This window comes from Pseudomonas sp. LH21, assembly GCF_036549575.1.
GTDB lineage: Bacteria > Pseudomonadota > Gammaproteobacteria > Pseudomonadales > Pseudomonadaceae > Aquipseudomonas > Aquipseudomonas peradeniyensis.
On sequence record NZ_CP144367.1, the window covers coordinates 1,105,192 to 1,162,150 of the forward strand.

A 56,959-nucleotide genomic window follows, 5' to 3' on the forward strand; every position below is an offset into this window, starting at 1 on the left:
CATGCGCGGCGGGACCCTTAGGCATTAATTCGGGAAAGCCGGGAAGTATAACCAAGCTGCGCGCTTCAAGACAGGTGTAGCGCCCATCGCGGGGCAAGCCCGCTCCCACGTGTTGCCGTGGGAGCGGGCTTGCCCCGCGATCCGGACGAATGGTTACTCGGAACGCTTGAGCAACCGCTCCAGCCGCGCATCGAGGCGGCGCTTGATCTCGGTCTCGATATGCGGGGTGAAGTCGTTGATCACGTCCTGCATGATCAGTTGCGCGGCGGCGCGCAGTTCGGCGTCCAGGTGCAGCAGGGTGTCCTGCCGGCGGGTCTGGGCATCCTCTTCAGGTGCCGGGGCCGCTACCGGCGCTGCCTCGGCGACGGGCGGCGCGGGGGCCGGCTCGTCGAGCAGCAGGGGAATCTGCTCCACCGTCTCGGTCAGCAGCGGCGGTTGCAGGTCGGCGTCGCCCAGCAGCTCGCGGATCGACTCGAGGTCGTCGAGCAGGTGGGCGGAATGGGTCAGGGAGTTCAGCTGCTTGTCCATCGTCGTCAGAGTCGCTGTAAGCGGTGATCTTGCAGAGCATAGCCCTGTTCGCGGTAGAAACGGAATCGCTCGCGGGCGGCCAGGCGGATGGCCGGTTCCTCGACGACGATCTCGGCGACCCGTTCGAACTGGCCGACGAAGGCGGGGACATCGCCGCCCAGGTTGATCAGCAGGTCACGGTGTTCGCCGGCATCAGTGCCGATACCCAGCGCGACAATGGCGTCCGGGTGCTGTTCGGCGTGGTCGTGGGGCACGAAGGCCTCGCCCTTGAACTGCCACAGGCGCAGGTCGAGCTCGCCGCGTTGCGCCTCGTCCTGGCAATGCAGGTAGACCCGGTGGCCGAGGCGCCAGGCCTTTTCGCACAGCTTGCAGGCAAAATCCAGCCGCACCGACAGCGAGTCGCTGGGCAGGATGTAGAAATCGACTTTGCTCATGATCGTCCAGTGCCGGCCGGTGGCGCGCAGGGCGCCACCGGCCGTGCGCCATCAGGCGCCAGCGCGGTCCAGCAGGTACTGGGTGAGCAGCGGCACCGGGCGGCCCGAGGCGCCCTTGTCCTTGCCGCCGCTGATCCAGGCGGTGCCGGCGATGTCCAGGTGCGCCCAGTGGTAGGCCTTGGCGAAGCGCGACAGGAAGCAGCCGGCGGTGATGGTGCCGGCCTTCGGGCCACCGATGTTGGCGATGTCGGCGAACGGGCTGTCCAGTTGCTCCTGGTACTCGTCGAACAGCGGTAGCTGCCAGGCGCGGTCGTCGGCACGCTTGCCGGCGTCCAGCAGTTGGCCGACCAGCGCGTCGTCGTTGCCCATCAGGCCCGAGGTGTGGCTGCCCAGGGCGACGATGCAGGCGCCGGTCAGGGTGGCGATGTCGATCACCGCCTGCGGCTTGAAGCGCTCGGCGTAGGTGAGGGTGTCGCACAGCACCAGGCGGCCTTCGGCGTCGGTGTTGAGGATCTCGACGGTCTGCCCGCTCATGGTGGTGACGATGTCGCCCGGGCGGGTGGCGCCGCCGCTCGGCATGTTCTCGGCGCAGGCCAGCAGGCACACCAGGTTGATCGGCAGCTGCAGCTCGAGCACGGCGCGCAGGGTGCCGAACACGCTGGCGGCGCCGCACATGTCGTATTTCATCTCATCCATGCCGGCGCCAGGCTTGAGGCTGATGCCGCCGGTGTCGAAGGTGATGCCCTTGCCGACCAGCACGAACGGTTTCTCGCTCTTCTTGCCGCCCTGGTAGTTGAGCACGATCAGCCGCGGTGGCTGGTCGCTGCCCTGGCCCACGGCGTAGAACGCGCCCATGCCCAGGTCCTTGATCTTCTTCTCGTCCAGCACCTCGACCTTGAGGCCCTTGTGCGCCTTGCCCAGGTCCTTGGCCTGTTCGGCGAGGAAGCTCGGGTGGCAGACGTTCGGCGGCAGGTTGCCCAGGTCGCGGGTGAAGGCCATGCCGGTGGCGATGGCGCTGGCGTGCTTCACGGCGCGCTCGGCCTCGGCCTGGCCGGCCTTGGCGGTGAGCAGGGTGACTTTCTTGATGGCGCGGGGCTCGGCCTTCTGGCTCTTGTAGCGGTCGAATACGTAGTTGCCGTCGAGCAGGGTCTCGGCCAGCAGGCGGTACTTGCCGTAGTGGCCGTCGCGGCCGGTGACGGCGATGTCGTCCAGGGCCAGCACGGCATCACTGCCGCCCAGGCCCTTGAGTACGCCTGCGACGCTGGCGACCAGCTTGCGCCAGGCGCGATCGCCGAGGGCTTCGTCCTTGCCGCTGCCGACCAGCAGCACGCGCTCGGCCTTCAGGCCCGGCAGGTTGTGCAGCAGCAGGGTCTGGCCCGGCTTGCCGGCCAGGTCGCCACGCTTGAGCAGCGCGCTGATCGCGCCTTCGCTGGCCTGGTCGACGGCCTTGGCGGTGGCGCCGAGCTTGCGCCCTTCACCGACGGGTACGACCAAGGTCGCGGTCTTGACGGATACAGCGGCTACGCTCTTTACAACCAATTCCATGTCTGGGGTCCCCGAATGATCTGTCTGTCAGTGGGCGCTGTCTTTCGCAAGCGCTCGGAACACGCGGCTGGCGGGCGATGCCTGCCAGCGGAAAAGCTGCCAGTTTGAGCCTGCCGCGACCACGATGACAACCCCGATATGCGCCATGCTGCGTGGCCAAGTGACAGGCGCCGTCAATCACAGGATAATGCGCGCACTTTTACATGGAGGTTCGCCTTGGCGAACCGGCATTGGTCTTGGCTGTCCGAATCGTTCGTTTGGCTGTCCGCCCCTGACAACCCAGGAGTGTCTGGTTTGATCGTCTTTCGTTATCTGTCCCGCGAGGTCCTGGTGACCTTGAGCGCCGTCAGCGCCGTGCTGCTGGTGATCATCATGAGCGGGCGCTTCATCAAGTACCTGGCCCAGGCGGCCCAGGGCGCGCTCGATCCTAGCGTGCTGTTCATGATCATGGGGTTCCGCCTGCCGGGCTTCCTGCAACTGATCCTGCCGCTGGGGCTGTTCCTCGGCATCCTGCTCGCCTATGGCCGGTTGTATCTCGAAAGCGAGATGACCGTGCTGTCGGCCACCGGCATGAGCCAGCAGCGCCTGCTGACCGTGACCATGGTGCCGGCGGCGCTGGTGGCCCTGCTGGTCGCCTGGCTGAGCCTGAGCCTGGCGCCCCTGGGCGTTGCCCAGGTGCAGAAGATCATCGCCCAGCAGGATGCCCTGACCGAGTTCGACACCCTGGTGCCGGGCCGTTTCCAGACCCTGCGCGACGGTTCCCGGGTGACCTACACCGAGCAACTGTCCGATGACCGCATCAAGCTCGGCGGGGTGTTCATCTCCGAGAAGCGCTTCAACCAGGACAAGACCAAGGACCGCGCGCCTTCGGTGCTGGTTGCCGAGAAGGGCCACCAGGAAGTGCAGGCCGACGGCAACCGTTATCTGGTGCTGGAGAACGGCTACCGCTACGACGGCAACCCGGGCCAGGCCGACTACCGGGCGATCAAGTACGACACCTATGGCGTGCTGCTGCCCAAGCCGGAAGTCGCCGAGGAAGTCACCGAGCGCGAAGCGATCCCGACGTCCGAACTGTTCGGACATGAAGGCATTCGCGAGCGTGCCGAGCTGCAATGGCGCCTGTCGCTGCCACTGCTGGTGTTCGTCGTGACCTTGCTGGCTGTGCCGCTGTCGCGCGTCAATCCACGCCAGGGCCGCTTCCTCAAGTTGCTGCCGGCGATCCTTTTGTACATGGCCTATCTGACGATGCTGATTTCCGTGCGTAGCGCCCTGGAGAAGGGCAAGCTGCCCATCTCGCTGGGCATGTGGTGGGTCCATGGCCTGTTCCTGCTGATCGGCCTGGCGCTGATGTACTGGGAGCCGCTGCGTCTCAAGCGCGCCGCCCGTCGTGCGGAGGTGGCCCGTGGTTAAACTGGACCGCTACATCGGCAAGAGCGTGCTGCTGGCGATCGCCGCCGTGCTGGGCATCATCCTTGGCCTGGCCTCGCTGTTCGCCCTGATCGACGAACTGAACGACCTGAGCGCGACCTACACCTTCATGGACGCTGGCAGCTTCGTCCTGCTGACCGCGCCGCGCCGGCTTTACGACATGCTGCCGATGGCGGCCCTGATCGGCTGCCTGATCGGCCTGGGCAGCCTGGCCAGCAGCAGCGAATTGACCATCATGCGTGCCGCCGGCGTGTCCATCGGCCGCATCGTCTGGGCGGTGATGAAGCCGATGCTGGTGCTGATGCTGGTCGGCCTGCTGATCGGCGAGTACGTGGCCCCGGTGACCGAGAACAAGGCCCAGGCCGACCGTTCGCTGGCCCAGGGCGGTGGCGAGGCGCAAAGCTCCAAGCGCGGCATGTGGCACCGCCAGGGCGAGGAGTTCGTGCACATCAACTCGGTGCAGCCCAATGGCCTGCTGCTGGGCGTGACCCGCTACCGTTTCGACGCCGAGCGCAAGATCCAGACCTCCAGCTTCGCCCGCCGGGCGCAGTATGTGGAAGGCAAGTGGATGCTCAACGATGTCTCCACCACCTACTTCCGCGGCGACCACACCGAAGTGGTCAAGAGCCCCGAGGAAGTGTGGGACGTCTCGGTGACACCGGAGCTGCTCAATACCGTGGTGCTGGCGCCGGAGTCGCTGTCGATCACCGGGCTGTGGGACTACATCCACTACCTGGCCGACCAGGGGCTGAACAACTCGCGTTACTGGCTGGCGTTCTGGACCAAGGTCCTGCAGCCGTTGGTTACTGCGGCGCTGGTGTTGATGGCGATCTCGTTCATCTTCGGCCCGCTGCGTTCCGTGACCCTGGGTCAGCGCGTGTTCACCGGCGTGCTGGTGGGCTTCGTGTTCCGTATCGCCGGGGACCTGCTGGGGCCATCGAGCCAGGTGTTCGGCTTCCCGCCGTTGCTGGCGGTGGTGATCCCGGCGGGGATCTGTGCGCTGGCTGGTTTGTGGTTGATGCGTCGGGCCGGATAATGGCCTGAGCTGCAAAAAAAAGCCGACCCTTGGGTCGGCTTTTTTGTGAGCAGGACTGTTGTAGGAGCGGCCTTGTGCCGCGAAAGGGGCCGCAGAGCGGCACAAGGATCTACGCCACGATACGAATCGCCGGGGCCGCTTTGCGGCCCTTTCGCGGCACAAGGCCGCTCCTACAGGGTGGTCGTCGTCCGGGCTACTTCTTGCGCTTGGGCAGACGCACCAGCTGTGTCTCGGAGTAAATGTCGTGCCAACTGCGCTGGCGCTTGTCGATCAGCGACCAGAAGAACCCCAGCCCCAGGCACAGCCAGGAGGCGATGGACACCAGGAAGCGCAGCAGCGCCTGCCACAGGCTGATGGCGCTGCCGTCGGCGTTCTGCACGCGCACGCCCCACACCTGCATGCCCAGGGTCTGGCCGCCGTGGGTCCAGAACTTGGCGAAGAAGCCGAACAGGGCGAACAGCAGGATCGTCGACAGCAGCGGGTCGCCATCCAGTGCACCGGCCTCGGTCAGTTCGCGCATGCGTGCCTCGCCGATGATCGCCATCTGGATCATCTTGTAGGCGCCGGCGGTGACGATCAGCAGGGCGGTACACAGCAGGAAGTCATAGAACATCGCCGCCAGCCGGCGACCCAGGCCGACGGGGGGGAAATCACCCTGGGGTGAGAGCAGGGGCTTGGACATGCAGGACGGCTCCGAATGACGAAGCCGCCATTCTACGGGCAAAAAAAAACCCCTGCACTTGGCAGGGGCTTTTTGAATTCGGGTAATCGCTTAAGCGACAACCTGAACTTTGTCAGCCTGCAGGCCTTTCTGGCCTTGCACGGCTTCGAAGGTGACTTTCTGGCCTTCTTTCAGGCTCTTGAAGCCGTTGCCTTCGATGGCACGGAAGTGAACAAACAGATCAGCACCGCTCTCAGGGGTGATGAAGCCGTAACCTTTCTCGTCATTGAACCACTTGACGGTACCGTTCTGACGCTCAGCCATTGTCTTATTTCCTATGAAACTTGAATTTTGATGACAGTTTCTTTCACGCATTTGTAAGTGAAAGACTACTGGGCTGGGTTGCAGGAAAGTAAGAGACGTCGAACGGGTTGTAGCAGATTGCGGCTACTGGCCCAGGTCACGAACTGTTGCGACCCATGCAAACACAGTGCGATGACTCTACGCCAACTGCCGAGCGAAAAACAAGCCCTTGCGGGGGGTGAAAATCAGGGTTTTCCCGATAACCGAACGATTTGTCGGAAACGGCGTGGCGCCTGGGCTGGCGCTATGTTCAGAAGTTATTGGACAGGTTCGAAAACGAATATGTCGAACCCGTCCAATCCACTCATTCAGCCACGGTAGTAACGTTGTGCCACGAAAGGCATTTTGCTGACCTTCAGGGCAACTTGCTTGCCACGGACGACGGCAAACAACGCCGTGTCGAGGGCCGCATGTTCGCTATCGACATAGCCCATGGCCACGGGCGCGCCGAGCGTCGGACCGAAGCCGCCGCTGCACACTTCGCCGACCACCTTGCCAGCCTGGTCGACGATCTGCGCGCCCTCACGCACCGGCGTGCGTTCCTGGGGCAGCAGGCCGACCCGCTTGCGCGCCACGCCAGCCTGTTGCTGGGCGAACACGGTGTCTGCCCCAGGGAAGCCACCAGCGCGCGTGCCATCGGCGCGGCGCACCTTGGAGATGGCCCACAGCAGGCTGGCCTCGATCGGGGTAGTGGTGGTGTCCATGTCGTGGCCGTACAGGCACAGGCCGGCTTCCAGGCGCAGCGAGTCGCGCGCGCCCAGGCCGATCGGCTGGACCTCGGGCTCGGCCAGCAGGCGGCGGGCCAGGGCTTCGGCGGCGGCGGCCGGCACCGAGATCTCGTAGCCGTCCTCGCCGGTATAGCCCGAGCGGCTGACGAAGCAGTCGTTGCCGAGCAGGCTGACCGGGCGGAACTGCATGAAGGTCATGCCGGCCACTTCCGGGGCCAGGCGCTCCAGCACCTTGACCGCCGCCGGACCTTGCAGGGCGAGCAGGGCGCGTTCCTCGAATAGTGGCTGGATCTCGCAGCGATCAGCGATATGTTTGCGCAGGTGCGCCAGGTCCTGGTCCTTGCAGGCGGCGTTGACCACCAGGAACAGGGTGTCGTCACCGAGGTTGGCGACCATCAGGTCGTCGAGGATGCCGCCCTCGGCGTTGGTGAACATGGCGTAGCGCTGCATGCCCACCGGCAGGTCGACGATGTCCACCGGCACCAGGGTTTCCAGGGCACGGGCGGCGTCGCTGCCGCGCAGGATGATCTGACCCATGTGCGAGACGTCGAACAGGCCGGCCTGCTCGCGGGTGTGCAGGTGCTCCTTGAGCACGCCCAGCGGGTACTGCACCGGCATGTCGTAGCCGGCGAAGGGCACCATGCGCGCGCCCAGTTCCAGGTGCAGGGCGTGCAGCGGGGTCTTGTGCAGTGTTTCGGACATCGGTGACTCCTCGTTTTTTGTTCGGGTCAACATTCGATGATGTTGACGGCCAGACCGCCGCGGGCGGTCTCCTTGTATTTGCTTTTCATGTCGGCGCCGGTCTGGCGCATGGTGCGGATGACCTTGTCGAGGGAGACGTAGTGCTGCCCGTCGCCGCGCAGGGCCATGCGCACCGCGTTGATCGCTTTCACCGAGCCCATGGCGTTGCGCTCGATGCAGGGCACCTGGACCAGCCCGCCGATGGGGTCGCAGGTCAGGCCCAGGTTGTGTTCCATGCCGATCTCGGCGGCGTTCTCCACCTGCTGCGGGCTGCCGCCCATCACTTCGCACAGGGCGCCGGCGGCCATCGAGCAGGCCACGCCGACCTCGCCCTGGCAGCCGACCTCGGCGCCGGAGATCGACGCATTTTCCTTGTAGAGGATGCCGATCGCCGCCGCGGTGAGCAGGAAGCGCACCACCCCGTCCTCATTGGCGCCAGGGACGAAGCGCATGTAGTAGTGCAACACCGCCGGGACGATGCCGGCGGCGCCGTTGGTCGGTGCGGTGACCACCCGCCCGCCATAAGCGTTCTCCTCGTTCACCGCCAGGGCATAGAGGTTGACCCAGTCGAGCACCGACAGCGCGTCACGCAGGCTGGCCTCCGGATGACGGCTGAGCTGGCGGTACAGCGCCGGCGCCCGGCGCTTGACCTTGAGCCCGCCGGGCAGGATGCCCTCATGCCTGCAACCCGCCTCGACGCAGTCCTGCATCACCTGCCAGATGCGCAGCAGGCCGGCGCGGGTCTCGGCCTCCGGGCGCCAGGCGGCTTCGTTGGCCAGCATCACCTGGCTGAACGACAGCTGCTGGGTGGTGCAATGGGCCAGCAGTTCCTTGCCGGTCTTGAACGGGTAGGCCAGCACGGTGCTGTCCTCGACGATGCGGTCGTGGCCTGCGGCCTCCTCGTCGACCACGAAGCCGCCGCCCACCGAGTAGTACTCGCGGCTGCGGATCTGCAGGCCGGCGGCGTCGAAGGCGCGGAAGATCATGCCGTTGGGGTGGTAGTCCAGCGGCTTGCGGATCATCGCCAGGTGCTGCTTCTCGACGAAGACGATTTCATGTTCGCCGAGCAGGCGCAGGCGGCCGCTGTCGCGGATCGCCTGCAGGCGGGCGGGTATGGTTTCGGTGTCGACGGTATCGGGATGTTCGCCTTCCAGGCCCAGCAGCACGGCCTTGTCGCTGCCGTGACCCTTGCCGGTGGCGCCGAGCGAGCCGTACAGCTCGGCCTTGACGCTGACCGTGCCGTCCAGCAGGCCGTCACGGCGCAGGCCTTCGGCGAAGCGCGCGGCGGCGCGCATCGGGCCGACTGTGTGCGAGCTGGAGGGGCCGATGCCGATCTTGAACAGGTCGAAGACGCTCAGGGACATGGTGATCTCCTAACCGGCTCTTGGGGTTGATGGTGACCCTGTGGGAGCGGGTTTACCCGCGAATGCGTCGGTGAATTCACTATTGCATTCGCGGGTAAACCCGCTCCCACAGGGGCCGAGGCCCGCCTCACAGGTGTGGGCAGGCCTGGGCTATCAGACGTCCTGATAGCTCTCGATCGACGGGCAGGCGCAGACCAGGTTGCGGTCGCCGAACACGTTGTCGACTCGGCCCACCGGTGGCCAGTACTTGCCTTCCACCAGGCTCGGCAGCGGGTACACCGCCTGCTCGCGGCTGTAGCCGTGGGTCCATTCGCCGGCCAGCTCCGCCGCGGTGTGCGGGGCGTTCTTCAGCGGGTTGTCGTCCTTGTCCAGGCTGCCATTCTCGACGGCGCGAATTTCCTCGCGGATCTGGATCATCGCGTTGCAGAAGCGGTCCAGTTCCTCTTTGGACTCGCTTTCGGTCGGTTCGATCATCAGCGTGCCGGCCACCGGGAAGGACATGGTCGGGGCGTGGAAGCCGAAGTCGATCAGGCGCTTGGCCACGTCGTCGACGCTGATGCCGCTGGTGTCCTTGAGCGGACGCAGGTCGAGGATGCACTCATGCGCCACCAGGCCGTTGCCGCCGGTGTACAGCACAGGATAGTGCTCTTCCAGGCGACGGGCGATGTAGTTGGCGTTGAGGATCGCCATCTGCGAGGCGCGCTTGAGGCCCGCGCCACCCATCATGCGAATGTACATCCAGGTGATCGGCAGAATGCTGGCGCTGCCGAACGGTGCGGCGCACACGGCACCGGCAGTGTTCTCCAGCGTCGCGTGGCCGGGAAGGAACGGCACCAGGTGCGACTTGACGCCGATCGGGCCGACGCCCGGGCCGCCACCGCCGTGGGGGATGCAGAAGGTCTTGTGCAGGTTCAGGTGCGAGACGTCGCCGCCGAACTTGCCCGGGGCACACAGGCCGACCATGGCGTTCATGTTGGCGCCGTCGATGTACACCTGGCCGCCGTTGTCATGGATGATCGCGCAGATCTCGCCGATGGCTTCCTCGAACACGCCGTGGGTCGACGGGTAGGTGATCATGATCGCCGCCAGGCGCTCGCGGTGCTCGATGGCCTTGGCGCGCAGGTCGTCGATGTCGACGTTGCCGCGGGCGTCGCAGGCGGTGACCACCACGCGCATGCCGGCCATGTGCGCAGTGGCGGGGTTGGTGCCGTGGGCCGAGGACGGGATCAGGCAGATGTCGCGGTGGCTGTCACCGCGGCTGCGGTGGTAGGCACGGATCGCCAGCAGGCCTGCGTACTCGCCCTGGGAACCGGCGTTGGGCTGCAGCGACACGGCGTCATAGCCGGTGGCGGCGCAGAGCATGGCTTCCAGCTCGGTGGTCATCTGCAGGTAGCCCTGGCTCTGCTCGGCCGGGGCGAACGGGTGCAGGTTGCCGAACTCGGCCCAGGTCACCGGGATCATCTCACTGGCGGCGTTGAGCTTCATGGTGCACGAGCCCAGCGGGATCATGCTGCGGTCCAGCGCCAGGTCCTTGTCGGCCAGGCGGCGCAGGTAGCGCATCAGCTCGGTTTCGCTGTGATAGCGGTTGAACACCGGGTGCTCGAGGATGGCCGACTGGCGCAGCAGGCCAGCCGGCAGGCGCACGGCGACAGTGTTGGCCAGGGCGGTGAAGTCAGGGGTGGCCTGGCCGTCGGCGAACAGCTGCCACAGGGCCTCGACATCGGCCTGGCTGCTGGTTTCGTCCAGCGACAGGCCCAGCTGGGTGATGTCGACCTGGCGCAGGTTGATGCCCTGGGCGCGGGCCTTGTCGTGCAGGGCGGCGGTGGCGCTGCCGGTGGCCAGGGTCAGGGTGTCGAAGAACTCGTCGGTGACAACTTTCACGCCCAGCTTGGTCAGGCCGGTGGCGAGGATCGCGGTCAGCGCGTGGGTGCGTTCGGCGATGCGCTTGAGGCCGGCCGGGCCGTGGTACACGGCGTACATGCTGGCGATGTTGGCCAGCAGCACCTGGGCGGTGCAGATGTTGCTGGTGGCCTTCTCGCGGCGGATGTGCTGTTCGCGGGTCTGCATGGCCAGGCGCAGGGCGCTCTTGCCGAAGCGGTCGATCGACACGCCGACCAGGCGGCCCGGCATGTCACGCTTGAACGCATCGCGGGTGGCGAAGTAGGCCGCGTGCGGGCCACCGAAGCCCAGCGGCACACCAAAGCGCTGGGCGCTGCCAATGGCCACGTCGGCGTCGAACTCGCCTGGCGGGGTGAGCAGGGTCAGGGCCAGCAGGTCGGCGGCCACGGCCACCAGGGCGCCGGTGGCGTGGAAGCGCTGCACCACTTCGCGGTAGTCGAACACGTCACCGTTGCTGGCCGGGTATTGCAGCAAGGCGCCGAAGTAGGCGCTGACGTCGCCCAGTTCACGTTCGTCGCCCACCACCACCTCGATGCCCAGCGGCTCGGCACGGGTGCGCAGCACGTCGAGGGTCTGCGGGTGGCTGTGCACGGAGGCGAAGAAGGCGTGGCTGGCCTTGTTCTTCGACAGGCGCTTGCAGAAGGTCATGGCTTCGGCGGCGGCGGTGGCCTCGTCGAGCAGGGAGGCGTTGGCGATCGGCAGGCCGGTGAGGTCGCTGATCAGGGTCTGGAAGTTCAGCAGCGCTTCCAGGCGGCCTTGGGAGATCTCTGGCTGGTACGGGGTGTAGGCGGTGTACCAGGCCGGGTTTTCCAGGAGGTTGCGCAGGATCGGCGCCGGGGTGTGGGTGTTGTAATAGCCCTGGCCGATGTAGCTCTTGAACAGCTGGTTCTTGCCGGCAATGGCTTTCAGCGCGGCGAGGGCATCGGCCTCGCTCTGGCCGTCTTCGCTGCCGAGCACGCTGGTGCCCTTGATGCTGTCGGGGATGACTGCGGCGGTCATGGCCTCCAGCGAGTCGAAGCCCAGGGTGGTGAGCATGGCTTGCTCGTCAGCGGCGCGCGGGCCGATGTGACGGGCGATGAATTCGTTGGCGGTGCCGAGGTTGAGGGTCATGGTGCGGTACCTCAGGCGTCGTCGTTGGCTTTGAGCAGGCGGTCGTAGGCAGCCTGGTCGAGCAGGGCGGCCACTTGGCTCATGTCGGCGGGGATGAAGCGGAAGAACCAGCCTTCGCCCAGCGGGTCTTCGTTGACCAGCTCGGGGCTGTCGTTCAGGCCTTCATTGACAGCGACCACTTCACCGGTCAGCGGCATGTACACGCCGCTGGCGGCTTTGACCGATTCCACGGTGGAGGCTTCGGCGCCCTTGTCGTACTGCTGCAGTTCCGGCAGTTGCACATAGACCACGTCGCCGAGGGCGTTCTGGGCGTAGGCGGTAATGCCCACGGTGACGCTGCCATCGGCTTCGACGCGCAGCCATTCGTGATCTTCGGTGAAACGCAACTCGCTCATGGGAATTCCTCGGGAAGCAGGGGGCGTTGGGCGCGGTAGGCTCCGCGCTCTTAAGGTTGGAATTCCCTTAGCAATAATGCGGCCAGATAACAAAAATCCTTATTAATCAATAAGTTAATTATATTTCGTAGGTTTTATGTCATTCGCTTGGAACGAAATCGATACAGATGAGCAGGAAATCAAAAGCGTTGCAGGATCAAACCCTTGCAAAGGCGCATGCAAATGGATGTGTATCGATATCGTTACGTCGTAATGAAATCGATACGACAGGTGTGGCCTGAGTCAACCTCGGGTTGGAATTCCGTACTTGCGCAAGCGCTGGGCAATGGCCGTATGCGAAGTCTGCAAGCGTCCGGCCAACTGCCGGGTCGAGGGGTAGCTGGCATACAGGCGCTGCAACAGTTCGCGCTCGAAATCCCCCACCGCCTGTTCCAGGCTGGCCACCTCGCCATCCTGGCCGCGTGCCACCGAGGTGCCAGCGATATCCAGGTCATCGATATCCACCAAGTTGCTTTCACAGATGGCCGCGGCGCGGAAGATCACGTTCTGTAGCTGGCGCACATTGCCCGGCCAGGGGTTGGCCAGCAGCGCCGGATGCGTGGCAGGCGCCAGTCGGCAGGCTGGGCGCTGGATCTGGGTGCAGGCCTGCTGCATGAAGAACTGCGCCAGCGACAGGATGTCCTGGCCGCGCTCGCGCAGGGGCGGGACTTGCAGGTTGAGCACGTTGAGGCGGTAGAACAGGTCTTCGCGGAAGGTGCCCTCGGCGACCATGCGTTCCAGGTCGCGGTGAGTGGCGCTGATGATGCGCACATCCACTTTCACCTCGCGGTCGCCGCCGACCCGGCGGAAGCTGCCGTCGCTGAGAAAACGCAGGAGCTTGGCCTGCAGGTACGGCGACATTTCGCCGATCTCGTCGAGGAACACCGTGCCCTGGTTGGCCAGCTCCATCAGCCCGGGCTTGCCGCCACGTTGCGCGCCGGTGAAGGCGCCGGGGGCATAGCCGAACAGTTCGCTCTCGGCCAGGCTCTCGGGCAGCGCCGCGCAGTTGAGGGCCAGGAACGGCGCGGCATGGCGACTGCTGATGGCGTGGCAGGCACGGGCCACCAGTTCCTTGCCGGTGCCTGTCTCGCCGTGCACCAGCAGTGGCGCATCGAGGGTGGCCACGCGCAAGGCGCGGGCCTTGAGGGTGCGGATTGCCGGGGAGTCGCCGAGCATGGCGTCGAAACCCTCGGCGTGATCGTGGTGCAGTGCCGACAGGCGTTCGCCCATGCGGTTGGGCGGGTAAAGGGTCAGCAGGCCGCCGGCGTGGGTGATCGGCGTGGCATCGAGCAGTAGGCTCTGGCCGTTCAACTGCATTTCGCGCATGGGCAGGTGGAAATTGTTGTCCAGCAGGGCCTGGAGCAGGTCCGGATCACCGAACAGTTCGCCCACCGAACGCCCGGCGGACTCACGTCCGCACAGGGCGATCAGCGCCGGGTTGGCCAGCAGCACCTTGCCCGCGCTGTCCACCGCCAGCACCGGGTCGCTCATGGCGGCGAGCAGGGCGTCGAGCTGCAGGTGCCGGCGTTGGCCGGGGAGGATGTCGACCACTTCCACCGATTGCACGCCGTGCACCTCGAGCAGGGCGTCGTGCAGCTCTTCAAGCACGGCGGGGCTGAGGGTCGGGGCGTCGATGTAGACGTTTGGCGGGACCATCTCCACGGCATCGAGGTTGAGGTTGCGGGCGCCGAGCAGGGCCAGGACTTCCTGGGTGATGCCGACGCGGTCGATGAAGCTGACGTGGATGCGCATGATGAGCGAGGCTTTGGCCGGGATGGGCGTCAGTATGCCTTGCGATGTCGTTCTAGCCCACTGTTGCCGGGGCTGCTGCGCAGCCCTTTCGCGGCACAAGGCCGCTCCTACAGGGGCGTGCGATCCCTGTAGGAGCGGCCTTGTGCCGCGAAAGGGCCGCGCAGCGGCCCCAAGGATCACTCCAGATGTTCAGGCTTGATCGGGTCACCCGATTTCACATCCAGCTTGGTGCGAATGTCTTCGAACATGTAGTCATACAGCTTGTGCGGCGAGCCGAGGTTCTCGAACTTCTTCGGCGCTGGCAGGTAGGACTGGGCCTTGCGGCTCAGTTGCATCAAAAAACTCGGCAGTACCTGGTCCTTGGCCAGGAAGAACTTTTCGTCCACCGCCTTGCCTTCGATCTTGCCATGCATGCGGAACTGGATGCCGCGGCCTTCACTCGGGTCCGACACGGCCTCGTAGTCGATGCACAGGTCGTAGCTGTGGTCGTTGGTGTTCAGCGCGGTGCGCTCGATATGCACGTGACCAGGTTGATACTGGGCCATGGCGAGTCCTCCGGAAGGTTGAAAACGGCGGGCGCCAGGCACCCGCCAACTGCATTCAACGGTAGCTGATACCGGGCTTGGCGGTGGAAACCCGCGTGCCGGCGGTGCCCTTGACGATGTCCTCGATGTTCTCCAGCGAGCTGATCACCGCCACCTTGCCGGTGTGGCGGGCGAAATCGCAGGCGGCCTGCACCTTCGGCCCCATGGAGCCTGCAGCGAAACCGAGCTTCTCGAGCTCCTCAGGGTGGGCCTGGGCGATGGCCTTCTGGGTCGGTTTGCCGAAATCGATGTACGCCGCGTCGACGTCGGTGGCGATGATCAGCAGGTCGGCTTCCAGCTGTTCGGCCAGCAGCGCCGAGCACAGGTCCTTGTCGATCACCGCCTCGATGCCCTTGAGCTTGCGGTTCTCGTCGTACATGGTGGGGATGCCGCCGCCGCCGGCGCAGATCACGATGCTGCTCTTCTCCAGCAGCCACTTGATCGGGCGGATCTCGAAGATGCGCTTGGGTTTCGGGCTGGCCACCACGCGGCGGTACTTGTCGCCGTCGGGCTTGACCACCCAGCCTTTTTCCTTGGCCAGGCGCTCGGCCTCGTCCTTGGCGTAGACCGGGCCAATGAACTTGGTCGGATCCTTGAACGCCGGGTCGTTGGCGTCCACTTCCACCTGGGTGAGCAGGGTGGCGAACGGCACCTCGAAGGCCAGCAGGTTGCCCAGCTCCTGTTCGATCATGTAGCCGATCATGCCTTCGGTCTCGGCGCCGAGCACGTCCAGCGGATAGGCTTCATCCGGCTTGTACGACAGCCCCTGCAGCGACAGCAGGCCGACCTGCGGGCCGTTGCCGTGGGCGATGACCAGTTCATTGCCGGGGTGGATCTTGGCGATCTGCTCGGTGGCGGTGCGGATATTGGCGCGCTGGTTGTCGGCGGTCATCGGCTCGCCGCGGCGCAGCAGGGCGTTGCCGCCCAATGCAACAACGATACGCATGGGGAATGTCCTTTCGTGGAAAACCTGTAATCGTGGGAGCGGGCTTGACCCGCGATGGCGTCGGACCAGGCAACGATGCCATCGCGGCTGGCGCTATCGCGGGGCAAGCCCGCTCCCACCGAGGAACCCTACATGGCCATCAAAGGTCAGCCAGGGTCGACACCAGGATCGCCTTGATCGTGTGCATGCGGTTTTCCGCCTGCTCGAAGGCGATGCACGCCGGCGACTCGAACACGTCATCGGTGACTTCGATGCCGTTGGCCAGGTCCGGATACTGCTCGGCGATCTGCTTGCCGACCTTGGTCTCGGAGTTGTGGAACGCTGGCAGGCAGTGCATGAACTTGGTGCGTGGATTGCCGGTGGCTTTCATCAGATCCTTGTTCACCTGGTAGGGCTTGAGCAGTTTGATGCGCTCGCCCCAGGCTTCGATCGGCTCACCCATCGACACCCAGACGTCGGTGTGGACGAAGTCCACGCCCTTGACCGCGGCTTTCGGGTCTTCGGTCAGGGTGATGCGCGCGCCGCTTTCCTCGGCGTATTTATGGCAGCGCTCGACCAGGTCGTCATGGGGCCACAGGGCCTTGGGCGCGGCGATGCGCACGTCCATGCCGAGCTTGGCGCCGATCAGCAGCAGCGAGTTGCCCATGTTGTTGCGGGCGTCACCCAGGTAGGCGTAGCTGATGTCGTGCAGCGGCTTGTCGCTGTGCTCACGCATGGTCAGCACGTCGGCGATCATCTGGGTCGGGTGGTACTCGTCGGTCAGGCCGTTGAACACCGGCACGCCGGCGAACTTGGCCAGTTCCTCGACGATCTCCTGCTTGAAGCCACGGTACTCGATGGCGTCGTACATGCGCCCGAGCACGCGGGCGGTGTCCTTCATGCTCTCCTTGTGGCCGATCTGCGAGGAGTTGGGGTCGATGTAGGTGACGTTGGCGCCCTGGTCGTAGGCGGCGACTTCGAAGGCGCAGCGGGTGCGGGTCGAGGTCTTCTCGAAGATCAAGGCGATGTTGTTGCCCTTCAGGTGCTGCTGCTCGGTACCGGTGTACTTGGCGCGCTTGAGGTCGCGGGACAGGTCCAGCAGGTAGCGCAGCTCGCGGGTGCTGTGATGTTCGAGGCTGAGCAGGTTGCGGTTGTGGATGTTGAACGCCATGACGGTTCTCCTAGGATTCGGTGAGGTGTCCGGCCGCCGCCTCGTGGGCGCGGCCGGGTTCGATGGGCGTTAGTAGTCGATAGGGTCGCGCACGATCGGGCAGGTCATGCAGTGGCCGCCGCCGCGGCCCCGGCCCAGCTCGCCGGCGCTGATGGTGATGACCTCGATCCCGGCCTTGCGCAGCAAGGTGTTGGTGTAGGTGTTGCGGTCGTAGCCGATGACCACGCCGGGCTCCACGGCCACCACGTTGTTGCCGTCATCCCATTGTTCGCGCTCGGCGGCGAAGCTGTTGCCGCCGGTCTCGACCACGCGCAGCTTGACCCCCAGGTGCTCGCCGACCACTTCGATGAACGACTTGTTCTCGCGGCGCACGTCCATGCCATACGGCTTGCTTTCGTCCGGACGGATGATGAACGGCACGATCTCCTTGACCACTTCCGGGAAGACCGTGACCAGGTCGCGGTCGCAGAAGCTGAACACGGTGTCCAGGTGCATCGCGGCGCGGGATTTCGGCAGGCCGGCGACGATGACTTTCTCCACCGCGCCCTTGGCGAACAGGTTCTGTGCCAGTTGGCCGATGGCCTGGCGCGAGGTGCGCTCGCCCATGCCGATGAGCACGACGCCCTTGCCGATCGGCATCACGTCGCCGCCTTCGAGGGTGGCGTTGCCGTGGTCCTTGTCCGGGTCGCCGTACCAGACCTGGAAGTCGGCGTTGGTGAACTCCTTGTGGAACTTGTAGATGGCGGTGGTCAGCAAGGTTTCCTGGCGTCGCGCCGGCCAGTACATCGGGTTGAGCGTCACGCCGCCGTAGATCCAGCAGGTGGTGTCGCGGGTGAACTGGGTGTTGGGCAGTGGCGGCAGGATGAAGCTGGAGTGGCCCAGGTAGTCGTTGTACATCTTGACCACGCTGGCGCCTTCGCTTTCCGGCAGGTCCTGGCCGGCCACGCCGCCGATCAGGAATTCGGCCAGGTGGCGTGGATCGAGGCCTTCGAGCCAGCTGCGCACTTCATTGGTGAGGCCGACGCCGACGGTGTCGGAGGTGATCTTGCGGTCGAGAATCCACTTCAACGCTTCGGGTTGCTGGACGATGTCGGTCAGCAGGTTGTGCATCTCCAGCACATCGACGCCGCGCTCGCGCATCTTGGTGACGAAGTCGAAGTGGTCGCGCTTGGCCTGGTCGACCCAGATCACGTCGTCGAACAGCAGTTCGTCGCAGTTGCTCGGGGTCAGGCGCTTGTGCGCCAGGCCCGGGCTGCAGACCATCACTTTGCGCAGCTTGCCGGCTTCGGAATGGACGCCGTATTTCTGTTTCTCAGTGGACATGGTGAATCCTCCTGTAAAGCGAAGACGTGGGGTTCAGAGAGTCAGGAAGCCGTCGTACAGGCCATAGGCTGCCACCAGGGCGCCCGCGACCACGGCGGCGAAGATCAGTTTTTCCACGCTGGTGAAGATCGGTTGGCCAACTTCGCGCTTGGCCTTGGCGAACAGGATCGCGCCAGGGGCGTAGAGCAGGGCCGAGAGCAGCAGGTATTTCACGCCGCCGGCGTAGAGCAGCCAGATCGCGTAGAGCAGGGCGATGCCGCCGATGATCAGGTCTTTCTTGCGTTCGGCCAGGGCCTGTTCGTAGGTTTCGCTGCGCCAGGCCAGCAGGAAGGCATAGGCCGCCGACCACAGGTAGGGCACCAGGATCATCGAGGTGGCGAGGTAGATCAGCGACAGGTAGGTGCTGTTGGAGAACAGGGTGATGACCAGGAAGATCTGCACCATGGCGTTGGTCAGCCACAGGGCGTTGGCCGGCACATGGTTGGCGTTCTCGCGGCGCAGGAACTCCGGCATGGTGTGGTCCTTGGCGGCGGCGAACATGATCTCGGCGCAAAGCAGCACCCACGACAGCAGGGCGCCCAGCAGCGAGATGATCAGGCCGACGCTGATCAGCACCGCGCCCCAGTGGCCGACCACGTGTTCCAGCACCGCGGCCATCGACGGGTTCTGCAGCTTGGCCAGCTCCGGCTGGGTCATCACGCCCAGCGACAGCACGTTGACCAGCACCAGGAACAGCAGCACGGTGACGAAGCCGATGACCGTGGCCTTGCCGACGTCGGAGCGTTTTTCTGCACGGGAAGAGAAGATGCTCGCGCCTTCGATGCCGATGAACACCCACACGGTTACCAGCATCATGTTGCGCACCTGGTTCATCACGCTGCCCAGCTCCGGCGTGCCGACGGCCCAGATGTCGGCGGTGAATACGTCGAGCTTGAAGGCGAACAGGCAGATCAGCGCGAACAACGCCAGCGGCACGACCTTGGCCACGGTGGTGACCAGGTTGATGAAGGCGGCTTCCTTGATGCCGCGCAGCACCAGGAAGTGCACGGCCCACAGCAGGATCGAAGCACCGATCACCGCCGCCGGGGTGTTGCCTTCACCGAATACCGGGAAGAAATACCCCAGGGTGCTGAACAGCAGCACGAAGTAGCCGACGTTGCCCAGCCAGGCACTGATCCAGTAGCCCCAGGCCGAAGAGAAGCCCATGTAGTCGCCGAAACCGGCCTTGGCGTAGGCGTACACCCCGCCGTCAAGATCGGGCTTGCGGTTGGCCAGGGTCTGGAAGACGAAGGCGAGGGTGAGCATGCCCACCGCAGTGATGGCCCAGCCGATCAGCACGGCGCCGACGCCAGCGCTGGCGGCCATGTTCTGGGGCAACGAGAAGATCCCGCCACCGATCATCGAGCCGACGACAAGTGCAACGAGTGCACCTAGTTTTAGTTTTCCGGGAGAATCAGACATTTAACGACTCCGTACCAGGAGAAAGTTGACCTCAGAATAAATCTGACGCCTGGATCATTCGCTGACTTAGATCAGTTCATGCCCGCATGAAGATCAGAAAAATCCTTCACGCGCCTCCTGGAGGATGCCGACAGCTCTGACGCAGGCCTTGTGCGCTGGCACCTCCATGCCTTTCTAGAGCAAACGCTCCGTTTCGCCTGCGAACTGAGAAGTTAGTCCGTTTTGCGGTTTTCGCAAATTTTTCACAGCAAATAGCGACGGGTTTAGACGATCCGCAAAGTAGTCGACTAATGTGGTTTTTATTAAGGTGTCGGTATAGACAGCATGGTTATGAGTGCTATAGGTTTAATGGCTTTATTTGATAAAAAACTTGTAACAATAGTGTCGGCCAATACGTTCACGCGCGCCCGCGCACGAGGAGTCCTATGAGCGAACCGGGACAGAAACTGCGCCTAGGTGCGCTGATCGCGCTGGTGGTCGGCTCGATGATCGGTGGCGGGATCTTCTCGTTGCCGCAGAACATGGCGGCCCGCGCCGATGTCGGGGCGGTGCTGATCGGCTGGGGCATCACCGCGGTGGGGATGCTGGCGCTGGCCTTCGTGTTCCAGACCCTGGCCAACCGCAAGCCGGAGCTGGACTCCGGGGTGTACGCCTACGCCAAGGCCGGCTTCGGCGACTACATGGGCTTTTCTTCCGCGTGGGGCTACTGGATCAGTGCCTGGCTGGGTAACGTCGGCTACTTCGTGTTGCTGTTCAGTACCCTGGGCTTCTATTTCCCGGTGTTCGGCGAAGGCAACACGCCGGTGGCCATCGGCTGCGCCTCGCTGCTGCTGTGGGCGGTGCATTTCCTGGTGCTGCGCGGCATCAAGGAGGCCGCCTTCATCAACCAGGTGACCACCGTGGCCAAGGTCGTGCCGCTGCTGATGTTCATCGTCATCGCCGCCTTCGCCTTTCGCGCCGACATCTTTACCCGCGACATCTGGGGCCTGAGCAATCCGCAGTTCGGCAGCGTGCTGGAGCAGGTGCGCAACATGATGCTGGTGACGGTGTTCGTGTTCATCGGCATCGAGGGCGCGAGTGTCTATTCGGGGCGGGCGCTGCATCGCTCGGACGTGGGCAAGGCCACCGTGGTCGGTTTTCTCGGCGTGCTGGCGTTGCTGGTGCTGGTCAACGTGCTGTCGCTGGGGGTGATGACCCAGCCGGAGCTGGCTGGCTTGCAGAACCCCTCCTTGGCTTCGGTGCTGGAGCATATCGTCGGGCCGTGGGGGGCGCTGTTGATCAGCATCGGCCTGGCGGTGTCGCTGCTGGGTGCATTGCTGTCGTGGGCGCTGCTGTGCGCCGAGATTCTCTATGCCACCGCCCGGGACAAGACCATGCCGCGCTTCCTGGCGCGGGAGAATGCCAACCAGGTGCCGGCCAACGCCCTGTGGCTGACCAATGTGATGATCCAGGGCTTCCTGCTGATCACGCTGTTCTCGGCGGGGACCTACACCAGCCTGATCTACCTGGCGTCATCGATGATCCTGGTGCCGTACTTCTGGTCGGCGGCCTATGCGGTGCTGCTGGCCTGCCGCGGTGAAGGCTACCAGGGGCAGGCGGGGCTGCGGCGCAAGGACCTGCTGGTGGCGGCGATCGCGCTGCTGTACGCGGTCTGGCTGCTGTATGCCGGAGGGCTCAAGTACGTGCTGCTGTCGGCGCTGCTGTATGCGCCTGGGGTGATCCTGTTCGCCCGGGCCAAGCAAGAGCAGGGGCAGGTGCTGTTCACTGCGTGGGAGAAATTGATCTTCGCGGCGGTGCTGGCGGGGGCGGGGCTGGCGGCGTACGCCCTGTATTCGGGGTTGTTGAGCCTGTGATCAGGCCGGGCATTGACCCTGTAGGAGCGGCCTTGTGCCGCGAAAGGGACGCGCAGCGGCCCCTGGGTTTCAGGAATGCCTCAGGATTGCCGGGGCTGCTACGCAGCCCTTTCGCGGCACAAGGCCGCTCCTACAGGGGATCTGGCAGTCACCACTGGGCAGGTGCGGAACCAAGCTCGCAGGCTCCCCGCGCCCAGCTCATGGTGGCCTCGCCCACTTTCAACGGCGCTCTGATCCGCTGTGCTTCGCCCCAAGGTGTGCGTTCGATGCGCGGATCGATGTCCAGCGCCGATTCTGCGGCCAGCGCCAGGTCCTCTTCCACGGTGCCTCGTTCGATCAGCAATGCCGCCGTGCGTGCCAGTGACAGCCTCGACCGGCATCCCTCGCCTCGCCCCAGCGCCCGTATCACTTCGGCCGCCATCAGGTATCCGGTGGCGTGATCCAGCGCCTGCACCGGTAGTGGTACAGGCCGATCCGCCTGGCGCCAGCGCATGCCTTCGCGGGCGATGCCGGTGCTCATCTGCACCAGGCTGTCGAATCCGCGCCGGTCTTGCCAGGGGCCGCTCCAGCCATAGGCGTTCAGGCTCACATCGATCAGCCCGGGGTTGAGCTGGCGTCGTCGTTCGACACCCAGGTCGAGCCGTTCGAAGGCATCGGCGCGGTAACCGTGTACCAGTACATCGGCCTCGGCCAGCAAGCGCTCGAAGCATTGACGGCCGGCAAGAGTGCGTAGGTCTAGGCGGGCGCAGCGCTTGCCCAGGGTAACCTCGGCGGCCACCGCGGGCTCTTCCCAGTCGGGTGGGTCTATCCGTAGCACGTCGGCACCAAAAGCGGCCAGCAGGCGGGTGGCGATGGGGCCGGCGAGGATGCGGGTGAGGTCGAGGACCTTGATGCCGGCCAACGGTCGATCTGCGCTGCCGCGCCAGGCCAGGGTGGTTGCGGTGAAGACCTGGCGCAGGATCAGCGGTTCCTGGTTCACTGCCAATCCCTGGGGATGCGCGCACCATTCGGGCCAACTGCGCATCCGCGCCGCGCAGCCACCGGCTCTCACTACTGCAGCTTCCAGTGCATCGGCGTCCCAGCGGGCGACCTTGTTGGCGACACTGGCACGGTCGGCTTGGGCACCCAGTACCCGCAGGGCGGCGGTGCGGTGGTGCGCCGCGTTGGTGTGCAGGCGGATCCAGCCGTCGCGGGCCTGATAGTCGCCGGCGATGGCATCCCACAGCGGCGGTGGCTCCCAGCCGCCAGGCCGCAGGCTGGTGGCGAACCAGAAGGACGCCAGGCGGCGGTCGATGTGCACCAGAGGGCAGTGGCCCGACTGGCCCCGGAGCAGATCGGCCAGGGCCAGGCCGCAGGCGGCGAGGCTGGCGGCGGCCAGTTCGGTTACTGCAAATGTGGAGGGCAGGGCGCCGATGCCGTGCCAACTTACGGCGGTGGGGGAGAGTTGTAGTGAATGGGCGATGGTGTCGAGCAATGGCTGCATGCCGGATCCTCCTTCGTGGATCCCATTGCAGTACATCCGGCGCCGCAGCGCAAATGAATCAACCTTGCAGTTCGACAGCGGCTGGTGGCGTCGGACGTTCCGGACGCGACCAGATCCACAGGTTGCCCAGGGTCATGCCGGCGATGGCGAGGAACACCGGCCAGTGGTGCTCGAGGAAGGTCAGCATCAGGCCGGCGCACAGCAGCATGCTGATGGTCGCGCTGACCTTGGCGCGGCGCTGGATCACCTTGCCGTTGCGCCAGTTGTAGAGAATCGGACCGAATAGCCGGTGGTTCTCCAGCCAGGCGGACAGGCGCGGCGAGCTGCGGGTCGCGGCCCAGGCGGCGAGGAGGATGAACTCGGTGGTGGGCAGCCCGGGAATGACGATGGCCACGAGGCCAATGCCCAGGCTGACATAGGCCAGGATCGCGTAGAGCAGGCGGGACAGTTTCGAGCGGGCAATTCGGGTCATGGTCTCACTGCAACGGTGTGGCCGCCCGCAGGCGGCCGGGTAAAGCGTGTCAGGCCAGCGCGGCATCGGCGGCGTAGGCATGCTTGAGCAGCTCGGTGAAGCGCTCGAAGGCGGCAACCGCGCCACGTTCGGCGGCGGCGTCTTCCTCGGGCGACAGCTCCAGGCTGTCGAGGATGCGTGTGAACTGCTTCCAACCCTCGGCACGGCCACCGGCCGGCTCGCCCAGGTGACGGGCACCGAAGGTCTCGGACAGCTCCAGGGCCACGGCGCGCTTGATCAGGAACGCGGCGCCCAGTTTGGAGCCTTCGGAGACGAAGATCCAGCCCAGGGCCTCACCCAGGCTTGGCTTGCCCAGGGCGCCGGCGAAGGGCGCGGGCACTTCGGTGTCGAGGTCGGCCAGGTCCAGGCGGGCCTGTTCGGCGCGGCAACGCGCGGCGAGGTCGGGCACGATGGCGATCAGTTGCGGGTCGGTGTACAGCGCCTGCAGCTCGGACTGGAACAGGTACTGGGCAACCACGAAGCGGGCGAAGCTTTCACGGCTGTCGAACGGCTTGTGCGATTTGACCAGGGCGTCCAGCTCGGTGTGCGGGGCGTGGGTGACCTGGTTCAGGCGCTGGGAGCGCAGGGCGGCGCGTTCGGTGGAAGGGGCGGTCATGGGGGCATCCTTGGAAAATGGGGCTGTCTAGTGACAAGACGAAACAGAAGACGCGGGACAGTAAAAAAACCTCACCTGCGAAGTGAAATCATTCTCATGATCTAGAGCCGGGGCCATCGCGGGGCTGTGGGAGCGGGCCTGCCCCGCGATGGCGGTGACGTCGATCTCGATCGGTCAGATATCCCACACCAGGTTGATGGCGAAGTTGCGTCCCGGCGCTGTCAGGCGATCCAGGTTGGCCGGCTGGGTGACGGCGGCTTCGCCCACGCCATTCTGGTCGCCGACCATGGCGTACTTGCGCACGTCATCCCACTGCCAGTACTTCTTGTCGGCCAGGTTGTAGATGCCGCCGTTGACGGTCAGGTCGTCGGTGATCCGGTAGAAGCCGGTCAGGTCCAGCACACCGTAGCCGGGTGTGCGGAAGTTCGAGCTGGAACCGTCGGGGGCGAAGAACTTGGTGTCGTCCACGCGGTTCTTGCGCTTGACCACGGTCCAGCTGAGCTGGGTGCCATAGTCGACCTGCTCGTAGCCCAGGCCGAATACGCCGGTCAGCGGGTTGACGCTGTTCAGCGGTTGCCCGGTGTCGTCGTTGCGCCCGTAGGCATAGGCGATGGAACCGACGGTGTACAGGCCTTCAGGCGCGCCGAAGCGATCCAGGTTGAGGCGGCCCTTGACTTCGGCGCCCTTGATGGTGGCGTGCTTGATGTTGTTGGCCTGGAAGGAGGTCCCCAGGTTGGTCGACTGCACGGCCTCTTCGTTGATGAAGTCGCGGTACTTGTTGTAGAACACCGCGACATCGAAGTTGCCGGCGTCGAAGTTGCCACGCAGGCCGGTTTCGTAGCTCTTGCTCTTCTCAGGCTCCAGCCCCGGGTTGGGCTCGACCACATAGCCGCCGGCGAGGTTTTCGAAGCGGCCCCAGATCGCCTTGGCGCTCGGCGTGCGGAAACCTTCGGCGTACTGCCCGTACCAGGTGTAGTTGTCGTTGAAGGCATAGGTCACGCCCAGCTTGGGCGATACGCGGTGCCATTTCTTGTCGTCGTCGTTCAGACGGCTTTGCCCGGTGGGGCTGGTGCTCTGCACGCCGCGCAGGTATTCGGCGGTCATCTTCGGATCGATGCGGGTGTAGTCGTAGCGAGCGCCTGGCAGGAAGGTCCAGTTGTTCCAGCGGATCTCGTCCTGGGCGAACAGGCTGTAGGTGTTGACGGTCGGATCCGGGAAATCGCTGACCGGCGCCGGGGTGTCGGCCGGGCTGGTCTGGCCAATGAATCGGCAGGCGCCGCCCACCACCAGGCAGGTGCCCTTGCCGGTGCGCAGGCCGGTGATCTTTTCGTGCTTGAGCGTGGTGCCGTAGGTGAGCAGGTGGTCGGTTTCACCAATGCGGAACGCCTTGTCCAGCTGGGCATCAAGCACCCATTGGCGGTCCTTGTAGGTGGTGTCGCGTTCGCGCAGCACGGTACGGCTGAACGGGAAGTAGATTTCCGAGGTTGCCTGGTCGGTCTTGGCGATCTGGTAGTTCAGGCTCCACTTGACGTGGTCGGCGACCAGCGAATCCAGGCCGAATTCATGATTGATGCCGAAACGCTCGCGGGTGACGGTATCGTTGCCGGTGCGGCTGCGGTACATGCCCATGGGCGAGCCACCGTTGAACGGTCCGCCCACTGCGCTGAGGATGTTCTGGTCGCGATCATCCTTGTAGTGCTCGTAGGTCAACCCGAGGCGCGCGTCGTCGGCGTAGTTCCAGCCCAGCTTGGCCAGCACGTTGGTGGTGCGAACGTCCTCGGGGTTGGCTTTGGTCCGGTTGATGCCGACGCCGCCATGCCCGCCATAGGACTCGGTCTCATGGCCATTGCGCTGGCTGAGGTGCAGCAGGCCGTCGAAGTCACCCTGGCGGCCCGCGACGGTGGCCGAGGTCAGCCAGTTTTCGTCGGCGGAGCTGTAGCCGGTCTTCAGGCGTGCGCCGACATCCTTGCCAGGCTTGATGATGTCTTCGGGGTCAAGGGTGTAGTAGCTCACCGCGCCGCCGATGGCGTTGCTGCCGTACAGCACGGAGGCCGGGCCACGCAGGATCTCCACGCGCTTGACGATCTCGGGGTCGACATAGTTGCGCTGGGTCTGGGCGTAGGGGCCGTTGAAGAAGCTGTCGGGAATCGACACGCCGTCCACCTGGGTCAGCACCCGGTCGCCATCGATACCGCGGATGTTGTAGCCGTTCAGGCCGCTGCGCTGGCCGCTGCCGGACACCGACACGCCGGGCTCGTAGCGCACCAGTTGCTTGATATCGTTGACGTTCTGCCGATCCAGCTGTTCGCGGGTCTGCACGCTGACGGTGCTCGGCACCTGGCTGACATCCTGGGCGCTGCGGGTGGCGCTGACGGTCACCTGTTGCAGGGCGATGGCGTTGTCGGCGGACTGGCGCTCGAGCACCACGTTGCCGTTGCCGATCTTGCGGTAGCCCAGGCCGGTGCCGCGCAGCAGGCGTTGCAGCGCCATCTCCGGGGCCAGCGAGCCCTGCACGCCGGGCGAGGCCACGCCATCGGCGAGCTCGGCGCTGAAGCCGACCTGCCAGCCGGTCACCTTGCTGAAGGCGTTGATGGCCTCGACCAGCGGCTGCTGGGCGATGGCGAAACGGTAGTCGCCCATGCGCGGGCTGCTGGCCTGGGCCGGTTCCACGGCCAGCGCCGGCAGGCTGCAGGCGCCGCTGGCGAGCAGGGCCAGGGTCAGCAGGGACAATTGCCCGCGACGGCGGGAAGAAGTGGACGGGCGGGTCTGACCTGTGGGCATCGAAAGCGCTCCCTGTCGCGCGTGAGTTATAGGCGGTGCTTGTTCTCGTTTTCGAACGAGAATCAATCGTATTGGCTATAACGAGACGGGCGAGGCAGGGTGATCGCGTAAAAAAACTTACCGGGTCAGTTGAGAATCACCACGGCTGGGTACTCGTGCAGTTGCGCCGAGGTGATATGGGCGAGGGCGCGCAGGGTTTCCAGCGGCTGGTCGAGGCGGTAGTTGCCGGTGACCGCGACCTGCTCCAGGTGGGCGTTGCTATTGATGATCCAACCCGGGTAATAGCGGCGGACTTCCGCGAGCACCTGGCTCAGCGGGCAGTTCTCGAACACCAGGCGGCCTTCGACCCAGGCCAGGTCCTTGCTCATGTCGGGGCGCTGACGCTGGCCGAACCCCTTGGGGCCGACGCTGATGCTGTCGCCGGCGCTCAGGCGGATGCGCTGGTCGCTCGCGGCCTGCAGGTCGACATCGCCGCGCTGCACCCGCACCTGGGCCTCGCCATCGAGGTAGCGCACGGCGAAGTCGGTGTCGCGCACGCTGGCGCGCAACGGGCCGGCCTGGACTTCCAGGGGCGGCTGGCTGGTATTGGATACCTGGAAGTACGCCTCGCCCTGCAGCAGGCGGGCGACCTTGCGGCCCTCTCGCTCGTCGCTGGCGAAGGCCGAGTTGGTGTTGAGCAGCACCTTGGCGCCCGGGTCCAGCTCCAGGCGCTGGCGTTCGCCGACCACGGTCAGGTGGTCGGCCTGCAGGCGCACCGGCAGGTTGCCGAAGGTGAACAGCCCGACCAGCAGCACGGCGGCGGTGGCCAGCGGTTTCCAGTGGCTGCGCAGGCGCCCGGCGAGCGAGCGCTTGCGCCTGTGTTGCAACTGGCCGGCGGCCTGGCGCAGCGAGGCGCCGTTCCAAAGTGCTTCGGCCTCGACATAGGCCTCGGCGTTTTCCGGCTCGGCCCCCAGCCAGTGCTCGAAGGCGCGGGTGTCGTCCTCGCTGGCGCACTGCAGGCGGATCAACCAGTCCAGCGCCTCCTCGCGGGCACGGGCGCGGGCATCAGGCTCGGCGGGTGACGGGCGAGGGGTGGGGTGGTCGGTCACGGGGGATCCTTGAGAGGGGCTTTTTTTGCGCATGATCAGTGCAGGCCCGGTCCATGGCAAGGGCTTTGCGCGGGGCAGCGGCGAGCGGTCGCATCACTGGTGACGATCGGCCACGCCCATGCAGATGGCCATGATCAGTTTCAGCTCTTTCTGCACAGTGCTGGCCGAGACCTTCAGTTGGTCGGCGATTTCCAGGTAGCTGGCGCCGTGCAGGCGGCTGAGGATGAAGATGCGCTGCTGGCGTTCGCTGAGCTGGCCGAGGCTGACGCTCAGGTGCTTGAGCAGTTGCTCGGCGTGGGTGGCGTCCTCGCTGCTGGCCGAGGGGGCGGCGACATTGTGCAGGACCTGCTCGGGCACATCGTCCACCAGCGTGCGCGCCTGCACCCGACGTGCCCGCAGGTGGTCCAGGGCCAGGTTGCGCGCGGTCTGGAAGACGAAGGGCTCGAGGTGTTCGATCGGCCGCTCGCCCAGGGCGCGGGTGACCCGCAGGTAGGTTTCCTGCAGCAGGTCCTCGGCGGTGCTGGAGTTGCCCACCATGCGCTGCAAGGTGCGCAGCAGGGAGAGGCGCTGGGTGAGGAACACTGAGTTGAACCGGGACTGACTCACGGGGAAACCTGGTCGTTTTTCGGGTGAATGATAATGCTTATCATCCATGCTCGAGGTCAAGCGCAGAAATGTCACGATCAGGTAAATAATGCGGCTAACGCGACCCGTGTAGGAGCGGCCTTGTGCCGCGAAAGGGCCGCGAAGCGGCCCCAGGATTTCGATGTGAATGCAGAAGTTGCTGGGGCCGCTTCGCGCCCCTTTCGCGGCACAAGGCCGCTCCTACATGGGATCGCGTAAGACTTCACCTGGCGTTGAACAACGCCAGGCAGTTGTCCAGCATGCGGTTGGAGAAGCCCCATTCGTTGTCGTACCACGCCAGCACCTTGAGCATGCGCCCGTTGGCGCGGGTGTGGTTGGCGTCGAAGATCGACGACAGCGGGTTGTGGTTGAAGTCGCACGACACCAGCGGCAGGGCGTTATAGCCCAGCACCCGCGAGTGGCGGCTGGCCTCGAGGAACAGCTGGTTGACTTCGTCGGCGCTGGCCTCGCGCTTGAGGTTGACCGTGAGGTCGACCAACGACACGTTGATCACCGGTACCCGCACGGCCATGCCGGTGAGCTTGCCGGCCAGTTCCGGCAGCACCAGGCCCACGGCTTCGGCGGCGCCGGTCTTGCTCGGGATCATCGACTGGGTGGCCGAGCGGGCGCGGTAAGGGTCGCCGTGGTAGACGTCGGTGAGCACCTGGTCGTTGGTGTAGGCATGGATGGTGGTCATCAGGCCTTGCTCGATGCCGAACTCGCGGTGCAGCACCTGGGCGATCGGCGCCAGGCAGTTGGTGGTGCACGAGGCGTTGGAGATGATCTGGTGCGAGGCGCGCAGCACATCGTGGTTGACCCCGTACACCACGGTGGCATCGGCGCCCTTGGCCGGCGCGCTGACGATCACCTTGGCGGCGCCGGCCGTCAGGTGGGCGGCGGCCTTGGCGCGTTCGGTGAACAGCCCGGTGCACTCGAACACCACGTCGATGGCCAGGGTCTTCCAAGGGAGTTCGGCGGGGTTGCGGATGGCGCTGACGGCGATGCGGTCGCCATTGACGGTGAGGCTTTCGTGGTCGGCCTCGACACTGGCGTCGAAAATGCCGTGGACGCTGTCGTACTTGAGCAGATGGGCGTTCATCGCGCTGTCGCCCAGGTCGTTGATGGCGACGACCTGCAGGTCCTGGCGGTAGCCCTGCGTGTACAGTGCGCGCAGGACGTTGCGTCCGATGCGGCCGAATCCGTTGATGGCGATGCGTAGGGTCATGGCGTTACCTCTGGCAGTCGGGTGAAGCCTGTGGCACAAAGAGCAGCTTCACTGAAACGGTTTTGTTGTTGGAATTACAAGATTATTCACCGAGAGATAGAAAACAAGCCTTTTTGCTGGCAGTATTTTGTTTAAACATACAACGAGTGGTCGGGTCAGCCCCATTTCGAACGGTCCAGGCACCTTTTTCTAGAGCCTAGGTCGCAATCGTTTGGAGGGGAAATGGCCTGGTGAAGCCGCCCCACAGTTAGCCTGGAGTCCAGTACATGCATCCGCGCATCCTTGAGGTCACCGAACGGCTGATCGCCCGCAGCCGCCGTACCCGTGAACGCTACCTTGAGCTGATCCGTGGGGCGGCCAGTGACGGACCCATGCGCGCCAGCCTGCAGTGCGCCAACTTCGCCCATGGCGTGGCCGGCTGTGGCGGCGAGGACAAGCAGACCCTACGCCTGATGAACGCCGCCAACGTGGCCATCGTCTCGGCCTACAACGACATGCTCTCGGCGCACCAGCCGTACCAACACTTCCCCGAACAGATCAAGCAGGCCCTGCGCGAAGTCGGCTCGGTCGGCCAGTTCGCCGGCGGCGTGCCGGCCATGTGCGATGGCGTGACCCAGGGCGAGCCGGGCATGGAGCTGGCCATCGCCAGCCGCGAAGTGATCGCGATGTCCACCGCCATCGCCCTGTCGCATAACATGTTCGACGCCGCCCTGATGCTGGGCATCTGCGACAAGATCGTTCCCGGCCTGATGATGGGCGCATTGCGTTTCGGCCACCTGCCGACCATCTTCGTGCCGGGCGGGCCGATGGTCTCGGGCATCTCCAACAAAGAGAAGGCCGATGTGCGCCAGCGCTACGCCGAGGGCAAGGCCACCCGCGAGCAACTGCTCGAATCGGAAATGAAGAGCTACCACGGCCCGGGCACCTGCACCTTCTACGGCACCGCCAACACCAACCAGCTGGTGATGGAGGTGATGGGGCTGCACCTGCCGGGCGCTTCGTTCGTCAACCCGTACACGCCACTGCGCGATGCCCTCACCGCCGAAGCCGCGCGCCAGGTCACGCGCATGACCAAGGCCAGCGGCAACTTCATGCCCATCGGTGAGATCGTCGACGAAAAGGCGCTGGTCAACTCGATCGTCGCCCTGCACGCCACCGGCGGCTCGACCAACCACACCCTGCACATCCCGGCCATCGCCCAGGCCGCCGGTATCCAGCTGACCTGGCAGGACATGGCCGACCTGTCCGAGGTGGTGCCGACGCTGTCCCACGTCTATCCGAACGGCAAGGCCGACATCAACCACTTCCAGGCCTCCGGCGGCATGGCGTTCCTCATTCGCGAGCTGCTCGATGCGGGCCTGCTGCACGAGGACGTCAACACCGTGGCCGGGCATGGCCTGCGCCGTTATACCCAGGAGCCGTTCCTCGAAGATGGCCAACTGGTGTGGCGCGAAGGGCCGAAGGACAGCCTCGACGAAAGCATCCTGCGCCCGGTGGCGCGGCCGTTCTCCGCCGAGGGCGGCTTGCGGGTCATGGAGGGTAACCTCGGGCGCGGCGTGATGAAGGTGTCGGCGGTGGCGCCTGAGCACCGCGTGGTCGAGGCGCCTGCCCGGGTGTTCCACGACCAGCAGGCGCTGGCCGATGCGTTCAAGGCCGGCGAACTGGAGCGCGACTTCGTCGCCGTGGTGCGCTTCCAGGGCCCGCGTTGCAACGGCATGCCCGAGCTGCACAAGCTGACGCCGTTCCTCGGCGTGCTGCAGGACCGCGGCTTCAAGGTGGCGCTGGTGACCGACGGGCGCATGTCCGGCGCCTCGGGCAAGATCCCGGCGGCCATCCACGTGTGCCCGGAAGCCTTCGACGGCGGCCCGCTGGCGCGGGTGCGCGATGGTGATATCGTGCGCGTCGATGGTGCCGAAGGCACGCTGCGGATCATGGTCCCGGCCGAGGAACTGGCCAGCCGTGAGCTGCCCGAGCCGCCCACGGGCAACGACCTGGGCTGCGGGCGCGAGCTGTTCGGCTTCATGCGCGTGGCGTTCAGTTCCGCCGAACAGGGCGCGAGCGCCTTCACCTCGGCCCTGGAGAACCTCAAATGAAGGCCTTGCTGGTCGGCGACATCGGTGGCACCAACGCACGTTTTGCCTTGTGGCGCGACAACGAGCTGCAGGCGGTCCAGGTGCTGGCCACCGCCGACTACACCAGCCCCGAGCAGGCCATCGAGGCCTACCTCGCCGACCAGAGCATCGCCCGTGGCGGCCTGGCGGCGGTGTGCCTGGCGGTGGCCGGTCCCGTGGACGGCGACGAATTCCGCTTCACCAACAACCACTGGCGCCTGAGCCGCAGCGCGTTCTGCCAGACGCTGCAGGTCGAGCGCCTGTTGCTGATCAACGATTTTTCCGCCATGGCCCTGGGCATGACCCGCCTGCGCGACGGTGAATTCCGCGAGGTCTGCGCAGGCCTCGCCGACCCGGCGCGTCCGGCACTGGTGATCGGCCCCGGCACCGGCCTGGGCGTGGGCAGCCTGCTGCGCCTGGGCGAGCACTGGCTGGCGCTGCCGGGGGAGGGCGGGCATGTCGACCTGCCGGTGGGCAATGCCCGCGAGGCGGCGATCCACCAGGAGATTCACCGGCAGATCGGCCATGTCAGCGCCGAGACGGTGCTCAGTGGCGGTGGGCTGGTGCGCTTGTACCAGGCGATCTGCGCGCTCGACGGCGCCACGCCGACGCACAAGACCCCGGCGCAGATCACCGACGCGGCCCTGGCCGGCGAGCCCCGGGCGCTGGCGGTGATCGAGCAGTTCTGCCGCTTCCTCGGGCGGGTGGCGGGCAACAACGTGCTCACCCTGGGCGCCCGGGGTGGGGTCTACATTGTCGGTGGGGTGATTCCGCGTTTCGCCGAGTTGTTCCTGGGCAGCGGATTCGCCGCGAGTTTCGCCGACAAGGGCTGCATGAGTGGTTATTTCGCCGGGGTGCCGGTATGGCTGGTGACCGCGGAGTTTTCCGGGTTGCTGGGGGCCGGGGTGGCCTTGCAGCAAGCGTTGGATCATTGATCGCTGGGGCCGCTTTGCGACCCTTTCGCGGCACAAGGCCGCTCCTACAGGGGAAACGCGATCAACGGTAGGAGCGGCCTTGTGCCGCGAAAGGGCTGCAAGGCAGCCCCGTACAGCAGGCATGAAGATCTGCGTTTACAAGAGGACTGACCACTGTGACCACTGCCGGCAAATCGATCCTGATGGTCGACGACGACCAGGACATCCGCGAACTGTTGCAGACCTACCTTGCCCGCTGCGGCCTGCAGGTCCATGCCGAACCTGATGGCCAGGGCTTTCGCCGCGCCCTGGACGCCAACCCCTATGACCTGGTGATCCTCGACGTGATGCTGCCCGACGAGGATGGCTTCAGCCTGTGCCGCTGGGTCCGCCAGCACCCGCGCCAGGCGCGGGTGCCGATCATCATGCTGACCGCCAGCTCCGACGAGGCCGACCGGGTCATCGGCCTGGAGCTGGGCGCCGACGACTACCTCGGTAAGCCCTTCAGCCCGCGTGAGCTGCAAGCCCGCATCAAGGCCCTGCTGCGCCGCGCCGATTTCGGCCAGGCGGCGCCGGCCAGCGCGGTGCTGGCCTTCGACGACTGGCGCCTGGACACGATCAGCCATCGCCTGTTCCACCGCGATGGCGAGGAGGTGATCCTCTCCGGCGCCGACTTCGCCCTGCTCAAGCTGTTCCTCGACCACCCGCAGCAGATCCTCGACCGCGACACCATCGGCAACGCCACCCGCGGGCGCGAGCCGATGCCGCTGGACCGTATCGTCGACATGGCGGTCAGCCGCCTGCGTCAGCGCCTGCGCGACACGGAAAAACCCCCTCGGCTGATCCGCACCGTGCGCGGCAGCGGCTACCTGCTGGCGGCCAATGTCTGCCCGGCCTAGCGAGCGCCGCTGGCGCCTGCTGCCGCGCTCGCTGCTGGGACGCATGCTGCTGCTGACCTTGCTGGTGGTGTTGCTGGCCCAGGGGCTGTCGAGCCTGATCTGGGTGGCGCAACTGCGCGCCAGCCAGCTGCAGGGCCTGCGTGCCAGTGCTGGCAGCCTGGCCCATTCGATGAGTGCCAGCGTCAGCTACTTCCGTTCGCTGCCGGTGGCCTACCGACCCATGGTCCTCGACCAGTTGCGCAGCATGGGCGGCACGCGCTTCTTCGTCTCGCTCAACGTCAAGCCGCTGGAGATGCCGGTGCTGCCGATCACCCCGCGCAAGCAGGCGGTGATCGACGTGTTCCAGGAGGTGTTGCACGAGCGCCTGGGCCAGCAGCTGGAGATCTCCGTCGAATTCGTCAGCCCCGACGACCTGCGGATCTTCAACAGCGGCCTGAAACTCGATGAGCTGCCCCGTTCCTGGGCGCACTACTCGTTGACCCTGGAGCCGCTCAACCCGCCGGTGCTGGTGACCCAGATCCGCCTGGGCGAGGGCGAGTGGCTGTACATCGCCTCGCTGTTGCCAGAGCCCTACACCAGCCTCGAGGCCGAGCGCCTGCCGCGCCAGCAGATCGGCTTCATCGCCATGACCACCGCCCTGCTGTTGCTGTTCATCGGCCTGTTGGTGCACTGGCAGAGCCGGCCGCTCAAGCGCCTGGCGCGGGCGGCGCGGGAAATGTCGCTGGGCGCCGACGTGGCCCCGGTGGCCGAGGGCGGCGGCAGTGAAGTGGTCGAGGTGGGGCGGGCGTTCAACAGCATGCGCGAGCGCATCAGCCGTTACCTCACCGAGCGCTCCCAGTTGTTCAGCGCCATTTCCCATGACCTGCGCACGCCGATCACGCGCCTGCGCCTGCGGGTCGAGCTGCTCGAGGACGAGAAGCTGCAAGCGAAGTTCAGCCGCGACCTCGACGAGCTGGAGCTGCTGGTCAAAGGGGCGTTGCAGTGCGTGAAGGACACCGACATTCACGAGAACATCGAGCCGATCGACCTCAACCAGGTGCTGGAGATGCTCGCCGAGCCTTACCTCGGTGACGGCCGCATCACCCTCGAGGGACAGGCGCTGGCGCCGTATCCCGGCAAGTCGCTGGCCCTGCGCCGCTGCATCGGCAATCTGATCGATAACGCCATCAAGTACGGCGAGCGGGCGCACCTGCGGATTCTCGACAGTACCGAGAGCTTCGTCCTGCAGGTGGACGACCAGGGGCCGGGGGTGCCGGAGCAGCGCCTGGAGCAGGTGTTCGAGCCGCACTTCCGGCTGGCCGGGCAGCAGCAGGGGTACGGTTTGGGACTGGGGATCGCGCGCAACATCGCCCACAGTCATGGCGGCGAGGTGAGCCTGTTCAACTTGCGTGAGGGTGGACTGCGGGTGACCTTGTACCTGCCGCGTACAGCCGAATGAGCCCTTATCGCGGGGCAAGCCCGCTCCCACGCCAACATGCGCGGCCGGCGTGGGAGCGGGCTTGCCCCGCGATAAAGGCTTCGATGTAACGATGTGGTGACAATCGAGCCAGTCTTCGTGACATGCCAGCCAGGACGGCTGACTAGAATCGGCTGACAACAACAAGGAAGACCATGCCCATGGCCAACCGCTGGATCGACTCCCCGACACACCATGCCTGGCTCGACGCCGAGGCCCTGCGCCTGCTCGCCTTCGCCAGGGCTTCGCGCCTGCCCCAGGGGTTCGGCAACCTCGACGACGAAGGCCGTCTGCCCCGTTGCGCCCTGGCCGAGACCATGAACACCGCGCGCATGACGCATAGCTTCGCCCTGGCGCATATCCAGGGCGTTCCGGGTTGCCGCGAGCTGGTCGAGCATGGCGTCGAGGCCCTGCTGGGCCCGCTGCGCGACCAGGAGCACGACGGCTGGTACGCCCAGCCCGAAGGCCACGGCGACACCGGCAAGGCCGCCTACCTGCATGCCTTCGTCGCCCTTGCCGCCAGCTCGGCGGTGGTGGCGGGTGTCACACAGGCCCAGGCACTGCTGGATGCCGTGCTCCGGGTCATCGAGCAGCACTTCTGGTGCGAGGAGGAGGGCGCCCTGCGCGAGTCGTTCTCCCGCGACTGGCGGCAGGCGGAGACCTACCGTGGAGCCAACAGCAACATGCACGGCGTCGAGGCGTTTCTCGCCCTGGCCGATGTCACCGGCGACGTGCGCTGGCTGGATCGTTCGCTGCGCATCGTGCAGCGTTTGATCCTGGCCCAGGTCGCCGCCGATGGTTTGCGGGTCACCGAGCATTTCGACGAGCACTGGCAGGCATTGCCCGACTACAACCGCGACAACCCCGCCGACGGCTTCCGCCCCTACGGCACCACGCCCGGCCATGCCTTCGAATGGGCACGCCTGGTGCTGCACCTGGAGGCGGCCCTGCAACGGGCGCAACTGCCTGCGCCCGAGTCCTTGCTGCCTGCCGCCAGGGGGCTGTTCGACAGCGCCTGCAAGCATGCCTGGCAGGCCGATGGCACGCCGGGGTTGGTCTACACCCTGGACTGGCGCAACCGCCCGGTGGTGCGCGAGCGCCTGCACTGGGTACATGCCGAGGCCAGCGCCACCGCCGCGGCCCTGTTGCGGCGTACCGGCGAGGCGCAGTACGAACATTGGTATCGCTGCTTCTGGGACTTCATCGCCAGCCACTTCATCGACCGCAGCCACGGCAGTTGGCACCACGAGCTCGATGCGACCTTGCTGCCCAGTGCACGGATCTGGGGCGGCAAGCCCGACCTCTACCACGCCTACCAGGCCCTGCTGCTGCCGCGCCTGCCGCTGGCGCCGAGCCTGGCCACGTCCCTGGCTATGTAACCAGATGATGACATTCGCGCATCCGTTCGTTACCTGACGACGGACGCGGGCTCCTTACACTCCATGCCATGCAAGCGACAGTCTTGCCTCGCATAACAACAATAAAGGTATTCCCATGCATTCGACGCTTCGTCTCGCCGCTGCGATCTCCCTCGCCTCACTCTGCTCGCTCAATGCCCATGCCGCCGAATCCAAAGGCAACGTGGAGGTCGTCCATTGGTGGACCTCCGGTGGTGAAAAAGCTGCCGTCGACGTGCTCAAGGCCCAGGTCGAGAAAGATGGTTTCACCTGGAAGGACGGTGCCGTGGCTGGTGGTGGTGGCGCCACCGCGATGACCGTGCTCAAGAGCCGCGCGGTGGCAGGCAACCCGCCCGCCGTGGCCCAGATCAAAGGACCGGATATCCAGGACTGGGCCGCGACCGGCCTGCTCGACCCTGACGTGCTCAAGGACGTGGCCAAAACGGAGAAGTGGGACAGCCTGCTCGACAAAAAGGTCGCCGACACCGTCAAGTACGACGGCGACTACGTGGCCGTGCCGGTGAACATCCACCGCATCAACTGGTTGTGGATCAACCCCGAAGTGTTCAAGAAGGCCGGCATCGACAAGGCGCCGACCACCCTCGAAGAATTCTATGCCGCCGGCGACAAGCTCAAGGCCGCCGGCTTCATCCCGCTGGCCCACGGCGGCCAGCCGTGGCAGGACAGCACCGTGTTCGAGAGCGTGGTGCTCTCGGTAATGGGCGTAGAAGGCTACAAGAAAGCGCTGGTCGAACTGGACGAAAAGGCCCTGACCGGCCCCGAGATGGTCAAGGCGCTCACCGAGCTGAAGAAGGTCGCCACCTACATGGACCCTGACGGCAAGGGCCAGGACTGGAACCTGGAGGCGGCCAAGGTCATCAACGGCAAGGCCGGCATGCAGATCATGGGCGACTGGGCCAAGAGCGAATGGACCCTGGCCAAGAAGACCGCCGGCAAGGACTACCAGTGCGTGGCCTTCCCCGGCACCGACCAGGCCTTCCTCTACAACATCGACTCGCTGGTGGTGTTCAAGCAGAAGGACAAGGGCACCGCGGCGGGCCAGCAGGACATTGCCCGCAAGGTGCTGGGCGAGGACTTCCAGAAGGTCTTCAGCATCAACAAGGGCTCGATCCCGGTGCGTAACGACATGCTCGCCGACATGGGCAAGCATGGCTTCGACAGCTGCGCCCAGACCGCGGCCAAGGACTTCCTGGCCGACGCCAAGACCGGCGGCCTGCAACCGAGCATGGCGCACAACATGGCCACCACGCTGGCGGTGCAGGGGGCGTTCTTCGATGTGGTGACCAACTACATCAACGATCCGAAGGCCGATCCTGCGGATGCGGCGAAGAAGCTGGCCGCCGCAGTCAACGCCGCCAAGTAGTCAGGCGCCTGTGTAGGAGCGGCCTCGTGCCGCGAAAGGGCCGCATAGCGGCCCCTGGCCTCTCCAGTTGTTGCCGGGGCCGCGCTGCGGCCCTTTCCGGCCGGTCCGGCGCCCCGGCAAGGCCGCTCCTACACGGTTATCTGCCTTTCTCGAAACGAGATCTGAACCATGACCACAGCAACTGCCCGCCTGCGGGCCTCCCCCCTGGACGCGCTGCAGCGCTGGCTACCGAAGCTGGTGCTGGCGCCGAGCATGTTCATCGTCCTGGTGGGCTTCTACGGCTATATCCTGTGGACCTTCGTCCTCTCGTTCACCACCTCGACCTTCCTGCCCACCTACAAGTGGGCGGGCCTGGCGCAGTACGCCCGGCTGTTCGACAACGACCGCTGGTGGGTGGCGAGCAAGAACCTGCTGCTGTTCGGCGGCCTGTTCATCGGCATCACCCTGGCCATCGGCGTGTTCCTCGCCGTGCTGCTCGACCAGCGCATCCGCCGCGAAGGTTTCATCCGCACCATCTACCTGTACCCCATGGCCCTGTCGATGATCGTCACCGGCACCGCCTGGAAGTGGCTGCTCAACCCCGGCATGGGCCTGGACAAGCTGCTGCGCGACTGGGGCTGGGAAGGCTTTCGCCTGGACTGGCTGATCGACCCCGACCGCGTGGTCTACTGCCTGGTGATCGCCGCCGTGTGGCAGGCCTCGGGCTTCATCATGGCGATGTTCCTCGCCGGCCTGCGCGGTGTCGACCAGTCGATCATCCGCGCCGCCCAGCTCGATGGCGCCAGCCTGCCACGCATCTACTGGACCGTGGTGCTGCCCAGCCTGCGCCCGGTGTTCTTCAGCTCGCTGATGATCCTTTCGCACATCGCCATCAAGAGCTTCGACCTGGTGGCGGCGATGACTGCCGGCGGCCCTGGCTATTCCTCGGACCTGCCGGCCATGTTCATGTACTCGTTCACCTTCAGTCGCGGGCAGATGGGCATGGGCTCGGCCAGCGCGATCCTGATGCTCGGCGCGATCCTGGCGATCCTGGTGCCGTACCTGTATTCCGAATTGCGGGGCAAACGCCATGACTAGCCTGACCGACAAACCCGCACTGAACCTCAGCCGTATCGCCATCCACGCCGTGCTGCTGCTGGCCGTGCTGCTGTACCTGGTGCCGTTGGTGGTGATGCTGCTGACCAGCTTCAAGACCCCCGAGGACATCGGCAGCGGCAACCTGCTGAGCTGGCCGACTGCGTTCACCGCCATTGGCTGGAGCAAGGCGTGGACCACGGTCAGCGGCTACTTCGTCAACTCGATCCTGATCACTGTGCCTGCGGTGCTGATCTCCACCGCGATTGGCGCGCTCAATGGCTATGTGCTGTCGATGTGGCGCTTCCGTGGGTCGCAACTGTTCTTCGGCCTGCTGCTGTTCGGCTGCTTCCTGCCGTTCCAGACCGTGCTGCTGCCGGCCTCGTTCACCCTCGGCAAGCTGGGCCTGGCCAGTACCACCAGCGGGCTGGTGCTGGTGCACGTGGTGTACGGCCTGGCCTTCACCACGCTGTTCTTTCGCAACTACTACGTGAGCATCCCCGATGCCCTGGTCAAGGCCGCGCGCCTGGACGGCGCCGGGTTCTTCACCATCTTCGGGCGGATCATCCTGCCGATGTCGACGCCGATCATCATGGTCTGCCTGATCTGGCAGTTCACCCAGATCTGGAACGACTTCCTGTTCGGCGTGGTGTTCTCCAGCGGCGACTCGCAACCGATCACCGTGGCCCTCAACAACCTGGTCAACACCAGCACCGGGGCCAAGGAATACAACGTCGACATGGCCGCGGCGATGATCGCCGGGCTGCCGACGCTGCTGGTCTACGTGGTCGCGGGCAAGTATTTCGTGCGCGGGCTGACCGCCGGCGCGGTCAAGGGGTAAGTCATGGCAACACTCGAACTTCGCAATGTGCACAAGACCTACGGTGTGGGCCTGCCGGACACGCTCAAGGATATCCAGCTGGCAATCAAGGACGGCGAGTTCCTGATTCTGGTCGGCCCCTCGGGCTGCGGCAAGTCGACACTGATGAACTGCATCGCTGGCCTTGAGAGCATCAGCGGCGGGGCGATCCTCATCGACGATGAGGACGTCAGTGGCATGAGCCCCAAGGACCGCGACATCGCCATGGTGTTTCAGTCCTACGCGCTGTACCCGACCATGAACGTGCGCGACAACATCGCCTTCGGCCTGAAGATCCGCAAGATGCCCCAGGCCGCTATTGACGAAGAGGTGGCGCGAGTCGCCAAGCTGCTGCAGATCGAGCACCTGCTCGAGCGTAAACCGGGGCAGCTGTCCGGCGGCCAGCAACAGCGCGTGGCCATGGGCCGGGCGCTGGCGCGGCGGCCGAAGATCTACCTGTTCGACGAGCCGCTGTCGAACCTCGACGCCAAGCTGCGGGTGGAGATGCGCACCGAGATCAAGCTGATGCACCAGCGCCTGAAAACCACCACGGTGTATGTCACCCACGACCAGATCGAGGCGATGACGCTCGGTGACAAGGTAGCGGTGATGAAGGACGGCATCATCCAGCAATTCGGCACGCCGCAGCAGATCTACAACGATCCGGCCAACCTGTTCGTCGCCAGCTTCATCGGCTCGCCGCCGATGAACTTCATCCCGGTGCGCCTGACCCGGCAGGACGGGCGCGTGCTGGCGCTGCTCGACAGCGGCCAGGCGCGTTGCGAGCTGCCGCTGGGCGCGGCGGCAGACGAGCTGGAAGGCCGCGAGATCATCCTCGGCGTGCGCCCGGAGCAGATCACCCTGGGCGCGGAGCAGGGCAATGGCCTGCCGGGCATCCGCGCCGAAGTGCAGGTCACCGAACCTACCGGGCCGGACTTGCTGGTGTTCGTCACCCTCAACCAGACCAAGGTCTGCTGCCGCCTGGCGCCGGATGTGGCATGCCGGGTCGGCGACAGCCTCAACCTGCAGTTCGACCCGGCGCGAGTGCTGCTGTTCGACGCCGGCAGCGGCGAACGCCTGGACCTTGCCGCCACCGCAGTAAAGGACAACGTGACGCGTTTCAAAGGCCGCTAAACCGGACACGGTCCCTGTAGGAGCGGCCTTGCGCCGCGAAAGGGCTGCGAAGCGGCCCCAGGGTCTTGGCATCCTTCAGGATTGCTGGGGCTGCTATGCAGCCCTTTCGCGGCACAAGGCCGCTCCTACAGACGAACGCCGTTAAACCGTTCTGTTAATAACAAGAAAAGAGGACGCAAAGGGATGGAACATCGCAATCGCATCAGGACGCTGGGCTCACTGGCACTGCTGGCCGTGGTCGGCAGCAGCGGGGCCCAGGCCGCCGAGGCTTTCTCGTCGGAATCGAAATGGATGACCGGCGACTGGAGCGGCACCCGCACCGAGTTGCTGGAGAAGGGCTACGACTTCACCCTCGACTACGTCGGCGAGGTGGCCGGCAACCTTAACGGCGGCTACAACGACGACAAGACCGCGCGCTACAGCGACCAGTTCGCCCTGGGCGCGCACCTGGACCTGGAGAAGATCTTCGGCTGGAAGGACACCGAGTTCAAACTGGCGATCACCGAGCGTAGCGGCCGCAACCTGTCCAACGACCGCATCAGCGACCCGCGCGCCGGGCAGTTCAGCTCGGTGCAGGAGGTCTGGGGCCGGGGCCAGACCTGGCGCCTGACCCAGATGTGGATCAAGCAGAAGTACTTCGACGGCGCGCTGGACGTGAAATTCGGCCGCTTCGGCGAGGGCGAGGACTTCAACAGCTTCCCCTGTGACTTCCAGAACCTGGCGTTCTGCGGCTCGCAGGTGGGCAACTGGGTCGGCGGCATCTGGTACAACTGGCCGGTCAGCCAGTGGGCGTTGCGGGTCAAGTACAACATCACCCCGGAATTCTTCGTCCAGGTCGGCGCCTACGAGCAGAACCCGTCGAACCTTGAGACCGGCAACGGCTTCAAGCTCAGCGGCAGCGGCACCAAGGGCGCGATCCTGCCGGTGGAGGCGGTGTGGTCGCCGAAGGTCAACGGCCTGCCGGGCGAGTACCGCCTGGGCTACTACTACAGCACCGCCAAGGCCGACGACGTCTACGACGACATCAACGGCAACCCGCAGGCGCTGACCGGCGCGGCGTTCAAGTCGCACTCCAGCAAGCACGGCTGGTGGGTGGTGGCGCAGCAGCAGGTCACCGCCCATGCCGGCGACGTCAATCGTGGCCTGAGCCTGTTCGCCAACTTCACCGTGCACGACAAGGCCACCAACGTGGTCGACAACTACCAGCAGGTCGGCCTGGTCTACAAGGGCGCCTTCGACGCCCGGCCCAAGGACGACATCGGCTTCGGCATCGCCCGCATCCACGTCAACGACGACGTGAAGAAGCGCGCCGAGCTGCTCAATGCCCAGAGCGGTATCAACGACTACGACAACCCGGGCTTCGCGCCGTTGCAGCGCACCGAGTACAACGCCGAGCTCTACTACGGCTTCCACGTCACCAACTGGCTGACCGTGCGCCCGAACCTGCAGTACATCAAGAGCCCGGGCGGTGTGGACGAGGTGGATAACGCGCTGGTCGCGGGGTTGAAGATTCAGTCGTCATTCTGAGAAAAATTGTTGTAAATTTACGCCATCCATCTCGACCTCCCGCTAACCACTGGCCAGCAGTGGTTAGCGGGCACGGGGCGAGACAGCGCTATCTCGAACAACAAAAGAGCTCGGAACCATGCCTGAACATCCGCTACATCGCTTCTTCACCTCGCAACGGCCCAGGCCGACCTTCGAGTGGGAGCGTTACCAGCAGCGCGATGTGCTGATCATCGACCACCCACGCTGCCAGGCGGTGTTCAGCCGTCAGGGCGCGCAGCTGCTGCATTTCCAGCCGGCCGGCGAGAAGCCCTGGCTGTGGTGCGCCGAGCAGTGGCCGCAGGTGGGCGCCATCCGTGGGGGCGTGCCGGTATGCTGGCCATGGTATGGCCGTCACCCCAGCGAGGACCTGTGGCCGGCCCACGGCTGGGCGCGCCTGCTGGACTGGAAGCTGGTGGACAGCCTTGAGGACGAGCAGGGCGTGACCCTGAAGTGGCGCCTGGACCTGTGCGACTGGCAGGTCGACCTGCACGCCCGGCTTGGCGCGAGCATGGAGCTGAGCCTCTGCACCGAGCACCAGGACAGCGAGCCCTGCCAGCTGAGTCATGCGCTGCTGGCCTACTGGCGAATCAGCGACGTGTCGAAGATAGCGCTGTCCGGGCTCGAGGATATCCAAGGCTACGATCGCCTCAATCGCCAGGTTTGCCGCGAGGATGGCGCGCTGACCCTCAAGGGCGGCTGCCAGAAGGTCTACCCCGGTACACCCAAGGTGCAGTTGCAGGACCCGGCCTGGCAGCGCGAGCTGTGCATCGACACCGGCGACAGCGACGACACCGTGGTCTGGCACCCGGGCAATCGCCCGTTGATGGGCGTGACCGGGCGCGAATGCCAGGGCTTTGTCTGCGTCGAGGCGGCCAGTGGCAGTGGCGAGGGTCTGAGCCTGGCGCCGGGGGAGCGGGCGCACCTGCGGCTGCAGGCGCACCGGCTCAGTTGAGGTCGTCGTCCTCGATCGGGTAGCGACTGGCGTTGAGGCTTTCCTTGATCTTGCGCAGGTGCGGCTGGAAGTCCACGCCGCGGCGCAGGGTCATGCCGGTAGCCAGCACGTCGAGCACGGTGAGCTGGATGATCCGCGAGGTCATCGGCATGTAGATGTCGGTGTCTTCCGGCAGCGGGATGTGCAGGCTCAGGCTGCAGGCCTGGGCCAGGGGCGAGCCGGCGGCGGTCAGGCCGAGCACCGAGGCGCCGTTTTCCCGGGCCAGGCGGGCCACCTCGACCAGTTCGCGGGTGCGCCCGGTGTAGGAAATGATCACGAACAGATCGCCGGTGTGGGCCACCGAGGCCAGCATGCGCTGCATCAGTACATCGGCATGGGCCGACACCGCGAGGTTGAAGCGGAAGAACTTGTGCTGGGCGTCGAGGGCCACGGGGGCCGAGGCGCCGAGGCCGAAGAAGTGGATCTGCCGGGCCTGGATCATCATGTCAACGGCGCGGCTGACCTGCTGCGGGTCGAGCGCCTGGCAGGCGCTGTCCAGCGAGGCGATGGCGCTGCCGAAGATCTTCTGGGTGTAGGCGGCCGGATCATCGTCGGCCTCCACCGCGCGGCTGACATAGGCGGCGCCGCTGGCCAGGCTCTGCGCCAGCTGCAGCTTGAGCTCGGGGTAGCCGCTGACGCCGAACGAGCGGCAGAAGCGGTTGACCGTCGGTTCGCTGACCTTGGCCGCCTGGGCCAGGGCGGCGATGCTGAAACGGGTGGCCTGTTGCGGGTTGAGCAGGATGACTTCGGCGACTTTGCGTTCGGCCTTGTTCAGCTCGTCGAGGCGGCCCTGGATCTGTTCCAGGAGGTTGCGCACGCGGTCCATGGTGTGTCCTTGGGTCGGGAAGCAGGCTTTTTGCGGTGGCGTGTATCGTACTGTCGGTAAGATTGTCACACCACTTGTCTGTAATGGCTGTATTCAATGTTATGGTTTTTACTACATTAACCCTTGAAAAGCAGGGTTGAAACCGGTATTCCTAGTCCAACATTTATAAAAGAACCAACATCATGGCCGCGATCAGTGTCGAACCCTGCACCTTCGCCCTCTTTGGCGCCTTAGGCGACCTGGCATTGCGCAAGCTGTTTCCCGCGCTCTACCAGCTCGACCGCGCCGACCTCCTGCACCCGGACACCCGCCTGCTGGCCCTGGCCCGCGAGCCGGGCAGCGTGCAGGAACACCTGAACAATATCGAAGCCCATCTGCGCCGCCATGTGCCGGAGGCCGAGATCGATGCCGCTTCCCTGGGGCGCTTCCTCGGGCGCCTGAGCTACCTGCACCTGGACTTCGTCGAACCCGAGGGCTATCAGGCCCTGGCCGAACAGGCGCCGAGCGGGCAGCCGCTGATCGCCTACTTCGCCACGGCGGCGGCGGTCTACGGCGCGATCTGCGAGAACCTCGACAAGGCCGGCCTGGCCTCGCGCACCCGCGTGGTGCTGGAAAAGCCCATCGGCCATGACCTGGAATCGTCGCGCCGGGTCAACGACGCCGTGGCGCGGTTCTTCCCCGAGAGCCGGGTCTACCGCATCGACCACTACCTGGGCAAGGAAACGGTACAGAACCTGATCGCCCTGCGCTTCGCCAACAGCCTGTTCGAAACCCAGTGGAACCAGAATTCCATCTCCCATGTGGAGATCACCGTCGCCGAGAAGGTCGGTATCGAGGGCCGCTGGGGTTACTTCGACAAGGCCGGCCAGCTGCGCGACATGATCCAGAACCACCTGTTGCAGCTGCTCTGCCTGATCGCCATGGACCCGCCCAGCGACCTGTCCGCCGACAGCATCCGCGACGAGAAGGTCAAGGTGCTCAAGGCACTGGCGCCGATCACCGGCGAAGGCCTGAGCACCCATGTGGTGCGCGGCCAGTACATTGCCGGCTTCAGCGACGGCAAGCCGGTGCCGGGCTACCTGGAAGAGGACAACGCCAACGCCCAGAGCGACACCGAGACCTTCGTCGCCCTGCGCGCCGATATCCGCAACTGGCGCTGGTCGGGCGTGCCGTTCTACCTGCGCACCGGCAAGCGCATGCCGCAGAAGCTGTCGCAGATCGTCATCCACTTCAAGGAAACTCCGCACTACATCTTCGCTCCGGAACAGCGTTTGCAGATCGGCAACAAGCTGATCATCCGCCTGCAGCCGGACGAAGGCATTTCGCTGCGGGTGATGACCAAGGAGCAGGGCCTGGACAAGGGTATGCAGCTGCGCAGCGGCCCGCTGCAGCTGAACTTCTCCGACACCTGGCGCAGCGCGCGGATTCCGGACGCCTACGAGCGTCTGTTGCTGGAAGTGATGCGCGGTAACCAGAACCTGTTCGTGCGCAAGGACGAGATCGAATACGCCTGGAAATGGTGCGATCAGCTGATCGCCGGCTGGAAGACCAGCGGCGACGCGCCCAAGCCCTATGCGGCCGGTTCCTGGGGGCCGATGAGCTCGATTGCATTGATCACTCGCGATGGGAGGGCCTGGTATGGCGATATCTGAACTGCAACTGCCGGCGACGGTGAAGGCGCATCAGCTGGCTGATGCGAAAACCCTGGCGGCGACCCTGGCCCATGATGTGGCCGAGCGCCTGCGCCAGGCCATCGCCAGCAAGGGCCAGGCCTGCGTGGTGCTGTCCGGCGGCCGCAGCCCGGTGCCGTTTCTCGAGAAACTGGCGGCAGAGGCGCTGGACTGGTCGAAGGTAACCGTGAGCCTGGCGGACGAGCGCTGGGTGCCGGTGGTGCACGACGACAGCAACGCCGGCCTGCTGTCCCGTCATCTGTTCAAGGGCGGTGCGGCCAAGGCGCGTTTCATCGGCCTGTACCAGAGCGCCGCGACCCTGGAGGCCGCCGCCGAGCAGGCCGACCAGGTGCTCGCCGACCTGCCGCCGATCGATGTGCTGGTGCTGGGCATGGGCGACGACGGCCACACGGCCTCGCTGTTCCCGGCCAGCCCCAACCTGCGCCAGGGTCTGGCCAAGGTCGGCGAGCGTCGCTGCCTGCCGATGCTGGCGCCGAGCGTGCCGCACCAGCGCCTGAGCATGACCCGCGCGCTGCTGGCCAGCGCCGGCTTCATCGCCCTGTCCGTGCAAGGCGCGGGCAAGCTCGCCACCCTGCGTGCCGCCCTGGCGGCCGAAGACCCTACCGAAATGCCGATTCGCGCCTTTCTTCACGACCCCCTGGACATCTACTGGTGCCCATGAGCCAAGGACCCATTGTCATGACCACCCTCGAACGCCCACAGCCTTTGCTCTCGATGGCCGACAAAGCCGCGCGGATCGACGCGATCTGCGACAAGGCGCGCATCCTGCCGGTGATCACCATCGCCCGTGAGGAGGACATCCTGCCCCTGGCCGACGCCCTGGCCGCTGGCGGCATCCGCACCCTGGAAGTGACCCTGCGCTCGCAGCATGGCCTGAAGGCCATCCAGGTGCTGCGCGAGCAGCGCCCCGAGCTGTGCGTCGGCGCCGGTACCGTGCTCGACCGTGGCATGTTCGCCGCCGTCGAGGCCGCGGGCGCGCAGTTCGTCGTCACCCCGGGCATCACCCAGGACATCCTCGAAGCGGGCGTGGACAGCGACATTCCGCTGCTGCCGGGCATCAGCACGCCGTCGGAGATCATGATGGGCTACGCCCTCGGCTACCGTCGCTTCAAGCTGTTCCCGGCGGAGATCAGCGGTGGCGTGGCGGCGATCAAGGCCTTTGCCGGCCCGTTCGGCGACATTCGCTTCTGCCCGACCGGCGGGGTGAACCCGGCCAACGTGCGCAACTACATGGCCCTGCCCAATGTGATGTGCGTGGGTGGCACTTGGATGCTCGACAGCAGCTGGATCAAGAACGGCGACTGGGCGCGGATCGAGGCGTGCAGCGCCGAGGCGATGGCGTTGCTGGACTGACAGATTTCGTTGTGTGCTACACGGCTTGTGGGGCGCTTGGTCGGCGCCCCTTTTTTTTGCCTGAAATGTTTGTAGCGCTTGTGCCGGCCTCTTCGCGGGTAAACCCGCTCCCACAGGCACCGTGCGATCCCTGTGGGAGCGGGTTTACCCGCGAAGAGGCCGGCACAGGCAATAAAAAAGCCCGCATCAAGGATGCGGGCTTCGTTCATCGGCGATGGTTTACGCCGCTTTGGCCTGCTGCTGGCTCAGCGAGCGGTTCAGCGCGCTGAACAGCGCCTTGAAGCTGGCGGTGGTGATGTTCTCGTCGATGCCCACGCCGTGCACCGGACGCCCACCGGCCACGCGCAGCTCGATGTAGGCCGCCGCCTTGGCGTTGGTGCCGGCACCGATGGCGTGCTCGTTGTAGTCCATGATCTCCACGCTGACCGGCAAGCCGGCGACCAGCGCTTCCAGGGCGCCATTGCCTTTACCGTGCCAGTGCAGGGTGGTCTCGCCTTCACCGGAGACTTCCACCTGCACGTGGCTGCTGCCGTTCTCTTCCTGCAGACGGTGGCTGACCAGCGCATACGGTGCATTGGCCTGGAGGTATTCCTTCTGCAGCAGCTTGTAGATCTGCTCGGCGGTCATTTCCAGGCCGAGACGGTCGGTCTCGCCCTGTACCACCTGGCTGAACTCGATCTGCATGCGGCGCGGCAGGCTGATGCCGTACTCCTGCTCGAGCAGGTAGGTGATGCCGCCCTTGCCCGACTGGCTGTTGACGCGGATCACCGCCTCGTAGCTGCGGCCGATGTCGGCCGGGTCGATCGGCAGGTACGGCACTTCCCACAGTTCGCCATCCTGCTGCTTGGCGAAGCCCTTGCGGATGGCGTCCTGGTGCGAGCCGGAGAAGGCGGTGTGGACCAGGTCGCCGACGTACGGGTGACGCGGGTGCACCGGCAGCTGGTTGCACTCCTCGACGACCTTGCGCACGCCGTCGATGTCGGAGAAGTCCAGCTGTGGGTCGATACCTTGGGTGTAGAGGTTCAGCGCCAGGGTCACCAGGTCGACGTTGCCGGTGCGCTCGCCGTTACCGAACAGGCAGCCTTCGGCACGGTCGGCGCCGGCCATCAGGCCCAACTCGGTGGCGGCGATGCCGGTGCCACGGTCGTTGTGGGTGTGCAGGCTGATGATCACGCTGTCGCGACGGTTGATGTTGCGGCAGAACCATTCGATCTGGTCGGCGTAGACGTTCGGCGTGGCAACTTCGACGGTGGCCGGCAGGTTGAGGATGATCTTGTGCTCGGGGGTCGGGTTCCACACTTCGATCACCGCGTCGCACACCTCTTTGGCGAATTCCAGTTCGGTGGCGCTGAAGGTTTCAGGCGAGTACTGGAAGGTCCACTGGGTGTTCGGCTGCTGGGCGGCGTACTTGACGAACAGCTTGGCGGCGTTGACCGCGATGTCCTTCACGCCCTGCTTGTCCTGGTTGAAGACGATGCGGCGGAACGACGGGCAGGTGGCGTTGTACAGGTGCACGATGGCCTTCTTGGCCCCGCGCAGGGACTCGAAGGTACGGGCGATCAGGTCTTCACGGGCCTGGGTCAGCACCTGGATGGTGGTGTCGTCCGGGATGTGGCCGTCTTCGATCAGGGTGCGCACGAAGTCGAAGTCGGTCTGCGAGGCCGACGGGAACGACGCTTCGATCTCCTTCACGCCCACCTGCACCAGGGTCTTCCAGAACCGCAGCTTCTTCTCCGAGTCCATCGGCTCGATCAGCGACTGGTTGCCATCACGCAGGTCGGAACTGCACCAGATCGGTGCCTGGGTGATGGTCTTCGACGGCCAGGTACGGTCGGGCAGGTCGATGGTCGGGAACGCGCGGTATTTCTTCGAAGGGTCTTTGAGCATGGTCATGGAAGCAATCCTTTTTATGTGCGGCCGTGATCGGGCCTGCCAAACGAAAACGAGAGAAAAAGGCGAGGCGACGCGATTCACCCTGGTAGTCGGGCGCTGACCAGGCAGAGGCTGCGGTGTTGTCGGAGCAGGGTGCTGAAGATGTTCATAGGCTCAACCCTAACCAGTGGGTTGGGGGATGGCAAGCACTGCGGGGAAATTGAGAGAAATGCTTAAAAAATGCGATTTCTCGAGATTTTATGGCTGATATTGTTGTTCTTTTCCTTTAATGTTGCGCAGTATTTTTCGATGGCGCAACACAAAGTGATTGATGTTGGCCGTGCCGGCCCCTTCGCGGGTAAACCCGCTCCCACAGGTACGGCGCCATTCCTGTGGGAGCGGGTTTACCCGCGAAGAGGCCGGCCCATATGGCACAGGACTCAGGGCTGGAACGCGCCGATGAAAATCGCCGGATCCACCCGCGCATCGTTGAGGCTGACGTTCCAGTGCATATGTGGCCCGGTGGCCCGGCCGGTCGAGCCCACGCGGCCGACCACCTCGCCCCGGCGCAGCACCTGCCCCGGCTTCACATCGATCTTCGACATGTGGCAGAACATGCTGATGAAGCCCTGGCCATGGTCGACGAACACCGTGCGGCCATTGAAGAAGTAGTCGCCCACCAGGATCACCTTGCCATTGGCCGGGGTCTTGATCGGCGTGCCGGCCGGCACGGCGAAGTCAAGGCCCGCATGAGGGTTTCGCTCCTCACCGTTGAAGAAGCGGCGCACGCCGAACTTGCTCGACAGCGGGCCGTTGACCGGCTTGTCGAGGATCAGGTTGCTCGGCAGGGTCGGGCTGAAACTGCGGTAGGCCTTGACCTGCTCGGCCAGCTCGCGGTCGATGCGCTTGAGGTCCTCGGGCTCGGGGTTGACCTGGCGCTTGTTCTTCAGGGTGATGTGCTGTTCGGGGTATTTCTTGCTGCCCACGCTGAAGCGAATGTCGCGTCCCCCTTGGGTGAGCACGGCGCTGCCGGGCTTCTGGGTGAGCGGTATGCCGACGATGGCCAGCCAGTTGTCCTGCTCCTTCACCACCAGCACCGGCTTGCCGTCGAAGCGGGCGCTCGGCGCGCTGGCGGCCGGCCCCAGGTTGACCACGGCCACGCCGCCGGGCACCGGCTTGTCGAGGGCGCGGGTGATGTAGCTGGCCTGGGCCGCGGTGAGCGGCAGCAGCAGGGCGAGGGCGAGCAGGGGCGCGAACAGGCGGGGCATGTGTCAGTCCAGTAGCGAGAGGGTGACCGGAGTCTGGTGGTTGTCCTCGACCCGCACCTTGAGCTCGCCTTCGTTGAGACGGGCGGTCAGGCGCTGGCCGTTGTGGGTCTGCGCGGCGCTGCGGATGGCCTGGCCGCGCTCGTCGAGGAGGATGCTGTAGCCGCGGGCGAGGGTCGCCAATGGGCTGACCACCTGCAGCGTCTGCAACTGCGCCTGGAAGCGTTGGCGGCGGTCCTTGAGCACGTCGCGCATGGCCCGTGGCAGGCGTTCGGCCAGGCTGTCCAGGCGCTGCTTGAGCAGTTTCAGGTTGCGTCCCGGGTGCTGTGCGGCCAGGCGCATGTCGAGGCGGCCGAGGCGTTCGTGGCGTTGGCTCATGTTCAGCGCGAAGGCACGGCGCAGGCGCATGTCCAGGTCGTCCAGGCGCTGGGCCTGCTGGCGCAGGCGCTCGCCCGGGTGGCGCAGGCGCCGGGCCAGGCCCTCGACGCGCAGGCGGTCATGGGCCAGGCGGCTCTGCATGCGCAGCAACAGGCGTCGCTGCAGGCTGTCCAGGCGCTGCTGCAGCCCGCTGTTGTCGGGGGCGAGCAGTTCGGCGGCGGCTGATGGTGTGGGCGCACGCACGTCGGCGACGAAGTCGCTGATCGACACGTCGGTTTCATGTCCCACGGCGCTGACGATCGGCGTCACGCAGGCGGCCACGGCACGGGCCACGGCCTCTTCGTTGAAGCACCAGAGGTCTTCCAGCGAGCCGCCGCCACGGGCCAGGATCAGCGCGTCGAAGCCTTGCCGGTCGGCCATCTGCAGGGCATGGACGATCTGTGCGATGGCCTCGCGGCCTTGCACGGCGGTAGGGATCAGGTTCAGTTCGACCTGCGGCGCGCGGCGCCGGAACACGCTGATGATGTCGCGGATCACCGCGCCGGTGGGCGAGGTGACGATGCCGATGCGCCGCGGATGCGCCGGCAGCGGCTGCTTGCGTTCGGTGCTGAACAGCCCCTCGGCGCCGAGCTTTTCCTTCAGCGCCTCGAAGGCCAGGCGCAAGGCGCCGTCACCGGCCGGTTCGACGGTGTCGAGGATCAGCTGGTAGTCGCCGCGGCCCTCGAACAGCGAAACCTTGCCGCGCACCTTCACCGCCAGGCCGTCACGCAGGGCCTGGCGCACGCGGGCGGCGTTCTGCCGGAACAGCGCGCAGCGGATCTGCGCGCCGCTGTCCTTGAGGGTGAAGTACATGTGGCCGGAGGCCGGGCGGGCGAGGTTGGAAATCTCGCCTTCCACCCAGACGCTGCGGAACACGTCCTCGAGCAGCACGCGGGCGCGGCCGTTGAGCTGGCTGACGGTGAGGACCTCGCGGTCCAGGCCGAGTCGTTCGAAAGGGTCTCTGATCATGCCGGGCATCATAAAGGACCGAAGGCCTGGTTGTCTGTGCCGGCCTCATCGCGGGGCAAGCCCGCTCCCACGCTCATCCGACCTAGGGCGTGGGAGCGGGCTTGCCCCGCGATAGAGGCTTTCAGCCTTGCATGATCGCCACGAACTGACGCACCAACTCCCCGGCATCCCGGCGACAAGCCAGCGCCACGGTGCTTTGGCACGCCTCGGCTAGCGACACGAAACGTACCGCCGGCGGGGCGATCTCGCGCATGCTCTGGGGCAGCAACGCCACCCCGAACCCAGCCTGGATCAGCTGCAGTTGGGTGGTCTTGCGCGATACCACCTGCGCCGCCTGGGGAAAGAATCCCTCGTTCATGCACAGCGATGCCGACAGGTAGCTCAACCCGCCGCGCTGACGATGGGGTATGGAAATGAAGCGTTCCTCGCGCAGTTGCCCCAGCCGAACACTGCCCGCCGTGGCCAGTGGGTGGCTTGCCGCTACCGCCAGCAGCAGGGGCTCGTCGAACAGCGCATGCAGTTCCACGCCCTCGTGCTGGCGCAGCACCGGCAGGCGCAGCAGGCCGATCTCCAAACGGCCCTCGGCGATGTCCTCCAGTTGCGCCTCCGACGATTGCTGGGCGATCTCCAGGGAGACGCCGGGGTTGTCCTCCAGGTAACCGCCGAGGCGCTGCAGCAGTTGGCCTGTCAACGGCACGGTACTGGAGTGGTTCAGCCGCAGGCTGCCGCGCAGGCCCTGGCCGACCTCGCGGGCCAGGCGTTCGGCTTTGTCCAGATCGGCCAGCAGGCGCCGGGCGCGGTCGAGGAAGGCGACTCCGGCGGCGGTCAGTCGTGGCTGGCGGGCGGTGCGCTCGAACAGCGCGGACCCCAGGTGCAGCTCCAGCTCCTTGATCTGTCGGCTGAGGGCTGACTGGGCGATGTACAGCCGCTCGGCGGCGGCACTGAAACTGCCGGCCTCGGCGATTTCGACGAAGTAGCGCAGTTGGCGGATTGAACTCATGTCATGCCTTTTCAAGATGGCTCATGGCGTAAAGGCATATTAGTCGGCATGGCTCTTCGCTGGCTAACCTTCCAGGGTCTCCCAAGGAATTGTCGCGATGTTCGCTCAACTGTCGTTTTCCACGCTCGACTGGCTACCCATCCTGCTGGGGGTGGGGGTGGCCTATATCGTCTTCGGCATCGCCGGCTTCGGCACTGCGCTGGTCGCCGGCCCCGTGCTTATCCATTTCATGCCGCTGTCGCGGATCGTTCCGTTGCTGGTGCTGCTGGACTTCGTCGCCGCCTTCGGCAACCTGCTGCCGTCGCGGCGCGACGTGGTGCGCGGCGAACTGCTCAGGCTGCTGCCGTTCATGGCCGTGGGCTGCACGCTGGGCGTGGTGTTCCTGCTGCGCCTGAAGTCGGATGTGCTGCTGTTGCTGATGGGGCTGTTCGTCACCGCCTATGCGGTCTATGGCCTGGCGGTGAAGGTGCGACCGGCGAGCCTGTCGGGCGCCTGGGCGGTGCCCATGGGCACGGTGGGTGGCTTGTTCGGCGCCCTGTTCGGCAGTGGTGGTTTTTTATACGCGATCTACCTCAGCGCACGGTTGGAAGCCAAGGAGCAGGTGCGAGCGACCCAGGTCGCGCTGATCAGTTGCAGCACGGTGGTGCGCCTGTCGCTGTTCCTGATCGCCGGGGTGTATGCCGACGCCAGCCTGTTGCTCTTGGCCGCCTGCTTGCTGCCGGTGATGTTCGTTGGTACCTGGCTGGGCCGACGGCTGACCCTGAGGTTGTCCCGCGAGGCCTTCGTGCGATTGATCACCTGGCTGGTGCTGGCCAGCGGCCTGGCGTTGATCGGTCGCTACCTGAGCGCCTGAGCAGGCGGTAGAATTGCGCCACTACCGCAGTTCGCAGGCCTGCCTCAAGCATGAACACCCAGAGCATCATCGTCCCCAAGCTGTCCACCGTGCCGGTTCACGAAGCCCGTGCCCGCGCCATCCTGCGCTGGCTGGTGCGCGAAAAGATCGTCGAGGAACAATTGAGCACCTGTGGCCGCACCGGCAACCGCATGGGCCATGCCCTGGCCGAAGGGGCACGCAAGGTGGCCCTGCACCCCGAGAAGCTGCCGTTCGGCGCACAGGTCAATGGCCTGGAGGTGATGCTCAAGCGCTGCATCTACACCCCCACCGACGGTTTTCTCGAGGAGGCCGGCTGCCCGGAATGCCGGCGCGAGGTAGGCGAGCCGCTGTTCGAGAGCCTGGAGGAGTGGATGCCGGGGGTGAGCGACAACTTCACCTGCCCGCTGTGCGGCTTCGAGGACGACATCAACGGTTTCCTTTACCTGCAGCCGTGTGCCTTTTCCAACCTGGGGTTCATCTTCAATAACTGGGGCGAGGCCGGGTTCACCCAGGCCTTCCTCGACAGCTTCGCCGACTGGCTGGACCAGCCGGTGGCGGTGGTGCAGGTAAAACTGCCGCAAGGCTGACCGAAGGCCCTTATTTTGCATTGAGCGGCGCGCCATGGATGGGTATAATGGCGCGCTTCCATTTTTCCCTCCCGGGAGCCCCCGCGATGCTGCGTATCAGCCAAGAAGCCCTGACCTTCGACGATATCCTCCTTGTACCTGGCTACTCCGAGGTACTGCCCAATGAAGTCAGTCTCAAGACCCGTTTGACTCGTGGCATCGAGCTGAACATTCCCCTGGTCTCCGCCGCCATGGATACCGTGACCGAAGCGCGCCTGGCCATCGCCATGGCCCAGGAAGGCGGCATCGGCATCATCCACAAGAACATGACCATCGAGCAGCAGGCCGGCGAAGTACGCAAGGTCAAGAAGTTCGAGGCTGGCGTGGTCAAGGACCCGATCACCATCGACGCCGACGCCACCGTGCGCGACCTGTTCGACCTGACCCGCCTGAACAACATCTCCGGCGTTCCGGTGCTGGCGAACGGCGACCTGGTCGGCATCGTCACCTCCCGTGACGTGCGCTTCGAAACCCGCCTGGACGCCAAGGTCCGCGACGTGATGACCCCCAAAGAGCGTCTGGTCACCGTCCGCGAAGGCGCCGACAAGAACGAAGTCCGCGAGCTGCTGCACAAGCACCGCCTGGAAAAAGTCCTGATCGTCGACGACAAGTTCGCCCTCAAGGGCATGATGACCGTCAAGGACATCGAAAAAGCCAAGGCCTACCCGCTGGCCAGCAAGGACGACCAGGGTCGCCTGCGCGTCGGCGCCGCGGTCGGCACCGGCAAGGACACCGGCGAGCGCGTTGCCGCCCTGGTAGCCGCCGGCGTTGACGTGGTGGTGGTGGACACCGCCCACGGTCACTCCAAGGGCGTGATCGACCGCGTTCGCTGGGTCAAGGAAACCTACCCGCAAGTGCAGGTGATCGGCGGCAACATCGCCACCGGCGCCGCCGCCAAGGCCCTGGCTGAAGCTGGCGCCGACGCGGTCAAGGTCGGTATCGGCCCGGGCTCGATCTGCACCACCCGTATCGTCGCCGGTGTCGGCGTGCCGCAGATCAGCGCCATCGCCAACGTCGCTGCCGCACTGGAAGGCACTGGCGTGCCGCTGATCGCCGACGGCGGCATCCGTTTCTCGGGTGACCTGTCCAAGGCCATCGTAGCCGGCGCTTCCTGCGTGATGATGGGCTCGATGTTCGCTGGTACCGAAGAAGCCCCGGGTGAAGTCGAACTGTTCCAGGGCCGTTCCTACAAGGCTTACCGTGGCATGGGCTCGCTGGGTGCCATGGCACAGGCGCAAGGCTCCTCCGACCGTTACTTCCAGGACTCCTCGGCCGGTGCCGAGAAGTTGGTACCGGAAGGCATCGAAGGCCGCGTGCCGTACAAGGGCGCCCTGGCCGCGATCATCCACCAGCTGATGGGCGGCCTGCGTTCGTCCATGGGCTACACCGGCAGCGCGACCATCGAAGAGATGCGCACCAAGCCGGAGTTCGTGCGCATCACCGGTGCCGGCATGGCCGAGTCCCACGTGCATGACGTGCAGATCACCAAAGAAGCCCCTAACTACCGCGTAGGCTAAGGCTTCCAGCAATTACCGAACGGGGCTGTCATACACAGCCCCGCGTCGTTTCCGATTTCCACTGACGAGATTGAGTCATGGCCCTCGACATTCACGCTCACCGTATCCTGATCCTCGATTTCGGTTCCCAGTACACCCAGCTGATCGCCCGCCGCGTGCGCGAGATCGGCGTGTACTGCGAACTGCACCCGTTCGACATGGACGATGAAGCGATCCGCGAATTCAACCCGCGCGGCATCATCCTGGCCGGTGGCCCCGAGTCGGTCCACGAAGCCAACAGCCCACGCGCCCCGCAGGCCGTGTTCGACCTGAAGGTGCCGGTGCTGGGCATTTGCTACGGCATGCAGACCATGGCCGAGCAGATGGGCGGCAAGGTCGAAGGTTCCGACCTGCGCGAGTTCGGTTACGCCCGTGTCGACGTGGTCGGCAAGAGCCGCCTGCTCGACGGCATCGAAGACCATGTCGATGACGACGGCGTACTGGGTCTGGACGTGTGGATGAGCCACGGCGACAAGGTCACCCAGATGCCGGGCAACTTCAGCGTGCTGGCCAGCACCCCGAGCTGCCCGATCGCCGGCATGTACGACGACGCCCTGGGCTACTACGGCGTGCAGTTCCACCCGGAAGTGACCCACACCAAGCAAGGTGGTCGCATCCTGTCGCGCTTCGTCCAGGACATCTGTGGCTGTGAAGCCCTGTGGACCGCCTCGAACATCGTTGAAGACGCCATCGCCCAGGTACGCGCACAGGTCGGTTCGGCCAACGTCCTGCTGGGCCTGTCCGGCGGCGTCGACTCCTCCGTGGTTGCCGCGCTGCTGCACCGCGCCATCGGCGACCAGCTGACCTGCGTGTTCGTCGACAACGGCCTGCTGCGCCTGCACGAAGGCGACCAGGTGATGGCCATGTTCAAGGAGAACATGGGCGTCAAGGTCATCCGCGCCGATGCCGAGAAGCAGTTCCTCGATAACCTGGAAGGCGAAGCGGACCCTGAGAAGAAGCGCAAGATCATCGGTCGCACCTTCATCGACGTGTTTGACGCCGAAGCCAGCAAACTGGACAACATCCAGTTCCTCGCCCAGGGCACCATCTACCCCGACGTGATCGAGTCGGCCGG

General features: G+C 65.4%; 49 protein-coding genes (2 of these 49 running past the window's edge). 21 read left to right on the top strand and 28 right to left on the bottom strand.

The window, feature by feature from the left end; genetic code table 11:
- The 4 genes from VUG52_RS05230 to VUG52_RS05245 all read right to left on the bottom strand — a co-directional run.
- A protein-coding gene (locus VUG52_RS05230) for a valine--tRNA ligase (protein WP_050704115.1) crosses the window boundary here: on the bottom strand, positions 1-3 show its start. The gene continues 2,844 nt to the left of window position 1, outside the view; 3 of the gene's 2,847 nt are visible here — the first part of the coding sequence; it begins with the start codon at positions 1-3; the stop codon falls past the left edge of the window.
- Positions 4-153: 150 nt separating this feature from the next.
- Positions 154-528: a hypothetical protein gene (locus VUG52_RS05235; protein ID WP_050704116.1), complete on the bottom strand. Its 375-nt coding sequence runs from the start codon at positions 526-528 to the stop codon at positions 154-156.
- Between the two features lie 5 nt (positions 529-533).
- Positions 534-962 carry a DNA polymerase III subunit chi gene (locus VUG52_RS05240; RefSeq protein ID WP_050704117.1) on the bottom strand — a complete coding sequence of 143 codons (429 nt, stop codon included), beginning with the start codon at positions 960-962 and terminating at the stop codon, positions 534-536.
- A gap of 51 nt (positions 963-1,013) precedes the next feature.
- Positions 1,014-2,507 (bottom strand): leucyl aminopeptidase, encoded by a 1,494-nt coding sequence (locus tag VUG52_RS05245; RefSeq protein ID WP_050704118.1) that lies wholly within the window; start codon positions 2,505-2,507, stop codon positions 1,014-1,016.
- 294 nt (positions 2,508-2,801) lie between these two features.
- Between VUG52_RS05245 and lptF the strand changes: the two genes are divergently transcribed.
- Entirely contained in the window at positions 2,802-3,917 is a 1,116-nt protein-coding gene (gene lptF, locus VUG52_RS05250) for an LPS export ABC transporter permease LptF (RefSeq protein WP_050704119.1), read from the top strand.
- Positions 3,910-4,971, top strand: coding sequence for an LPS export ABC transporter permease LptG (gene lptG, locus VUG52_RS05255; protein WP_050704120.1), 1,062 nt, complete (start codon positions 3,910-3,912; stop codon positions 4,969-4,971). Before lptF ends, lptG begins: the two co-directional genes overlap by 8 nt.
- A 193-nt stretch (positions 4,972-5,164) precedes the next feature.
- On the opposite strand, the gene VUG52_RS05260 is transcribed toward lptG, so the two are convergent.
- The 12 genes from VUG52_RS05260 to arcD (VUG52_RS05315) all read right to left on the bottom strand — a co-directional run bounded on the left by VUG52_RS05260 (position 5,165) and on the right by arcD (VUG52_RS05315) (position 19,487).
- Positions 5,165-5,653 carry an RDD family protein gene (locus VUG52_RS05260; RefSeq protein WP_028691993.1) on the bottom strand — a complete coding sequence of 163 codons (489 nt, stop codon included), beginning with the start codon at positions 5,651-5,653 and terminating at the stop codon, positions 5,165-5,167.
- 90 nt (positions 5,654-5,743) lie between these two features.
- Positions 5,744-5,956: a cold-shock protein gene (locus tag VUG52_RS05265; RefSeq protein WP_050704121.1), complete on the bottom strand. Its 213-nt coding sequence runs from the start codon at positions 5,954-5,956 to the stop codon at positions 5,744-5,746.
- A gap of 347 nt (positions 5,957-6,303) precedes the next feature.
- Entirely contained in the window at positions 6,304-7,425 is a 1,122-nt protein-coding gene (gene gcvT / locus VUG52_RS05270; protein ID WP_050704122.1) for a glycine cleavage system aminomethyltransferase GcvT, read from the bottom strand.
- A 26-nt stretch (positions 7,426-7,451) separates the two neighbouring features.
- Positions 7,452-8,828 carry an L-serine ammonia-lyase gene (locus VUG52_RS05275; protein ID WP_050704123.1) on the bottom strand — a complete coding sequence of 459 codons (1,377 nt, stop codon included), beginning with the start codon at positions 8,826-8,828 and terminating at the stop codon, positions 7,452-7,454.
- A 153-nt stretch (positions 8,829-8,981) separates the two neighbouring features.
- Complete coding sequence (gcvP, locus tag VUG52_RS05280) at positions 8,982-11,837, bottom strand: aminomethyl-transferring glycine dehydrogenase (protein WP_050704124.1); 2,856 nt, start codon at positions 11,835-11,837, stop codon at positions 8,982-8,984.
- An 11-nt stretch (positions 11,838-11,848) separates the two neighbouring features.
- Positions 11,849-12,232 (bottom strand): glycine cleavage system protein GcvH, encoded by a 384-nt coding sequence (gene gcvH / locus VUG52_RS05285; protein ID WP_050704125.1) that lies wholly within the window; start codon positions 12,230-12,232, stop codon positions 11,849-11,851.
- A gap of 282 nt (positions 12,233-12,514) precedes the next feature.
- The gene (locus VUG52_RS05290; RefSeq protein ID WP_050704126.1) at positions 12,515-14,023 is read right to left on the bottom strand and encodes a sigma-54-dependent transcriptional regulator; all 1,509 of its coding nucleotides are present in this window, start codon (positions 14,021-14,023) and stop codon (positions 12,515-12,517) included.
- 176 nt (positions 14,024-14,199) lie between these two features.
- Positions 14,200-14,568 carry a DUF5064 family protein gene (locus tag VUG52_RS05295; RefSeq protein ID WP_050704127.1) on the bottom strand — a complete coding sequence of 123 codons (369 nt, stop codon included), beginning with the start codon at positions 14,566-14,568 and terminating at the stop codon, positions 14,200-14,202.
- Positions 14,569-14,623: 55 nt separating this feature from the next.
- Positions 14,624-15,553 (bottom strand): carbamate kinase, encoded by a 930-nt coding sequence (gene arcC / locus VUG52_RS05300; RefSeq protein WP_050704128.1) that lies wholly within the window; start codon positions 15,551-15,553, stop codon positions 14,624-14,626.
- Positions 15,554-15,692: 139 nt separating this feature from the next.
- Positions 15,693-16,703 carry an ornithine carbamoyltransferase gene (locus tag VUG52_RS05305; RefSeq protein WP_050704129.1) on the bottom strand — a complete coding sequence of 337 codons (1,011 nt, stop codon included), beginning with the start codon at positions 16,701-16,703 and terminating at the stop codon, positions 15,693-15,695.
- 69 nt (positions 16,704-16,772) lie between these two features.
- The gene (gene arcA / locus VUG52_RS05310) at positions 16,773-18,026 is read right to left on the bottom strand and encodes an arginine deiminase (RefSeq protein WP_028691983.1); all 1,254 of its coding nucleotides are present in this window, start codon (positions 18,024-18,026) and stop codon (positions 16,773-16,775) included.
- A 33-nt stretch (positions 18,027-18,059) separates the two neighbouring features.
- Positions 18,060-19,487 carry an arginine-ornithine antiporter gene (gene arcD / locus VUG52_RS05315; protein ID WP_050704130.1) on the bottom strand — a complete coding sequence of 476 codons (1,428 nt, stop codon included), beginning with the start codon at positions 19,485-19,487 and terminating at the stop codon, positions 18,060-18,062.
- 425 nt (positions 19,488-19,912) lie between these two features.
- Between arcD (VUG52_RS05315) and arcD (VUG52_RS05320) the strand changes: the two genes are divergently transcribed.
- Complete coding sequence (gene arcD / locus VUG52_RS05320; RefSeq protein ID WP_050704131.1) at positions 19,913-21,340, top strand: arginine-ornithine antiporter; 1,428 nt, start codon at positions 19,913-19,915, stop codon at positions 21,338-21,340.
- A gap of 148 nt (positions 21,341-21,488) precedes the next feature.
- Here arcD (VUG52_RS05320) and VUG52_RS05325 read toward each other — a convergent pair whose 3' ends face one another.
- The 7 genes from VUG52_RS05325 to gap all read right to left on the bottom strand — a co-directional run bounded on the left by VUG52_RS05325 (position 21,489) and on the right by gap (position 29,668).
- A complete protein-coding gene (locus VUG52_RS05325; protein WP_050704132.1) occupies positions 21,489-22,823 on the bottom strand; it encodes a CoA transferase in 1,335 nt (444 codons plus the stop codon).
- 58 nt (positions 22,824-22,881) lie between these two features.
- Complete coding sequence (locus tag VUG52_RS05330) at positions 22,882-23,295, bottom strand: YbaN family protein (RefSeq protein WP_050704133.1); 414 nt, start codon at positions 23,293-23,295, stop codon at positions 22,882-22,884.
- A gap of 49 nt (positions 23,296-23,344) precedes the next feature.
- Positions 23,345-23,950 carry a biliverdin-producing heme oxygenase gene (locus VUG52_RS05335; protein ID WP_028691979.1) on the bottom strand — a complete coding sequence of 202 codons (606 nt, stop codon included), beginning with the start codon at positions 23,948-23,950 and terminating at the stop codon, positions 23,345-23,347.
- Between the two features lie 174 nt (positions 23,951-24,124).
- A complete protein-coding gene (locus tag VUG52_RS05340; RefSeq protein WP_050704134.1) occupies positions 24,125-26,731 on the bottom strand; it encodes a TonB-dependent receptor in 2,607 nt (868 codons plus the stop codon).
- Between the two features lie 125 nt (positions 26,732-26,856).
- Positions 26,857-27,819 (bottom strand): FecR family protein, encoded by a 963-nt coding sequence (locus VUG52_RS05345; protein ID WP_050704135.1) that lies wholly within the window; start codon positions 27,817-27,819, stop codon positions 26,857-26,859.
- A 93-nt stretch (positions 27,820-27,912) separates the two neighbouring features.
- Positions 27,913-28,425, bottom strand: a complete 513-nt coding sequence (locus VUG52_RS05350; RefSeq protein WP_050704136.1) for an RNA polymerase sigma factor — start codon at positions 28,423-28,425, stop codon at positions 27,913-27,915.
- A 241-nt stretch (positions 28,426-28,666) separates the two neighbouring features.
- Positions 28,667-29,668 carry a type I glyceraldehyde-3-phosphate dehydrogenase gene (gene gap, locus VUG52_RS05355; RefSeq protein WP_050704137.1) on the bottom strand — a complete coding sequence of 334 codons (1,002 nt, stop codon included), beginning with the start codon at positions 29,666-29,668 and terminating at the stop codon, positions 28,667-28,669.
- Between the two features lie 266 nt (positions 29,669-29,934).
- Between gap and edd the strand changes: the two genes are divergently transcribed.
- The 11 genes from edd (at position 29,935) to VUG52_RS05410 (ending at position 43,396) form a co-directional block, all read left to right on the top strand.
- Positions 29,935-31,761: a phosphogluconate dehydratase gene (gene edd / locus VUG52_RS05360; protein WP_050704138.1), complete on the top strand. Its 1,827-nt coding sequence runs from the start codon at positions 29,935-29,937 to the stop codon at positions 31,759-31,761.
- Positions 31,758-32,714 (top strand): glucokinase, encoded by a 957-nt coding sequence (locus tag VUG52_RS05365; protein WP_050704139.1) that lies wholly within the window; start codon positions 31,758-31,760, stop codon positions 32,712-32,714. Before edd ends, VUG52_RS05365 begins: the two co-directional genes overlap by 4 nt.
- 182 nt (positions 32,715-32,896) lie before the next feature.
- Positions 32,897-33,592 (top strand): response regulator, encoded by a 696-nt coding sequence (locus tag VUG52_RS05370; protein ID WP_267967174.1) that lies wholly within the window; start codon positions 32,897-32,899, stop codon positions 33,590-33,592.
- Entirely contained in the window at positions 33,576-35,030 is a 1,455-nt protein-coding gene (locus VUG52_RS05375; RefSeq protein ID WP_050704140.1) for an ATP-binding protein, read from the top strand. Before VUG52_RS05370 ends, VUG52_RS05375 begins: the two co-directional genes overlap by 17 nt.
- A gap of 179 nt (positions 35,031-35,209) precedes the next feature.
- Positions 35,210-36,427 carry a D-mannose isomerase gene (locus tag VUG52_RS05380; protein ID WP_052896246.1) on the top strand — a complete coding sequence of 406 codons (1,218 nt, stop codon included), beginning with the start codon at positions 35,210-35,212 and terminating at the stop codon, positions 36,425-36,427.
- A gap of 115 nt (positions 36,428-36,542) precedes the next feature.
- Positions 36,543-37,829 (top strand): ABC transporter substrate-binding protein, encoded by a 1,287-nt coding sequence (locus VUG52_RS05385; protein ID WP_331832523.1) that lies wholly within the window; start codon positions 36,543-36,545, stop codon positions 37,827-37,829.
- A 168-nt stretch (positions 37,830-37,997) separates the two neighbouring features.
- Positions 37,998-38,906, top strand: a complete 909-nt coding sequence (locus VUG52_RS05390) for a carbohydrate ABC transporter permease (protein WP_050704143.1) — start codon at positions 37,998-38,000, stop codon at positions 38,904-38,906.
- Positions 38,899-39,744 carry a carbohydrate ABC transporter permease gene (locus tag VUG52_RS05395; RefSeq protein WP_262952362.1) on the top strand — a complete coding sequence of 282 codons (846 nt, stop codon included), beginning with the start codon at positions 38,899-38,901 and terminating at the stop codon, positions 39,742-39,744. The genes VUG52_RS05390 and VUG52_RS05395 overlap by 8 nt, the downstream gene beginning before the upstream one ends.
- A gap of 3 nt (positions 39,745-39,747) precedes the next feature.
- Entirely contained in the window at positions 39,748-40,896 is a 1,149-nt protein-coding gene (locus tag VUG52_RS05400; RefSeq protein ID WP_050704145.1) for an ABC transporter ATP-binding protein, read from the top strand.
- Between the two features lie 183 nt (positions 40,897-41,079).
- Complete coding sequence (locus VUG52_RS05405; RefSeq protein WP_331832525.1) at positions 41,080-42,423, top strand: carbohydrate porin; 1,344 nt, start codon at positions 41,080-41,082, stop codon at positions 42,421-42,423.
- A 118-nt stretch (positions 42,424-42,541) separates the two neighbouring features.
- A complete protein-coding gene (locus VUG52_RS05410; RefSeq protein WP_050704147.1) occupies positions 42,542-43,396 on the top strand; it encodes a D-hexose-6-phosphate mutarotase in 855 nt (284 codons plus the stop codon).
- Here the strand turns inward: VUG52_RS05410 and hexR are convergent.
- The gene (hexR, locus tag VUG52_RS05415) at positions 43,389-44,252 is read right to left on the bottom strand and encodes a DNA-binding transcriptional regulator HexR (RefSeq protein ID WP_172402443.1); all 864 of its coding nucleotides are present in this window, start codon (positions 44,250-44,252) and stop codon (positions 43,389-43,391) included. The genes VUG52_RS05410 and hexR overlap by 8 nt on opposite strands.
- Positions 44,253-44,443: 191 nt before the next feature.
- Here hexR and zwf point away from each other — a divergent pair, with 191 nt between their 5' ends.
- The 3 genes from zwf to VUG52_RS05430 are packed head-to-tail and all read left to right on the top strand — an operon-like array spanning position 44,444 to position 47,305.
- Positions 44,444-45,913 carry a glucose-6-phosphate dehydrogenase gene (gene zwf / locus VUG52_RS05420; protein ID WP_186734093.1) on the top strand — a complete coding sequence of 490 codons (1,470 nt, stop codon included), beginning with the start codon at positions 44,444-44,446 and terminating at the stop codon, positions 45,911-45,913.
- Entirely contained in the window at positions 45,900-46,613 is a 714-nt protein-coding gene (gene pgl / locus VUG52_RS05425) for a 6-phosphogluconolactonase (protein ID WP_262952361.1), read from the top strand. Before zwf ends, pgl begins: the two co-directional genes overlap by 14 nt.
- A gap of 17 nt (positions 46,614-46,630) precedes the next feature.
- Positions 46,631-47,305 carry a bifunctional 4-hydroxy-2-oxoglutarate aldolase/2-dehydro-3-deoxy-phosphogluconate aldolase gene (locus VUG52_RS05430; protein ID WP_050704151.1) on the top strand — a complete coding sequence of 225 codons (675 nt, stop codon included), beginning with the start codon at positions 46,631-46,633 and terminating at the stop codon, positions 47,303-47,305.
- Between the two features lie 219 nt (positions 47,306-47,524).
- On the opposite strand, the gene leuA is transcribed toward VUG52_RS05430, so the two are convergent.
- From leuA to VUG52_RS05450, 4 genes are all read right to left on the bottom strand, one after another.
- Positions 47,525-49,198 (bottom strand): 2-isopropylmalate synthase, encoded by a 1,674-nt coding sequence (leuA, locus tag VUG52_RS05435; protein ID WP_186713889.1) that lies wholly within the window; start codon positions 49,196-49,198, stop codon positions 47,525-47,527.
- Between the two features lie 419 nt (positions 49,199-49,617).
- Entirely contained in the window at positions 49,618-50,445 is an 828-nt protein-coding gene (locus VUG52_RS05440; RefSeq protein ID WP_050704153.1) for a M23 family metallopeptidase, read from the bottom strand.
- 3 nt (positions 50,446-50,448) lie between these two features.
- On the bottom strand, positions 50,449-51,828 hold the full coding sequence (xseA, locus tag VUG52_RS05445; protein ID WP_262952770.1) for an exodeoxyribonuclease VII large subunit: 1,380 nt from the start codon (positions 51,826-51,828) through the stop codon (positions 50,449-50,451).
- Between the two features lie 121 nt (positions 51,829-51,949).
- Positions 51,950-52,828 carry a LysR family transcriptional regulator gene (locus tag VUG52_RS05450; RefSeq protein ID WP_262952769.1) on the bottom strand — a complete coding sequence of 293 codons (879 nt, stop codon included), beginning with the start codon at positions 52,826-52,828 and terminating at the stop codon, positions 51,950-51,952.
- 97 nt (positions 52,829-52,925) lie between these two features.
- On the opposite strand from VUG52_RS05450, the gene VUG52_RS05455 reads away from it, so the two are divergent.
- From VUG52_RS05455 to guaA, 4 genes are all read left to right on the top strand, one after another.
- Positions 52,926-53,681: a sulfite exporter TauE/SafE family protein gene (locus VUG52_RS05455; protein ID WP_262952767.1), complete on the top strand. Its 756-nt coding sequence runs from the start codon at positions 52,926-52,928 to the stop codon at positions 53,679-53,681.
- A 50-nt stretch (positions 53,682-53,731) separates the two neighbouring features.
- Complete coding sequence (locus tag VUG52_RS05460; protein ID WP_110738328.1) at positions 53,732-54,289, top strand: sugar ABC transporter ATPase; 558 nt, start codon at positions 53,732-53,734, stop codon at positions 54,287-54,289.
- A gap of 86 nt (positions 54,290-54,375) precedes the next feature.
- Positions 54,376-55,845: an IMP dehydrogenase gene (gene guaB, locus VUG52_RS05465; protein ID WP_050704157.1), complete on the top strand. Its 1,470-nt coding sequence runs from the start codon at positions 54,376-54,378 to the stop codon at positions 55,843-55,845.
- 77 nt (positions 55,846-55,922) lie between these two features.
- A protein-coding gene (gene guaA / locus VUG52_RS05470) for a glutamine-hydrolyzing GMP synthase (protein WP_050704158.1) crosses the window boundary here: on the top strand, positions 55,923-56,959 show its 5' portion. Its footprint extends 541 nt past the window's final position; only the first 1,037 of its 1,578 coding nucleotides appear in the window; it begins with the start codon at positions 55,923-55,925; its stop codon lies off the right edge, out of view.

What these genes read in the sequence shown, in the direction of transcription:
- gcvH (WP_050704125.1), bottom strand. Translation starts at nt 12,232, where the DNA reads ATGAGCGAGTTGCGTTTCACCGAAGATCACGAATGGCTGCGCGTCGAA.
- VUG52_RS05430 (WP_050704151.1), top strand. Translation starts at nt 46,631, where the DNA reads ATGACCACCCTCGAACGCCCACAGCCTTTGCTCTCGATGGCCGACAAA.
- VUG52_RS05275 (WP_050704123.1), bottom strand. Translation starts at nt 8,828, where the DNA reads ATGTCCCTGAGCGTCTTCGACCTGTTCAAGATCGGCATCGGCCCCTCC.
- VUG52_RS05240 (WP_050704117.1), bottom strand. Translation starts at nt 962, where the DNA reads ATGAGCAAAGTCGATTTCTACATCCTGCCCAGCGACTCGCTGTCGGTG.
- VUG52_RS05410 (WP_050704147.1), top strand. Translation starts at nt 42,542, where the DNA reads ATGCCTGAACATCCGCTACATCGCTTCTTCACCTCGCAACGGCCCAGG.
- leuA (WP_186713889.1), bottom strand. Translation starts at nt 49,198, where the DNA reads ATGACCATGCTCAAAGACCCTTCGAAGAAATACCGCGCGTTCCCGACC.
- VUG52_RS05370 (WP_267967174.1), top strand. Translation starts at nt 32,897, where the DNA reads ATGGTCGACGACGACCAGGACATCCGCGAACTGTTGCAGACCTACCTT.
- VUG52_RS05305 (WP_050704129.1), bottom strand. Translation starts at nt 16,703, where the DNA reads ATGGCGTTCAACATCCACAACCGCAACCTGCTCAGCCTCGAACATCAC.
- arcD (WP_050704130.1), bottom strand. Translation starts at nt 19,487, where the DNA reads ATGTCTGATTCTCCCGGAAAACTAAAACTAGGTGCACTCGTTGCACTT.
- VUG52_RS05460 (WP_110738328.1), top strand. Translation starts at nt 53,732, where the DNA reads ATGAACACCCAGAGCATCATCGTCCCCAAGCTGTCCACCGTGCCGGTT.
- gcvP (WP_050704124.1), bottom strand. Translation starts at nt 11,837, where the DNA reads ATGACCCTCAACCTCGGCACCGCCAACGAATTCATCGCCCGTCACATC.
- guaB (WP_050704157.1), top strand. Translation starts at nt 54,376, where the DNA reads ATGCTGCGTATCAGCCAAGAAGCCCTGACCTTCGACGATATCCTCCTT.
- VUG52_RS05325 (WP_050704132.1), bottom strand. Translation starts at nt 22,823, where the DNA reads ATGCAGCCATTGCTCGACACCATCGCCCATTCACTACAACTCTCCCCC.
- VUG52_RS05235 (WP_050704116.1), bottom strand. Translation starts at nt 528, where the DNA reads ATGGACAAGCAGCTGAACTCCCTGACCCATTCCGCCCACCTGCTCGAC.
- pgl (WP_262952361.1), top strand. Translation starts at nt 45,900, where the DNA reads ATGGCGATATCTGAACTGCAACTGCCGGCGACGGTGAAGGCGCATCAG.
- VUG52_RS05390 (WP_050704143.1), top strand. Translation starts at nt 37,998, where the DNA reads ATGACCACAGCAACTGCCCGCCTGCGGGCCTCCCCCCTGGACGCGCTG.
- VUG52_RS05440 (WP_050704153.1), bottom strand. Translation starts at nt 50,445, where the DNA reads ATGCCCCGCCTGTTCGCGCCCCTGCTCGCCCTCGCCCTGCTGCTGCCG.
- VUG52_RS05295 (WP_050704127.1), bottom strand. Translation starts at nt 14,568, where the DNA reads ATGGCCCAGTATCAACCTGGTCACGTGCATATCGAGCGCACCGCGCTG.
- VUG52_RS05335 (WP_028691979.1), bottom strand. Translation starts at nt 23,950, where the DNA reads ATGACCGCCCCTTCCACCGAACGCGCCGCCCTGCGCTCCCAGCGCCTG.
- VUG52_RS05330 (WP_050704133.1), bottom strand. Translation starts at nt 23,295, where the DNA reads ATGACCCGAATTGCCCGCTCGAAACTGTCCCGCCTGCTCTACGCGATC.
- VUG52_RS05260 (WP_028691993.1), bottom strand. Translation starts at nt 5,653, where the DNA reads ATGTCCAAGCCCCTGCTCTCACCCCAGGGTGATTTCCCCCCCGTCGGC.
- VUG52_RS05450 (WP_262952769.1), bottom strand. Translation starts at nt 52,828, where the DNA reads ATGAGTTCAATCCGCCAACTGCGCTACTTCGTCGAAATCGCCGAGGCC.
- edd (WP_050704138.1), top strand. Translation starts at nt 29,935, where the DNA reads ATGCATCCGCGCATCCTTGAGGTCACCGAACGGCTGATCGCCCGCAGC.
- VUG52_RS05340 (WP_050704134.1), bottom strand. Translation starts at nt 26,731, where the DNA reads ATGCCCACAGGTCAGACCCGCCCGTCCACTTCTTCCCGCCGTCGCGGG.
- VUG52_RS05365 (WP_050704139.1), top strand. Translation starts at nt 31,758, where the DNA reads ATGAAGGCCTTGCTGGTCGGCGACATCGGTGGCACCAACGCACGTTTT.
- zwf (WP_186734093.1), top strand. Translation starts at nt 44,444, where the DNA reads ATGGCCGCGATCAGTGTCGAACCCTGCACCTTCGCCCTCTTTGGCGCC.
- arcD (WP_050704131.1), top strand. Translation starts at nt 19,913, where the DNA reads ATGAGCGAACCGGGACAGAAACTGCGCCTAGGTGCGCTGATCGCGCTG.
- xseA (WP_262952770.1), bottom strand. Translation starts at nt 51,828, where the DNA reads ATGATCAGAGACCCTTTCGAACGACTCGGCCTGGACCGCGAGGTCCTC.
- VUG52_RS05405 (WP_331832525.1), top strand. Translation starts at nt 41,080, where the DNA reads ATGGAACATCGCAATCGCATCAGGACGCTGGGCTCACTGGCACTGCTG.
- VUG52_RS05265 (WP_050704121.1), bottom strand. Translation starts at nt 5,956, where the DNA reads ATGGCTGAGCGTCAGAACGGTACCGTCAAGTGGTTCAATGACGAGAAA.
- arcA (WP_028691983.1), bottom strand. Translation starts at nt 18,026, where the DNA reads ATGTCCACTGAGAAACAGAAATACGGCGTCCATTCCGAAGCCGGCAAG.
- arcC (WP_050704128.1), bottom strand. Translation starts at nt 15,553, where the DNA reads ATGCGTATCGTTGTTGCATTGGGCGGCAACGCCCTGCTGCGCCGCGGC.
- VUG52_RS05385 (WP_331832523.1), top strand. Translation starts at nt 36,543, where the DNA reads ATGCATTCGACGCTTCGTCTCGCCGCTGCGATCTCCCTCGCCTCACTC.
- gap (WP_050704137.1), bottom strand. Translation starts at nt 29,668, where the DNA reads ATGACCCTACGCATCGCCATCAACGGATTCGGCCGCATCGGACGCAAC.
- gcvT (WP_050704122.1), bottom strand. Translation starts at nt 7,425, where the DNA reads ATGTCCGAAACACTGCACAAGACCCCGCTGCACGCCCTGCACCTGGAA.
- VUG52_RS05400 (WP_050704145.1), top strand. Translation starts at nt 39,748, where the DNA reads ATGGCAACACTCGAACTTCGCAATGTGCACAAGACCTACGGTGTGGGC.
- VUG52_RS05455 (WP_262952767.1), top strand. Translation starts at nt 52,926, where the DNA reads ATGTTCGCTCAACTGTCGTTTTCCACGCTCGACTGGCTACCCATCCTG.
- VUG52_RS05290 (WP_050704126.1), bottom strand. Translation starts at nt 14,023, where the DNA reads ATGCGCATCCACGTCAGCTTCATCGACCGCGTCGGCATCACCCAGGAA.
- VUG52_RS05245 (WP_050704118.1), bottom strand. Translation starts at nt 2,507, where the DNA reads ATGGAATTGGTTGTAAAGAGCGTAGCCGCTGTATCCGTCAAGACCGCG.
- VUG52_RS05395 (WP_262952362.1), top strand. Translation starts at nt 38,899, where the DNA reads ATGACTAGCCTGACCGACAAACCCGCACTGAACCTCAGCCGTATCGCC.
- VUG52_RS05380 (WP_052896246.1), top strand. Translation starts at nt 35,210, where the DNA reads ATGGCCAACCGCTGGATCGACTCCCCGACACACCATGCCTGGCTCGAC.
- VUG52_RS05375 (WP_050704140.1), top strand. Translation starts at nt 33,576, where the DNA reads ATGTCTGCCCGGCCTAGCGAGCGCCGCTGGCGCCTGCTGCCGCGCTCG.